At 52.9% G+C, this 57,671-nt stretch carries 39 protein-coding genes, 2 tRNA genes and 9 pseudogenes (2 of these 50 running past the window's edge); 38 read left to right on the top strand and 12 right to left on the bottom strand.

Going from position 1 to position 57,671, the window contains the following annotated elements; genetic code table 11:
* Nucleotides 1–275, top strand: the 3' portion of a protein-coding gene (gene secF, locus BCA33_RS02375; protein WP_071263194.1) for a protein translocase subunit SecF. 682 nt of this gene lie to the left of the window's left edge; the window shows 275 of its 957 coding nt (coding positions 683–957); its start codon lies off the left edge, out of view; it ends in the stop codon at nucleotides 273–275.
* A gap of 79 nt (nucleotides 276–354) precedes the next feature.
* Here the strand turns inward: secF and BCA33_RS02370 are convergent, their stop codons facing one another.
* A complete protein-coding gene (locus tag BCA33_RS02370; protein ID WP_071263193.1) occupies nucleotides 355–1,155 on the bottom strand; it encodes an inositol monophosphatase family protein in 801 nt (266 codons plus the stop codon).
* A gap of 183 nt (nucleotides 1,156–1,338) precedes the next feature.
* Between BCA33_RS02370 and trmJ the strand changes: the two genes are divergently transcribed.
* The 13 genes and pseudogenes from trmJ to der all read left to right on the top strand — a co-directional run bounded on the left by trmJ (nucleotide 1,339) and on the right by der (nucleotide 14,030).
* The gene (gene trmJ, locus BCA33_RS02365) at nucleotides 1,339–2,202 is read left to right on the top strand and encodes a tRNA (cytosine(32)/uridine(32)-2'-O)-methyltransferase TrmJ (RefSeq protein WP_071263192.1); all 864 of its coding nucleotides are present in this window, start codon (nucleotides 1,339–1,341) and stop codon (nucleotides 2,200–2,202) included.
* Complete coding sequence (cysE, locus tag BCA33_RS02360; RefSeq protein WP_071263271.1) at nucleotides 2,195–2,968, top strand: serine O-acetyltransferase; 774 nt, start codon at nucleotides 2,195–2,197, stop codon at nucleotides 2,966–2,968. Before trmJ ends, cysE begins: the two co-directional genes overlap by 8 nt.
* Before the next feature lie 76 nt (nucleotides 2,969–3,044).
* Nucleotides 3,045–3,545, top strand: a complete 501-nt coding sequence (iscR, locus tag BCA33_RS02355; protein ID WP_071263191.1) for a Fe-S cluster assembly transcriptional regulator IscR — start codon at nucleotides 3,045–3,047, stop codon at nucleotides 3,543–3,545.
* A gap of 18 nt (nucleotides 3,546–3,563) precedes the next feature.
* Nucleotides 3,564–4,712: an IscS subfamily cysteine desulfurase gene (locus tag BCA33_RS02350; protein ID WP_071263190.1), complete on the top strand. Its 1,149-nt coding sequence runs from the start codon at nucleotides 3,564–3,566 to the stop codon at nucleotides 4,710–4,712.
* Between the two features lie 82 nt (nucleotides 4,713–4,794).
* Nucleotides 4,795–5,223: a nucleoside-diphosphate kinase gene (gene ndk / locus BCA33_RS02345; RefSeq protein WP_071263189.1), complete on the top strand. Its 429-nt coding sequence runs from the start codon at nucleotides 4,795–4,797 to the stop codon at nucleotides 5,221–5,223.
* Between the two features lie 62 nt (nucleotides 5,224–5,285).
* The gene (rlmN, locus tag BCA33_RS02340) at nucleotides 5,286–6,398 is read left to right on the top strand and encodes a 23S rRNA (adenine(2503)-C(2))-methyltransferase RlmN (protein WP_071263188.1); all 1,113 of its coding nucleotides are present in this window, start codon (nucleotides 5,286–5,288) and stop codon (nucleotides 6,396–6,398) included.
* 49 nt (nucleotides 6,399–6,447) lie between these two features.
* A complete protein-coding gene (pilW, locus tag BCA33_RS02335; RefSeq protein WP_071263187.1) occupies nucleotides 6,448–7,248 on the top strand; it encodes a type IV pilus biogenesis/stability protein PilW in 801 nt (266 codons plus the stop codon).
* Nucleotides 7,238–8,179 (top strand): RodZ domain-containing protein, encoded by a 942-nt coding sequence (locus BCA33_RS02330; RefSeq protein ID WP_071263186.1) that lies wholly within the window; start codon nucleotides 7,238–7,240, stop codon nucleotides 8,177–8,179. The genes pilW and BCA33_RS02330 overlap by 11 nt, the downstream gene beginning before the upstream one ends.
* 36 nt (nucleotides 8,180–8,215) lie before the next feature.
* Nucleotides 8,216–9,333, top strand: a pseudogene (gene ispG, locus BCA33_RS02325) (flavodoxin-dependent (E)-4-hydroxy-3-methylbut-2-enyl-diphosphate synthase).
* Nucleotides 9,334–9,386: 53 nt separating this feature from the next.
* Nucleotides 9,387–10,667: a histidine--tRNA ligase gene (gene hisS / locus BCA33_RS02320; protein WP_083394603.1), complete on the top strand. Its 1,281-nt coding sequence runs from the start codon at nucleotides 9,387–9,389 to the stop codon at nucleotides 10,665–10,667.
* A 42-nt stretch (nucleotides 10,668–10,709) separates the two neighbouring features.
* Entirely contained in the window at nucleotides 10,710–11,375 is a 666-nt protein-coding gene (locus BCA33_RS02315) for a tetratricopeptide repeat protein (protein WP_071263184.1), read from the top strand.
* Nucleotides 11,375–12,547, top strand: coding sequence for an outer membrane protein assembly factor BamB (gene bamB, locus BCA33_RS02310; protein ID WP_071263183.1), 1,173 nt, complete (start codon nucleotides 11,375–11,377; stop codon nucleotides 12,545–12,547). The genes BCA33_RS02315 and bamB overlap by 1 nt, the downstream gene beginning before the upstream one ends.
* Before the next feature lie 61 nt (nucleotides 12,548–12,608).
* A complete protein-coding gene (gene der / locus BCA33_RS02305) occupies nucleotides 12,609–14,030 on the top strand; it encodes a ribosome biogenesis GTPase Der (RefSeq protein ID WP_071263182.1) in 1,422 nt (473 codons plus the stop codon).
* 26 nt (nucleotides 14,031–14,056) lie between these two features.
* Here the strand turns inward: der and pta are convergent, their stop codons facing one another.
* From pta to BCA33_RS02290, 3 genes are read right to left on the bottom strand one after another with little or no spacing between them, the layout of a single operon-like run.
* Nucleotides 14,057–16,213, bottom strand: coding sequence for a phosphate acetyltransferase (gene pta / locus BCA33_RS02300; protein WP_071263181.1), 2,157 nt, complete (start codon nucleotides 16,211–16,213; stop codon nucleotides 14,057–14,059).
* Between the two features lie 59 nt (nucleotides 16,214–16,272).
* On the bottom strand, nucleotides 16,273–17,460 hold the full coding sequence (locus BCA33_RS02295; RefSeq protein ID WP_071263269.1) for an acetate kinase: 1,188 nt from the start codon (nucleotides 17,458–17,460) through the stop codon (nucleotides 16,273–16,275).
* On the bottom strand, nucleotides 17,457–19,874 hold the full coding sequence (locus BCA33_RS02290) for an EAL domain-containing protein (protein ID WP_071263180.1): 2,418 nt from the start codon (nucleotides 19,872–19,874) through the stop codon (nucleotides 17,457–17,459). Before BCA33_RS02290 ends, BCA33_RS02295 begins: the two co-directional genes overlap by 4 nt.
* Nucleotides 19,875–20,119: 245 nt before the next feature.
* On the opposite strand from BCA33_RS02290, the pseudogene ccoM reads away from it, so the two are divergent.
* Nucleotides 20,120–20,227: pseudogene (gene ccoM, locus BCA33_RS20425) on the top strand (cytochrome c oxidase subunit CcoM); the annotation flags it as partial.
* A gap of 128 nt (nucleotides 20,228–20,355) precedes the next feature.
* On the opposite strand, the gene BCA33_RS02285 reads toward ccoM, so the two are convergent.
* From BCA33_RS02285 to BCA33_RS02275, 3 genes and pseudogenes are all read right to left on the bottom strand, one after another.
* Nucleotides 20,356–20,431: transfer RNA gene (locus BCA33_RS02285), tRNA-Glu, on the bottom strand.
* A 91-nt stretch (nucleotides 20,432–20,522) separates the two neighbouring features.
* Nucleotides 20,523–21,424: pseudogene (locus BCA33_RS02280) on the bottom strand (TIGR01777 family oxidoreductase).
* A gap of 11 nt (nucleotides 21,425–21,435) precedes the next feature.
* A complete protein-coding gene (locus BCA33_RS02275) occupies nucleotides 21,436–21,813 on the bottom strand; it encodes a sirohydrochlorin chelatase (RefSeq protein WP_071263179.1) in 378 nt (125 codons plus the stop codon).
* A gap of 102 nt (nucleotides 21,814–21,915) precedes the next feature.
* Between BCA33_RS02275 and BCA33_RS02270 the strand changes: the two genes are divergently transcribed.
* From BCA33_RS02270 to BCA33_RS02255, 4 genes are all read left to right on the top strand, one after another.
* Nucleotides 21,916–22,518: a DUF924 family protein gene (locus tag BCA33_RS02270; protein WP_071263178.1), complete on the top strand. Its 603-nt coding sequence runs from the start codon at nucleotides 21,916–21,918 to the stop codon at nucleotides 22,516–22,518.
* A 78-nt stretch (nucleotides 22,519–22,596) separates the two neighbouring features.
* Nucleotides 22,597–22,672, top strand: a tRNA-Gly gene (locus BCA33_RS02265).
* Between the two features lie 98 nt (nucleotides 22,673–22,770).
* Nucleotides 22,771–23,565 carry an MOSC domain-containing protein gene (locus BCA33_RS02260; RefSeq protein ID WP_071263177.1) on the top strand — a complete coding sequence of 265 codons (795 nt, stop codon included), beginning with the start codon at nucleotides 22,771–22,773 and terminating at the stop codon, nucleotides 23,563–23,565.
* Nucleotides 23,566–23,573: 8 nt separating this feature from the next.
* A complete protein-coding gene (locus tag BCA33_RS02255; protein WP_071263176.1) occupies nucleotides 23,574–25,541 on the top strand; it encodes an ATP-binding cassette domain-containing protein in 1,968 nt (655 codons plus the stop codon).
* Between the two features lie 80 nt (nucleotides 25,542–25,621).
* Here BCA33_RS02255 and BCA33_RS02250 read toward each other — a convergent pair whose 3' ends face one another.
* Nucleotides 25,622–26,053 (bottom strand): universal stress protein, encoded by a 432-nt coding sequence (locus BCA33_RS02250; protein WP_071263175.1) that lies wholly within the window; start codon nucleotides 26,051–26,053, stop codon nucleotides 25,622–25,624.
* Nucleotides 26,054–26,119: 66 nt separating this feature from the next.
* Nucleotides 26,120–26,938, bottom strand: coding sequence for a hypothetical protein (locus BCA33_RS02245; RefSeq protein ID WP_071263174.1), 819 nt, complete (start codon nucleotides 26,936–26,938; stop codon nucleotides 26,120–26,122).
* A 429-nt stretch (nucleotides 26,939–27,367) separates the two neighbouring features.
* Between BCA33_RS02245 and fadB the strand changes: the two are divergent.
* The 3 genes and pseudogenes from fadB to topA all read left to right on the top strand — a co-directional run bounded on the left by fadB (nucleotide 27,368) and on the right by topA (nucleotide 33,725).
* Nucleotides 27,368–29,514 (top strand): annotated as a pseudogene (gene fadB / locus BCA33_RS02240) (fatty acid oxidation complex subunit alpha FadB).
* Between the two features lie 33 nt (nucleotides 29,515–29,547).
* A complete protein-coding gene (gene fadA / locus BCA33_RS02235; protein WP_071263173.1) occupies nucleotides 29,548–30,723 on the top strand; it encodes an acetyl-CoA C-acyltransferase FadA in 1,176 nt (391 codons plus the stop codon).
* Nucleotides 30,724–30,992: 269 nt separating this feature from the next.
* Nucleotides 30,993–33,725, top strand: a complete 2,733-nt coding sequence (gene topA / locus BCA33_RS02230; protein ID WP_139172855.1) for a type I DNA topoisomerase — start codon at nucleotides 30,993–30,995, stop codon at nucleotides 33,723–33,725.
* Here the strand turns inward: topA and BCA33_RS02225 are convergent.
* Together BCA33_RS02225 and gltA are read right to left on the bottom strand one after the other, a co-directional pair.
* Nucleotides 33,718–34,590: an NAD(P)-dependent oxidoreductase gene (locus BCA33_RS02225; protein ID WP_071263172.1), complete on the bottom strand. Its 873-nt coding sequence runs from the start codon at nucleotides 34,588–34,590 to the stop codon at nucleotides 33,718–33,720. The genes topA and BCA33_RS02225 overlap by 8 nt on opposite strands.
* Before the next feature lie 139 nt (nucleotides 34,591–34,729).
* A pseudogene (gltA, locus tag BCA33_RS02220) lies at nucleotides 34,730–36,003 on the bottom strand (citrate synthase).
* A gap of 477 nt (nucleotides 36,004–36,480) precedes the next feature.
* On the opposite strand from gltA, the gene sdhC reads away from it, so the two are divergent.
* The 13 genes and pseudogenes from sdhC to rluB all read left to right on the top strand — a co-directional run bounded on the left by sdhC (nucleotide 36,481) and on the right by rluB (nucleotide 51,673).
* Nucleotides 36,481–36,858: a succinate dehydrogenase, cytochrome b556 subunit gene (gene sdhC / locus BCA33_RS02215; protein WP_071263171.1), complete on the top strand. Its 378-nt coding sequence runs from the start codon at nucleotides 36,481–36,483 to the stop codon at nucleotides 36,856–36,858.
* Complete coding sequence (gene sdhD, locus BCA33_RS02210; RefSeq protein WP_071263170.1) at nucleotides 36,849–37,196, top strand: succinate dehydrogenase, hydrophobic membrane anchor protein; 348 nt, start codon at nucleotides 36,849–36,851, stop codon at nucleotides 37,194–37,196. Before sdhC ends, sdhD begins: the two co-directional genes overlap by 10 nt.
* A 3-nt stretch (nucleotides 37,197–37,199) precedes the next feature.
* Entirely contained in the window at nucleotides 37,200–38,972 is a 1,773-nt protein-coding gene (gene sdhA / locus BCA33_RS02205) for a succinate dehydrogenase flavoprotein subunit (RefSeq protein WP_071263169.1), read from the top strand.
* Nucleotides 38,973–38,986: 14 nt separating this feature from the next.
* Nucleotides 38,987–39,691: a succinate dehydrogenase iron-sulfur subunit gene (locus BCA33_RS02200; protein ID WP_071263168.1), complete on the top strand. Its 705-nt coding sequence runs from the start codon at nucleotides 38,987–38,989 to the stop codon at nucleotides 39,689–39,691.
* A gap of 313 nt (nucleotides 39,692–40,004) precedes the next feature.
* A pseudogene (locus tag BCA33_RS02195) lies at nucleotides 40,005–42,841 on the top strand (2-oxoglutarate dehydrogenase E1 component).
* A gap of 25 nt (nucleotides 42,842–42,866) precedes the next feature.
* Nucleotides 42,867–44,114, top strand: a complete 1,248-nt coding sequence (gene odhB, locus BCA33_RS02190; RefSeq protein ID WP_071263167.1) for a 2-oxoglutarate dehydrogenase complex dihydrolipoyllysine-residue succinyltransferase — start codon at nucleotides 42,867–42,869, stop codon at nucleotides 44,112–44,114.
* 35 nt (nucleotides 44,115–44,149) lie between these two features.
* A pseudogene (lpdA, locus tag BCA33_RS02185) lies at nucleotides 44,150–45,590 on the top strand (dihydrolipoyl dehydrogenase).
* A gap of 196 nt (nucleotides 45,591–45,786) precedes the next feature.
* Complete coding sequence (sucC, locus tag BCA33_RS02180) at nucleotides 45,787–46,953, top strand: ADP-forming succinate--CoA ligase subunit beta (protein WP_071263166.1); 1,167 nt, start codon at nucleotides 45,787–45,789, stop codon at nucleotides 46,951–46,953.
* Nucleotides 46,953–47,824 (top strand): annotated as a pseudogene (sucD, locus tag BCA33_RS02175) (succinate--CoA ligase subunit alpha). Before sucC ends, sucD begins: the two are co-directional and overlap by 1 nt.
* A gap of 117 nt (nucleotides 47,825–47,941) precedes the next feature.
* Nucleotides 47,942–49,156, top strand: a complete 1,215-nt coding sequence (locus tag BCA33_RS02170) for a tryptophan--tRNA ligase (protein WP_083394602.1) — start codon at nucleotides 47,942–47,944, stop codon at nucleotides 49,154–49,156.
* Nucleotides 49,149–49,934, top strand: a complete 786-nt coding sequence (locus tag BCA33_RS02165; RefSeq protein WP_071263165.1) for a ScpA family protein — start codon at nucleotides 49,149–49,151, stop codon at nucleotides 49,932–49,934. Before BCA33_RS02170 ends, BCA33_RS02165 begins: the two co-directional genes overlap by 8 nt.
* Before the next feature lie 32 nt (nucleotides 49,935–49,966).
* Nucleotides 49,967–50,608, top strand: a complete 642-nt coding sequence (gene scpB / locus BCA33_RS02160) for an SMC-Scp complex subunit ScpB (RefSeq protein WP_071263164.1) — start codon at nucleotides 49,967–49,969, stop codon at nucleotides 50,606–50,608.
* Nucleotides 50,609–50,647: 39 nt separating this feature from the next.
* Nucleotides 50,648–51,673 (top strand): 23S rRNA pseudouridine(2605) synthase RluB, encoded by a 1,026-nt coding sequence (gene rluB / locus BCA33_RS02155; protein WP_071263163.1) that lies wholly within the window; start codon nucleotides 50,648–50,650, stop codon nucleotides 51,671–51,673.
* 48 nt (nucleotides 51,674–51,721) lie between these two features.
* On the opposite strand, the gene BCA33_RS02150 is transcribed toward rluB, so the two are convergent.
* Nucleotides 51,722–52,648 carry a GGDEF domain-containing protein gene (locus tag BCA33_RS02150; RefSeq protein ID WP_071263162.1) on the bottom strand — a complete coding sequence of 309 codons (927 nt, stop codon included), beginning with the start codon at nucleotides 52,646–52,648 and terminating at the stop codon, nucleotides 51,722–51,724.
* A gap of 308 nt (nucleotides 52,649–52,956) precedes the next feature.
* Between BCA33_RS02150 and BCA33_RS02145 the strand changes: the two genes are divergently transcribed.
* The 3 genes and pseudogenes from BCA33_RS02145 to zipA form a co-directional block, all read left to right on the top strand.
* Nucleotides 52,957–53,640 (top strand): GntR family transcriptional regulator, encoded by a 684-nt coding sequence (locus BCA33_RS02145; protein WP_071263161.1) that lies wholly within the window; start codon nucleotides 52,957–52,959, stop codon nucleotides 53,638–53,640.
* 1 nt (nucleotide 53,641) lies between these two features.
* Nucleotides 53,642–57,133, top strand: a pseudogene (gene smc / locus BCA33_RS02140) (chromosome segregation protein SMC).
* Between the two features lie 148 nt (nucleotides 57,134–57,281).
* Nucleotides 57,282–57,671: the beginning of a cell division protein ZipA gene (gene zipA, locus BCA33_RS02135; RefSeq protein ID WP_071263160.1), read on the top strand. It continues 627 nt past the right edge of the window; only the first 390 of its 1,017 coding nucleotides appear in the window; the start codon lies at nucleotides 57,282–57,284; its stop codon lies beyond the right edge, outside the window.

Genomic DNA, 57,671 nt, shown 5'->3' with positions numbered 1-57,671 from the left:
TTCATCAGACCATTGCTCGTACCATAAATACCTCAGGCACCACGTTGGTGGTTCTGCTAGCCCTGTATTTCTTGGGAGGCGAAGCCATCAACAAGTTCGCTTTGGCGTTGATTATCGGTGTGGTGGTGGGTACCTACTCATCCATCTATGTATCCGCTAATCTGCTGATGGCGATGGGCGTTTCCCGTGACGATCTTATGGTTCCCGCCAAAGAAGGTGCTGCCGGTTCTGAAGAAGAGGAAGAGGAGCCACCGGAATGGCTCAACCGTATGTAGTTCTGATCCGGGGTTAACCCCGGGCATAAAAAAACCGCCACTTTTCAGTTGGCGGTTTTTTTATGCCCGAATATTTGCTTTAGCCAGGTATGCGACCACGGAACGGATGCAGGATCTTCAGAACTTCCCGGAACAGTTTGGGGTTCGCAACCACCAGTTGACGGGCTTTGTCTGTTGACGGGTTGCCTGAAAAGTCGGCGGTAAGTGCACCGGACTCCATCGCTAAGGTTACACCGAAATCCAGGTCCGCTGCTTCTGGACGGAATATAACTGCTGCATCCAAAAGGCCTGCCGATACCCGCGCAATATCAAGAACAACGCAGCCTGATGTACGGAACATGGAGGAATTCTGGGCCAGAACTGCGGCCATCTCGCCCCAAAGAAGCGGGTTGTCGCCTTTGCGCGCCTGGTCCAGCAAGTTGGTTGCGAACGCAGCTTTTTCAGCGTGCTTGATGTCAGACGCTCTTATTCTGCGGCTGTTTAGTGCGGCGCCACGACCGCGGCTAGCCGAGTATTCTTCACCGGTAACCGGATTAACCAGAAGAAGGTTTTCCGTGCGGTTGTTCTTCTTCTGAGCCAAAGCCAAGGCGAACTCGGGAATGCCTCGGAGGAAATTCTCGCGACCCATGACCGGAAAAATATGCCAGCTTCTTTCGCTGGTTCCGGCGTCTGCTTCGTTCAGCGGCGCGATGGTGTGATCTTTGTAAGCTTTTTCGAGTTGCTCGGCAAAGTTGTCATAAATGGACTGCTCGACCCGGTCCAACTGGAGGCGACGTTCTTCGTCATCCTTTCCGGTAGGCTCCTGGCGCTCGAAGTGGGCTTTCAGGTAATCCGACCCCTGACGCGCGACGCGCAGGGCCATTTTGATAGCTGGTTGCATCTGAGTGTTCATTATCCGGGTGTGTTAAGGCCGGGCATGATAGCAAAGATCCCCCCTCTTGTATGCTTTTTGACTCAGTGAAAGCACGGACGGCAAGATATCAGCAGTTATTCGGGGGCGCAGAAAGCGGCCGCTTTCTGGTATCATTGCCGCCCTTAAATTTTAACTTTGGGCTTGCCACCAATGCACAAACCATCTCCGCCCCTGGAAGGGCCGGACGCGTTTCAGGATCAGATCCGAATTGTCCTTGTTGAGACGTCGCACTCAGGCAATATCGGGGCTGTGGCTCGGGCCATGAAAAACATGCAGCTCGCAAATCTATGGCTGGTTAATCCGAAATCTTTTCCGGATGAAGCATCTTACGCCCGTGCAGCCGGCGCCTCCGATATACTCGATCGCGCCAAGGTTGTATCGACGCTGGATGAAGCGCTGGAAGATTGTGTGATGGTGTTGGGTACCAGTGCCCGGGGCCGGAAGATACCTTGGCCAGTAGTGCCGCCGCCTGAAGCCGCAGTCATTGCCGCAGAAAATAGCCAAGCCGGGCCGGTGGCGCTGGTTTTCGGGCGAGAAAATCACGGTCTGAGTAATGATGAGCTGCATCGTTGCCATTACCATATCCATATCCCGTCGAACCCCGATTACAGTTCGTTGAACTTGTCTATGGCGGTTCAGATTATGTGCTACGAGTTGCGAATGCTTTATCTGCGCAACCTTGAAACGGGGGAGGGTAGCCACTACTTAAAGCCGATGACGGCGCCAGGTGATGATGGTTGGGATGTACCTGCCGCCAAGGTAGGGGATGTTGAGGGCTTTTATAGTCACCTTGAGCAAACATTGCATGATGTTGATTTTCATCGCAGGGACAACCCAAGGCAGTTGATGTCTCGATTGCGCCGGCTGTTTCAGCGGGCAAAGCTTGATCAGATGGAAATAAATATTCTTCGAGGCGTTTTAAGTGCCGTGCAGAAGGCTGCAGGTGCGTCGGGAAATAACAAATCAACCCAGGCGGGTAACCCGCCCGCCGGACAGGACGATGGCCATGTTTAGGCATTTGCGTGAAGACATTAAAAGCGTTTTTCATCGGGATCCGGCTGCCCGAAATACCTTTGAAGTTTTGACGAATTATCCTGGGCTTCACGCTCTGTTAATTCATCGGTTTTCCCATTGGTTGTGGAATGCCGGGTTTAAGTGGCTAGCTCGTACCATCTCCACGTTGACTCGGTGGCTTACAGGTATAGAAATACACCCGGGAGCCACGATAGGTCGGCGGTTTTTTATTGACCATGGCATGGGTGTGGTTATTGGCGAAACAGCTGTTATTGGCGACGACGTTACCTTGTACCAGGGTGTCACCCTTGGCGGCACCAGTTGGAATAAAGGCAAACGCCACCCTACTATTGGCGATGGCGTGGTTGTGGGTGCCGGCGCAAAAATACTGGGGCCTTTTGAAGTGGGTGAAGGTGCCAAAATCGGCTCGAATTCCGTGGTTACCAAGGCCGTTCCCGCTGGCGCTACGGTTGTGGGTATCCCAGGCAGAATCATTGTGAGGCAGAAATCGGAAGACGATGCCCGTCGCAAGGTTATGGAGGAGCGCATGGGCTTCGATGCCTACGGTGTAACCGAGGAGATGCCTGACCCGGTGGCTCGTTCTGTACGCGCACTGCTTGACCACATGCATGCGGTGGATGAGCGCCTTGAGAATATGTGTCAGGCGCTTCGGAAGGTTAACAGCGAATACCAGAACGGTGATTTGCCGGTTCTGGATGAAGATGACTTTGACTGCGTGCGTGATGAAAGCGAGGATCGCGGCTGAATACTTGACTGAATTACTTGGTCAATTCATACTCGACTTCTCATACTGAGATTCAATCCCATCACGGGCTGATGCCATGAAGTTGACTACCAAAGGCCGCTACGCTGTTACGGCCATGCTGGATCTTGCTCTCCATGGGGGGCAGGGGCCCGTAACTCTTGCGGATATTTCAGCCCGTCAGGAGATATCGCTTTCCTATCTGGAGCAGCTTTTCTCACGTCTTCGTCGTCGTGACCTGGTCGCTAGCATTCGCGGGCCTGGTGGTGGTTACCATCTGAGCCGGGGTGCAGCCGATATCTACATTGCGGATGTTGTTGATGCGGTGAATGAGTCTCTCGATACGACCCGATGTGGAAATAAAGGTGATTGCCAAAATGGTGAAAAATGCCTGACCCATCATCTATGGTCCGATCTGAGTGATCAGATTCATCAGTTCCTCAGCGGGATTAGTCTTGGGGATCTGATGCTAAGACATGAAATCCGCCAAGTTGCGGACCGACAGAACCGCCGTCAGTCTGAAGGCGATTCCGACACGATTAATACCGAGCGTCTGACTATCGATCAGGCGCCCGCCTGAATCAAGCTCCTGTATTCTATGAAAAAGCCTGTATACCTCGATTACGCGGCAACAACACCCGTTGACCCCGCTGTCGCTGATGAGATGATCAAGTACCTGACTCCGGATGGCTTTTTTGGCAATCCGGCCTCACGGTCGCACGGGTTCGGTTGGCAAGCGGAAGCTGCAGTCGAATCAGCTCGGAGCCAGGTCGCAAGATTGATTCACGCCGATCCCCGCGAAATTGTCTGGACGTCTGGTGCAACCGAATCCGATAACCTGGCTATTAAGGGTGCGGTGGCCGGTCGTGACAACGCACACCTCATAACCTCCACAATTGAGCACAAAGCGGTTGTTGATACGTGCAAGTGGCTAGAGGCGCAAGGTGCTGAAGTGACTTGGCTAAAGCCTGGTCGCGATGGTCGCATACAGCCAGAGCAGGTATTTGAAGCGCTAAAACCAGAAACCGTTCTTGTCAGCCTGATGCTGGTAAATAATGAATTAGGCAGTGTCACCGATACGGCCGCTATAGGCGCAGAGCTTCGGAGCCGTGGCGTGCTATTTCATGTAGACGCTGCTCAGGCCGCTGGTAAGCTACCCATAGATGTGACTGCCATGCCTGTGGATCTGTTGTCTCTTTCCGGCCATAAAGTATACGGCCCCAAGGGTGTGGGCGCGCTTTATGTCCGGCGTTCGCCAGATGTGCGTATAAATGCTCAGATTCATGGTGGTGGTCATGAGCGGGGTATGCGTTCAGGAACCTTGCCAACCCACCAAATTGCGGGAATGGGTAAAGCGTTCGCGATCGCCGAATCTTCTCTTGAGAGTGAGATCGGGCACCTGGAAGGCTTGCGTGCGTCTTTCCTGAAAGGCTTGAGTGGGCTGTCTGGGGTAACCCTCAACGGTTCGGAGATGTTTCGTGTTCCGGGAATTATCAACCTTTCATTTGAAGGTGTGGATGCGGAATCTATGATGCTGGGTCTTAGGGATCTGGCAGTCTCCTCCGGCTCCGCTTGCGCTTCTGCTGCGGTAGAGTCGTCTTATGTGCTCCGTGGTATCGGGTTAAGCGATGAAGTGGCACATCGCGCATTGCGTTTTTCAATAGGGCGCTACACAACTGCGGATGAAATCATCTTTGCCAGCGCGCAAATTGTTGATGTGGTTACCCGCCTTCGTGCAGTGCGGTAGGCAGTGGGCCTTCGACTGCGTATAATCTCAGGCCTGAAATTTACCCGTACCCTATTAACCTAAACCCTACTGGAGAAATACCATGGCTAATGAACGTACGTTTTCCATTATCAAGCCCGATGCTGTTGCAAAGAATGTCATCGGTGAAATTTACAGCCGTTTCGAGAAGGCTGGCTTGAACATCGTCGCTTCACGCATGATGCATCTTACTCAGGAGCAGGCGGAAGGCTTTTACGCTGAGCACAAAGAGCGTCCGTTCTTTAACGACCTGGTTGCGTTCATGACGTCCGGGCCCGTTGTCGTTCAGGTTCTGGAAGGCGAAGGCGCCATCCTGAAGAATCGTGACCTGATGGGTGCTACTAACCCGAAGGAAGCTGAAGCTGGAACAATCCGCGCTGATTTCGCTACATCAATCGATGCCAACGCGGCACACGGTTCTGATTCTGCAGAGTCTGCAGAGCGTGAAATCGCCTATTTTTTCAATGACAACGAAATCTGCCCACGCGGTTGATTTTGTTGGTCGGGGGCTGCCGCCGGCAGCCCCCGCATTGGTTATTTGATCGAGGTTATAAAATGACAGCGGCCGCTGAAAAAACCAACCTTCTGGGGATGCCGAGAGATAAGCTTGAGGCGTACTTTGAAACCTTGGGAGAAAAGCGCTTTCGCGCCACTCAGTTGCTGCAGTGGATGCATCAGCGTGGTGTGGATGACTTCGATCAAATGACTAATGTGAGTAAACCCCTGCGGGAAAAGCTCAAGCAAGTGGCCGTGATTCATGGCCCGGAAGTTGTCTATGACGAAACGTCAAAAGACGGCACCCGTAAGTGGGTCATGCGCATGGATAACGGCAACAGTGTAGAGACTGTGCTAATCCCAGATGGCGAACGGGGTACGTTGTGTGTCTCCTCGCAAATCGGTTGCACCCTTGACTGTACCTTCTGCTCAACGGGCAAGCGTGGCTTTAACCGTAACCTGACTGCAGCAGAGATTATCGGGCAGGTATGGGTTGCGCGAAAGGCGTTTATGCCATTTGAGCCAGGCCCTGAACGGCCAATCACCAACGTTGTTATGATGGGGATGGGAGAGCCTCTGATGAACTTTGACAACGTTGTGGATGCGATGAATCTGATGATGGAAGACCTCGCATATGGCATCTCCAAGCGTCGAGTTACGCTGAGTACCTCCGGTGTTGTTCCGGCTATTGATAAGCTAGCCGAAGTTACCGATGTTTCACTGGCCATTTCGCTGCATGCCCCCAATGATGAGTTGAGGAACAAGCTGGTTCCGCTCAATAAGAAGTATCCGATTGCGGAACTTCTGGCGGCAACGAAACGCTATTTCAGCCGTTTGCCCGAAAAGCGCAAAGCGACGATTGAGTACACGGTTATTGAGGGGATGAACGATAAACCAGAGCACGCTCACGAGCTTGCTGAGCTGCTTCGGGATCTTCCATGTAAGATCAACCTTATCCCCTTTAATCCGTTCCCCGAAAGTGATTTTCGTCGGCCTAGCACCAACGCTACCCGGCGTTTTCAAGCTGTGCTGAACGAAGCCGGTTATGTCGCGACAATCAGAACGCCCCGTGGCGATGATATTGATGCTGCTTGTGGCCAGCTCGTTGGCCAGGTAGAGGATCGCACCCGCAGAAGTCAGCGATACATTAATGTTCAGCAAGTGAATCCTTGAGCGGGCGCTTGCTGTTTTTTTTAACCTGCGAGGAATGCAATCTGTGGCTATGAAATCGGTAAATGGATATTTTGCTGCGGTAGCAACCTTGCTGGTCGCTCTCTTTATTTCCGGGTGTGTTACCACAACGGATAGCCGCTTCACCCGCGAAGCCGATGAGCAGAAAGCTATCGACAACTACGTTCAGCTTGCCACCGCTTATATCGGCCAAGGCAATACCGAACGGGCCCGGCACCACTTGGATCGCGCTCTTGAACTTGATCCAGATAGCCCGCAGGCGCTTGCCGCGTTCGGGCTCATCTACAATAGCGACGGTGATGCGGAACTTGCAGAAGAAAGTTTCAAACAAGCTGTGTCCAACGACCCCAGTTACACCCGTGGCAGAGTGTATTACGGTGCATTTCTTTATTCCCAAGGACGCCTGAAAGAATCCCGTGACCAGTTTCTGGCCGCATCCAAGGATACCAATTACAAAGATCGTGGTTCTGTTTTCTACAATCTTGGTATGACACAGGAGCGTCTTGGTCTTAAGGCAGAAGCTGCTGTCTCCTATCGTCGCGCAACTGAGTTGACTCGCGGCGATGCTCGTTCGTTACTTTCACTTTCCCGGGTTATGGTGGAATCTGGCGATATTGCTGGCGCTGCGCGCCATTATGATCGGCTGATACAAATCATGCAGAGAAGCGAACGCCTGCAACACTCCCCTGAGAGTCTGCTAACAGGCATTAGAATCGCGCGGCACTTTGGGGATGGAAACCAGGAAGCTAGCCTGGTGTTGCAGTTAAAGAATAATTTCCCGGAGTCAGTAGAGTACCAACAATACAAGGCGCTGATTTCTAATGACAAGTGATGACACTCAACAAACCGTAGCGAACAAGCCCGTTGGCCAGCAGTTGAAGCAGGCAAGAGAGAAACTTGGGCTGAGTGTTTCTCAGATTGCTGATGCGCAGCATTTGAGAAACGGTATTATCCAGTCCATTGAAAACGGAGAATACGACCAGATTGACAGCGAGCTGTTCCTTAAAGGTTACGCTCGGGCCTATGCGAAGCAGGTTGGTCTTGATGGAGACGCAATTATTGCGGAACTGAACCTGGAGCTTGAACCCGCTCGTTTGCAAAAGGAACGCGAGCTGGAGGCAAACCCGTTGGTGGACCTTGAGCGTCGCAGGCGCAAAAAGCGCAGGATTGCCAAGTTGTTTTTGTTAGTTGCCGTGGCTGTGATTGTTGGTGCGTTGGTTGTTATGTTTGTTTTGCCGAAGCTTGGTAATGGAGAGGCCGTGGCGGATCGCTCAGCAGCGGTTGAATCCGAACAGCAGGTTGATGCCAATGAGTCAGTGGACGAATCGGGCATGCAGATAGCGACGGGTGATGGTGGTTTTAACAATGAGCCAGACAATGTCGGCGCGGTGTCTTCAGATGAGCATGCTGCTTCCGCTCCACCTGAAGAATTAGTAGACGATCAGATACCGGTTGTTGCTCAAACCACCGAGCCCGCTCTGGCTCAGCCGCCGGTAAGTGAAGCGCTCAGCCCTGTAGCGGGCAAGCTGGAAATAGTGTTTACCGGTGATTGCTGGGTACAGGTTCGTGATGCCAGCGGAAATCGCCTGACAAGCACTATGAAAAGAGCTGGAGAGCGGCTCGAAGTATCAGGTAAAGCGCCTTTGAATGTGGTTATCGGCGCGGTAAACACCGTCAAAACAATTCGCTTTCAGGGCGAGACTGTGGACATTAGCGATTTTCCGGCGGTGAATAATCGCTCTGAGTTCACGCTGACAATCTGAACACTTTTTGCATTTATCTATTTCGGTCATAAGCAAATGAAACAGGAATCCCCGATCAAGAGACGCAAATCCCGCCAGATCATGGTAGGGACGTACCCGTTGGTGGCGATGCGCCAATCGCGGTGCAGAGCATGACAAACACTAACACCTGCGATGTAGACGCAACGGTGGGTCAGATCACTGCGCTGCAGGATGCGGGTGCCGATATAGTAAGAGTGTCAGTACCTTCAATGGAGGCAGCGGATGCTTTCGGCAAGATACGCGAGCGGGTGTCCCTTCCCTTGGTAGCCGATATCCATTTTGACCATAAAATAGCACTACGGGTAGCTGAACTGGGAGTGGATTGCCTGCGGATTAATCCAGGCAATATTGGCCGCGAAGACCGGGTGAGTGCGGTGATCAGTGCGTGCCGTGATCGTGGCATTCCTATGCGTATCGGCGTAAATGCCGGCTCGTTGGAAAAAGATCTTCAGCGCAAATACGGTGAGCCTACACACGAAGCATTGGTTGAGTCTGCGATGCGTCATATCGACATTCTGGACCGGCACGATTTTCAGGAATTCAAAGTCAGCCTGAAAGCCTCAGAGGTTTTCATGACTGTGGCCGCGTATCGCCAAATTGCGACCCAGATTGATCAACCCCTGCACCTTGGTATCACCGAAGCCGGTGGCCTGCGATCAGGCACGGTTAAGTCATCCATTGGCCTTGGTATGTTGTTGATGGACGGCATTGGCGACACAATCCGGGTTTCTTTGGCAGCGGATCCGGTCCAGGAAATCAAAGTAGGTTTCGATATTCTAAAAAGTCTGCGGCTGCGAAGCCGTGGTATTAATTTTATTGCCTGCCCTAGCTGCTCACGCCAGAATTTTGATGTGATTCAGACCATGAACGACCTCGAAGTTCGGCTTGAAGATGTAAAAGAAGCTCTGGACGTCGCTATTATCGGCTGCATTGTGAATGGTCCAGGTGAAGCCAAAGTGGCGGATATTGGGCTGACCGGTGGAAGCCCTAAAAACCTGTTTTACAGGGCGGGTAAGCCGAACCAAAAACTTGATAATGCCAATCTTACTGATGATCTTGAGCGGCTTGTCCGGGAAGAGATCGCACGCCGTAAAGAGCAGGAAGCTGCCATTATTGTGCGTTCAGGCAAGTGATCGGTTAACTCCTCGGTCCGGCATGATTATCCAGAAAGAACTAAGGGTTTACATTGGCTAAGATTCAGGCAATACGCGGGATGAACGATATTCTGCCAGAACAGACACCAATCTGGCAGTTCGTCGAATCCACTGCGCGCAAAGTGCTGCGGCAATACGGTTATCAGGAAATTCGCATGCCAGTGGTGGAACAGACTGACCTGTTCAAGCGCTCCATTGGTGAAGTGACTGACATCGTAGAAAAAGAAATGTACACCTTTGCAGATCGCAACGGTGACAGCCTTACCCTGCGGCCAGAAGGCACGGCTGGGTGTGTTCGTGCGGCAGAAGAGCACGGCTTACTGTTTAATCAGACTCGCAGACTTTGGTACACCGGGCCTATGTTCCGGCATGAGCGTCCGCAAAAAGGGCGTTATCGTCAGTTTCATCAGATTGGCGTGGAATGCTTTGGTATGCCAGGCCCGGATATTGATGCGGAACTGCTGATTCTTACGGCCAGGCTTTGGCAGGAGCTAGGGTTGGGCACGCATGCGCGCCTGGAAATCAACTCCATCGGCTCATCAACCGCGCGCAAAGAGTTTCGCGGCGCCTTGGTGGAGTATCTGGCCCAGTACAAGACGCAGCTTGATGCAGACAGCCTGCGCCGCCTTGATACCAACCCGCTTCGTATTCTGGACAGCAAAGACCCGGGCACGCGTAAGTTACTCATCGACGCGCCCCGCCTGGAAAACTATCTGGATGAAGAATCACGTGAGCATTTTGGCCGGCTTAAAGAGTTGCTGGATGCGGCAGGTATTGCTTACACCGTTAACCCGGCTCTTGTTCGAGGGCTCGACTACTACGGCAAAACTGTGTTCGAGTGGGTGACTGACAGCCTTGGCGCCCAGGGAACAATTTGTGCTGGTGGCCGCTACGACGGCTTGGTAGAGCAGCTTGGCGGTAAGCCGACCACTGCTGTTGGTTTTGCTATGGGGCTGGAACGCCTCATTCTGTTATTGGACACCCTTGGCTTGGTGCCGGAAGAGGCCAATGGCAATGCAGATATTTATGTGACGGCCATGGGTGATGCCGCAGTCGCGCCCGCAATGGCGCTTGCAGAAACGTTGCGCACCGAACTCCCGAGCCGAGTGGTTGTAAGCCATTGTGGTGGCGGCAGCTTTAAAAGCCAGATGAAAAAAGCAGATAGAAGTGGTGCCCTATACGCTGTAATTTTGGGCGACAATGAGTTAGAGAATGCAACGGCGGTCGTTAAACCGCTGCGTTCGGACGAAGATCAAAGCAGCGTGGCGCAGAGTGATTTGGCAGCGACGCTTACGAAAGCCCTGGCGAGCTGATTCGTACGAATACAAAATTAAAAAACCATTACTGGAGTCAACATGGCGGAATTGAACACCGAAGAAGAACAGGTGCAAGCGATTAAGGATTGGTGGAAGCGAAATGGTAGCTCGCTGCTTATGGGTATCGGTGCCGCCCTCGCCATTGTATTTGGCTGGCAGGCCTGGCAAAACCATCAGGATCAGCAGCGAACCGAGGCCGCTAACCAGTTTGCAACCCTGTTAAATGCGTTCGGCAACGAGGCAGACGAAACCTCTGGTGAAACGGTGGCTTTTGTCGCGAAAACTCTGCGCGATGATTACACCGACAGTACCTATGCGGTATATGGCAACCTGGTTCTTGCTCGTCAACAACTGATTGAAGAGAACGATGCCGAAGCTGCCGTTGCCTCACTCCAGTGGGCTCTGGAAAAAGCTGGTGAGCATAAAGCGCTGGCCATGGTAGTACGCAATCGCCTTGCCCGTGCTCAGTTTTCTGGCGAGCGTTATGACGATGCACTGGCGACAATTGATGCTGCAGGTAGCATGGAGAGCGCAGATGCGTTTGCCGCAATTTTCTCCGAGCTGCGTGGCGACATTCTGTTGGCCCAGGGCGATGAGAAAGGTGCCCTGGATGCATACTTGGCTGCCCGTGAACAGAGCCAGCAAGGCCGTAGCGGGATTCTTGAGCTTAAGCTGTCTGACCTTGGTGTTGGAGAGGAGGCTTGATGCGGTTGACTGGTAATGGGCTGGTTCGGGCTGGCATTTTCTCAGTCGTGATAACGGCACTGGGTGTATCCGGTTGCAGCACAACCGATACCTTTGAACAGCCGGTGCCGGTTCCTGAAGTAGACAGCACGGTGGAATTCGACACCGTCTGGAGCATGTCGGTAGGAGACGGGCACGACGACGAATTTTTGTATCTGTCGCCCCTGAATGCTGGCGATACAGTGTACGCGGCGTCTGCTGACGGTGAACTGGTTGCGGTGGATGCCGAGACTGGGGAGCTGCGCTGGGAGCGAGAACTGGAGGATAGGATCTTTGCCGGCGTTGGCGGAGACCAGAACCAACTTTATTTGGTTACCCGTGAGGCGGATCTGATTGCTCTTTCCCGTGAAGACGGTGGAGAGCTTTGGCGCATTGGCTTACCTACAGAAGCCTTGGCGGCCCCGCAGTCAAACGGGACACTGGTAGTCGCTCAGACCACTGACGGTCGAGTTCTTGCCTTTGACACGGCAACCGGTGAGAAGCGCTGGCAGTACGATGGTGTGGTACCGGCGCTTTCTTTGCGAGCAGCTGCAGCCCCGTTGGTAGGGGGGGATGTTGTGCTTGCTTCTTTTTCCAATGGCAAACTCATTGCGTTATCGGCCGATGCGGGCCAGCCTCTTTGGCAGTATGAAGTAGGGCAACCTCAAGGTCGTACAGAACTTGAGAGGCTAGTCGATATTGCCGGCCAGCCGCTGGTTCTTGATACCGCTGTGATGGTTTCTGGCTATCAAGGTAAACTTGCTCTGATTGATATCCGTACCGGCCAGGAAATCTGGAGCCGTAAGGCGTCGAGTTTGCATGCGCCGATGGTAGGAGGCGGTAACATTTACCTGTCTTCCGCAAACGGCGATGTGGTTGCTTACCGAGGCTCTGATCGCAGAGAGCTTTGGCTTCAGGATCGTTTGTCCTGGCGCCAACTGACCCAGCCAGCCGTTTACGAGAACTATTTGGTTGTGGGCGATTATGAAGGTTACCTGCACCTGCTTTCAGCGGAAGATGGAAGCCTCGTAGGCCAAAAAAGTTATGACAGTGATGGCCTGCGGGTTCCATTGCAGCGCATGGCCAACGGAAACCTGATGGTTTTCGGAAATGGCGGTAAACTGTCTGTATTCAAACTGAAGGAGCGGAACTGATCCGCACGCCTTCAACGCTCTGCCGCACGCTGAGCCTAAAACGACTGTATAGCGAATCATTATGACCCCAGTAATTGCCCTTGTCGGCCGGCCAAATGTCGGCAAATCGACATTATTCAACCAGATGACGCGCTCTCGCGATGCACTGGTTGCGGATTTTCCTGGCCTGACCCGGGATCGCAAGTACGGTGAGGGCACGTACGACGAACAGCGCTTTATCGTGATCGATACGGGCGGCCTTACGGGAACAGAAGAAGGGCTGGATGTCGAGATGGCCCGGCAGTCCATGCAGGCTGTAGAAGAAGCAGACATTGTGCTCTTTTTGGTTGATGGTCGCGCAGGGCTTACGGTAGGTGATGAAATGATAGCCGACCACCTGCGCCGATCGGGCAAGCAGGCGCATCTGGTTGTTAACAAGACAGACGGCCAGGATCCGGATGTCGCCGCCGCTGATTTTTATAGCCTCGGGTTCGCATCAACCTTCATGGTGGCCGCATCTCATAACCGTGGCGTCCGCTCGATGCTCGAGTTGCTGCTACCGTCTGAGGAAGACCGGATTGAAGCCGACCACGCAGGCCGGTATCCGGGCATCCGTATAGGCATTGTTGGCCGCCCCAACGTTGGTAAGTCAACGCTGGTTAACCGTATGCTTGGTGAGGAGCGGGTCATTGTTTATGACATGCCAGGCACTACTCGGGACAGTGTCTACATTCCTTATGAGCGCCACGACAAGCAATATACGCTTATTGATACCGCCGGTGTTAGGCGTCGCAAGAATGTAAATGAGACAGTGGAAAAGTTTTCCATTATCAAGACACTGAAGGCCATTGATGATGCCCACGTAGTCATACTTGTGATTGATGCACGTGAGGGGTTGGTCGATCAGGATTTGCACCTGATAGGTTTCGTTCTTGATGCGGGTCGTTCATTGGTGGTTGCGGTTAACAAATGGGATGGGATGGATCCCGAAGACCGCGCCAAGGTTAAAGAGCAGGTAAAGCGTCGCCTGGAGTTTCTTGATTACGCGGACAAACACTACATTTCCGCACTCCACGGATCGGGCGTGGGCGTTATGTATGACTCGGTGGAGGCCTGTTATGAATCAGCTATGGCCAAGTGGCCAACTAACCGGCTTACAACCATCCTTGAAGATGCCATTTCTCAGCATCAGCCGCCCCTGGTTCGCGGGCGTAGAATCAAGTTGCGCTATGCTCACCAGGGCGGCTCTAATCCTCCGGTTATCGTTGTTCACGGCAACCAGACAGCGGCGCTACCGGGCTCCTACAAACGTTACCTCGAAAACACGTTCCGCAAAGTGTTAAAGGTGACGGGTTCGCCGATTCGGTTCGAGTTCCGTTCCAGTGAAAACCCTTTTGCCAATAAGGTGGACCGGAAAACGCCACGCCAGAAGGTCAAGCAAGATAATGATCTGAAGGCAGGGCGTCATGTGAAAAGAACCCGTCAGAAAAGTCTCAAACGCTGACAGGTCTTTTTGTTATGCGGGGCGGCTCAAGCCAGCCCCGCATCCTCTACTTGCTTTGCCTGAACCGCTGTAAGCGCTATGGTAAACACAATATCCTCTACCAATGCACCTCGCGATAGATCGTTAACCGGCTTTCTTAAACCCTGAAGCATGGGGCCAATGCTCACCACGTTGGCGCTACGTTGAACAGCCTTGTAGGTGGTGTTGCCCGTATTCAGATCCGGGAAGATAAACACCGTTGCTTTACCTGCAACCTTACTGTTCGGAGCCTTGCTACGGGCAACGCTTTCGATAGCCGCAGCATCGTACTGCAGTGGTCCGTCAATAAGCAGGTTTGGCCGGCGCTCTCGGGCAATTTTGGTTGCTTCGCGCACCTTCTCAACATCATGCCCGCTTCCGGACTCGCCGGTGCTATAGCTGATCATGGCAACCACTGGCTCAACGCCAAAGGCTTCTGCTGACTCCGCACTTTGTATGGCAATATCTGCGAGTTCTTCGGCATTTGGGTCCGGGTTGATCGCGCAATCGCCGTAAACCACAACCTGCTGTGGCAGCAGCATGAAAAATACCGAGGAAACAACTTTGGCCTGATCGTGTGTTTTGATCAGCTGCAGGGCAGGGCGAACGGTATTGGCAGTGGTGTGAATAGCACCAGAAACCAGGCCATCTGCCTCGTCCAGCGCGACCATCATGGTGCCCATAACCACGTTGTCTTCAAGCAAAGCTTCCGCCATATCTGGTGCTAGCCCTTTGTGTTGGCGTAATTCAACCATTGGGGCAATGTAGTTTTTGCGTACTTTGGCAGGGTCGATAATTTCAATATCATCGGGTAATTCCAGACCCTGGGAGGTGGCAACGTTACGGATTTCAGTCTCGTCGCCGATCAGCGCACAACGGGCGAGCTTCCGTTGGTGGCAAATAATGGCAGCTTGCACGGTGCGTGGCTCGCAGCCTTCCGGAAGTACGATGCGCTTGTTGGCTGCCCGGGCGCGCTCAGATAATTGGTAGCGGAATGCCGGTGGCGAAAGGCGGCTCTGAACGGCAACACGTAGGTGCTCCTGAAGCCAATCGGTATCAATTTGTGTGGCGACCGCTTCCATCGCTTTCTCGATTCTGTCCGGGTCGTCGGTTGGAATCGCGGCGGAAAGATTCGCCAGCATGTGCGCGGTTTCGTAGGTATTGGTGTTCGAGGACAGCACTGGCAATCCGGTATTCAGCGCCCGTGAGCATAGATCGATTACGCGCTGGTCTGGCATCAGGCCGCCGGTTAGCATCAGGCCGGCAAGAGGCACGCCATTCAACGCCGCCACAGCCGTGGCTACTATAATATCCTCGCGATCCCCGGGGGTGACCATCAGTGTGCCGGGGCCCAGGGTTTGGGTCATATTGCGGATCGACCGAGCACACACAGACACTCTCTGCACCCGGCGGGTTAGCATCTGGCCTTCATGCAACACAGGAACGTTTAGCTCCCGGGCGATATCGGATACTCGGGGTGCCATCAACTCTGCCTGCCAGGGAATTTCTGCCAGCAGTCTGAAGCGCCCGTCCCTGAAGACACTGCAAGCGCTCTGGTAATCGACAGTTTCGCCGATCGCTTGGGTAACGTTGCTATATGGTTCCAGTCCAGATCTTTCAGGCTCGCCGAGTTTGTTGAGAATAACGGCAATGGCATCCTTTGCCGATATATCCGAGAACACGCGTGCGGCAAAATCGAGATCGGCATCCAGCTGGGCAGGGCTGCACTTGCCCGGCGTGCTTACCAGCACCACGTCGGAACCAAGGTTGCGAGCCACTTCTACGTTAAGCCGTGCTATGTACGCTTCACTACGATCGGGCACCAGCCCCTCAATGATCACAACATCAACATCTTTGGCGACTTTCTGGTATTCGCCAACCACGGTTTCCATTAGCAGGTCGGACTTCCCGCGGTTCAGCAACTGTTGCGCTTCTTTTAGTGTGATCGGGTCTGGCGGCTGCAGGTGGCTGCGGGAACGAACAAAGGTAACGGACGAGTCTTTGCCATTGTTGTGTTGGGATTCTCCCTGATTAACCGACTGATAAAAGGGTTTGTAGAAACCAACGCTGATGCCTACGCGCTCCATGGCACGTAGTAGGCCTAAACAAACGGAGGTGAGTCCAGACCCCATGGATGTTGGGGCGATAAACAGACTTTTAGCCATAAAGGGTTTCCGGTGGTTCAGTAAAAGATTGCTTTAAACGGTTTAGCCGCAGATATCACTCAGTATGCTTGGGCCAAGCGCGAGGCCTCGCGGGCAATGACCAGCTCTTCGTTTGTCGGGAGAACAAGAACTGGAAAGCTTGAGTTGGGGTGCTCGATGCGCCCGTCAGTATGGCGACCATGGTGCTCATTGAGATCAGTATCAATAATAAACCCTAGAAGCTGCAAATGGCCCAAGGTTTTCTCACGCACCTGTACGCTGTTTTCTCCGATTCCACCTGTGAACACCAGTGCATCCAGTTGGCTTAGCGACGCCATCATAGCGCCGACGTATTTGGCCAGGCGGAAGCAAAAAATTTCAATGGCAAGAGCAGAAGCTTGATGGCCGGTATCGGCAAGCTCACAAAGCGTGCGCATATCGTTGGTTTGCCCAGAGATTCCCAGGAGGCCGCTTTTGTGATTAAGCACGGTGTGAACATCCTCAACAGCAACACCTTGTGTGCGTAGATACTCAAAAAGCCCAGGATCTATGTCGCCGCTGCGGGTGCCCATGACCAACCCTTCAAGAGGTGTGAGCCCCATGCTGGTATCGACACTCTGGCCGTTCTTAATTGCCGTTATGCTGCAGCCGTTTCCAAGATGGGCTGAGATGATAGAGGTGTTTTCAGGCGCTTTACCAAGCCGCCGTGCAGCTTCATTAGCCATAAAAAAGTGGCTTATACCATGAAATCCGTAGCGCCGAACGGCCCAGTCACTGTAGTAAGCTTCTGGTAGGGCATAAAGGAAAGCGCGAGGCGCAAGGGTTTGGTGGTACGCCGTATCAAACACGGCAATCTGTGGCGTGTCAGGGAACTGTTCCCGGGTGGCTTCGATTCCGGCCAGGTTGACCGGGTTATGGAGCGGCGCAAGCCCTGCGCAACTGTTGATAGCCTTTACCGCATCGTCATCAATCAACACGGCTTCGCGAAAGGTTTCGCCGCCATGCACAACGCGGTGGCCGATAGACGTGGGAGCCCCAGACATTAATCGGCGCTCCAGGAAAGCGGAAACCAGTGCTTGCAGCGCCTGTTTGTGATTGGGGTTTGTGGGCAACGTTACAGGCTGCTTGTCGCCGTCAATCCGTGAAAATGCATCTTGCCCGTTAAGGCGCTCGGCTATTGCCGAGGCGATCTTTTTTTCATTTTCGTCGAATAGGGCGAGCTTTAAGGATGAGCTGCCGCAATTAACAACAAGAATGGATTGTGTCAGGTTGCTATACGGTGATTGGTTTTTAGCCACTCGATGAACTCCCCGGCAGGCAGTGGATGACTGTAAAAATAGCCTTGGGCGAAGTCACAGCCTTCCTGTTTTAGGAAGTAAGTTTGGGATTCATCCTCAACGCCTTCCGCTATGATGGTAAGTCCAAGGCTGTGAGCCATGTTGATAATGGCGCGCACAAGGGACGCATCATCTGGCGCTTTCATAACGTCCTGGACAAATGACTTGTCGATTTTCAGGGTGTCAAACGGGTAGCTTTTAAGGTAGCTGAGGGCAGAGTAGCCTGTGCCGAAGTCATCTACTGATAGGCGTACGCCGGCTCGATCCAATTCCCGGAGAATTTCTGCCGTTTCAATTGAATTATCGAGCAACAGGCGTTCTGTAATTTCCAATTCCAGTCGTTCGGGAGCCAAACCATTGTTGGAAAGCGCGCCCATAACGGCTTTGGAAAAGCCGGGATCGCGAAATTGTCGCGGAGATACGTTAACCGATATGCCAATGTCATGACCGATTGCTTCTGTCCAGCTTTTTGCTGCAAGGCAGGCCTGCTCAAGCACCCACTCACCAATAGGAATGATTAACCCGGTTTCTTCGGCCAACGGGATAAAACGATCCGGCATAACCATGCCCATGACAGGGTTGTTCCAGCGCAACAGTGCTTCCGCCGCTCGCAGCGTGCCAGTGGCGGTATCTACGATAGGCTGAAAGTAGAGTTCAAACTCATTTAGCTCCAGCGCTCGCCGCATGCGGGATTCCATCTGCAAGCGCTCATGGGATACCTCAGACATTTCCGGAGTAAAGTGTGCGTACGAGCTCTTGCCCTGGTGTTTAGCCTGATACATGGCGGCGTCTGCGTGTTGGAGCAGGGTGCCGCTGTTGTCGGAGTCTGTAGGGAAAATTGCAATTCCAATGCTGGTAGTGACAAAGATTTCCTGGCCATTGAGGACATAGGCTGGGGTAAAGTTCGCAAGAATACGCTCTGCCACCTGAGAGGAAGATTCAGGGCCGGTAAGACCTGGCAGAATCACCAGAAACTCGTCTCCCCCAAGGCGGGCGACGGTGCTGGTTCCGCGAAGACAGCTGGAGATCCGGCGAGCTGCCTCGATGAGTAGATTGTCGCCTGCGTCGTGGCCCAGGGTGTCATTAATATGTTTGAAGTTGTCAAGATCCAGAAACATGACGCCAACCATGGAGGCTTCGCGCCTGGCCTGTGCCAGTGCGAGTTTTAACCGATCCAGTGCGAGCATACGGTTGGGGAGGCCGGTCAGGATGTCGTAGTTTGCCTGGCGCAATAGCTGTTGTTCGTAGCGCTTTCGAATGCTGATATCCTCACCGAGGATGATGTAACCCGTGGCATCACCGGCGGAGTCTTTGATCGGCGTAACAATTAACTGTTCCCAGAATCGCTCGCCGTTACGGCGCACGCTGTTTACTTCACCCTGCCAGACCCCGACTCGCTGCACCTGTAAGCGTATAGATTTCCAGAGGTTGCGGTTATCACGGTTTTCGAGGTTGTTATCGTTCAAAGCACCGGGGTGCCGACCAACAATTGCTTTGGCGTCGTAACCTGTGAGTTGCGTGAACTTCTTATTGGCAAACTCAACCCGCCACTGGCGATCGCACATAACGACGGAAGAGGGGCTTTGTTCGATAGCTTTGGAGAACTTGTAAATCTCAGCGGCATCTCGTTCCTGGCGCACCATGTCGTCGTTCAGCCGTTCACGCATTTGGTTGAACGCTTCAGTTACTTGGCCGATTTCATCGCTGCGGTGCGAAGGTGTGTCCGGGCGGTCGAGCTTGAGTGGGGTGCTGAGATTATTCAGTGAAAAGTCTTTTGCGTAATTTGCCATTGTTGTCAGGTGGCGGGCTACGAAATGCCGGAAAACCAGGATAATGAGGATAGAGACAAAAAAAGTTTTCAGAAACTCAGTGGCCAGAATGATGCCAACCTTTACCTTCAAGTCCTGATAAACCCGGTCCAGGTTGGCGGTAACGGTGAGCTCACCTAACTTAAGTACGCCATCGCCTTGATGGGTAACATCGAATTTGTGCGATTTGGTGTCCGCACCCCGAGGGATTTCGCCCATAACCAGTTCAGAGCCTGGTTCAATTCCAAGCCTCACGTGAACAATGTCTGGCAGGCTTAGAATGCCTTCCATCTGGGTTTGAAGCAGTTTTTGATCGAGAGCCCACAGGCTTCTGGCCAGGCTGGAGGCATACCCGGATTCGACTACGTGCATGCGTTGGTCAATCTGGGAAAGCTCTTTTCTATAGTCGGAATAAATCTGGATGGCCGAAGCAATCAGGGTGAAAGCAGAGCTGAACAGAAGTATCCAGGCAAGCAGTCTGAAAGTCAGAGGAGAGCCTGAGCGAAAGCGTTGGAGGCGTGTCGGCAGTTTCGGCATGTGTCGTACTTTAGCCACCCAGACCTGTTGATAAAAACGGACAGTTAATTGCTCGCTGACTATAGCAGCACTGACTGCCAAATTCCCTGCAAATACTCGGAAACATGAGAGAAATGTGTTCGTTTTTGTATTGGTGGAATTTTCGGTTCTGGAGTGATGCTCTCCATTGATGCAGATCAATGCTTGTCTGCAGGGGTGACGTAACCTGAGCTTAATCAAGTTTTAGATAAGTCGGGAGAAGAGCTATGTATATGGACGTTGTGGTTTTCGCCGGAATTGCGACTGTATTGCTGATGGTGGCGTTTTTTGTTGGCGTGGGCATATTTATTATGCGTGATCAAAAAGCCCACGAGGGCGGTCAGCACAAGAAAGATATAAATACAGGAGAGAAAGCGGCCTGAAAGGGCCAGCTCCAAGGTTGGAGCTTTGGAAGGCTAAGCTGTTTTTTTACTTTTAGGCTTTTTGAGCCGCAAAATAAAAATGGCGTCCCCTAGGGGGTTCGAACCCCTGTTGCCGCCGTGAAAGGGCGGAGTCCTAGGCCACTAGACGAAGGGGACGCAACGCTTTAAAACCTTGCCTCGTCGAGGTGGCGCGTATATTAAGTAAGCCTCACCCGCCTGTCAACGCTTTTGTTGAAAAGTAAGCGTTTTAATTTGTAGCATTTTCAAGCGCCTTCTCAAGCGAGGGGAAGATAAACTTGAATCCCGACTCAGTGAGTCTTGCGGGCATCGCCCGCTGGCCTGTCAGTAAAAGGCGTGACATTTCTCCTAGAGCTACTTTCAAAACGGCTGTAGGCACCGGAAATATCGCAGGCCGCCTCAGCACCTTGGCCAAGGTTTGAGTGAACTCACGGTTTTTGGCCGGATTGGGGCTAACTACGTTGTATGCGCCTGAGGCCTCTGGTGTCTCCAGCATCCAGATAAGGGCTGCCACAACATCATCACGGTGAACCCACGGCATATATTGATTGCCATCACCCAGCGACCTCCCAGCCCGAATTTGAATGGCAAGATCATGCGTTGCAAAAAGCCACCTCCGGGACCCACCACAACGCCAGTTCTCGACAGGCATACCCGCACATTGGCAGATTGCAGTTTCAGAGCTGCATCCTCCCAGTCTTTACAGAGTTGGTGAGAAAATTCATCGTGGGGTGGCGTGTCTTCTGTTACCGGGTTGTCGCCCTGAGCACCGTAAAAGCCTACCGCTGAGCCTGAAACCATGACTTCTGGCGGCTTGGTCCAGTTGTTGACGATTTCGATGAGTGTGTTGGTGAGAGCTATGCGGCTATTCTTTAATGCCTGTTTTCGTTCGTCAGTCCACCGTTTGTCCGCGATGCCTTCACCTGCGAGGTTAATCACCGCATCGTAACCCGCATCGGATCTCAGGCTATCAAGGTCGTTGATAACCTTAACCTGGCCGCAGATTGAGCGCACTTTACTGGGAGATTGCCGGCTTAAAACGGCCAGCTCATAGCCGCGGTCCAGCATTTCTGGGCACAGGCTGCTGCCAATAAATCCAGTGCCACCAGTAATCAGTACTCGTTTACGCATAATGGCTCTCCTTATTCGCTACTGCCTTGGCCAAGCTGGAGCGCCACAACATCCTTGATTGCCTGGCCCAGTAGCGGGTTCTCACCTATAGGAGGGGAGAGGCTGATGGTGGCCCCCGTAGATTTCTCGAGTGCTTGAATCATGGCCGGAACATCTTTGCGCAGGTGCCGCCCGGCTGCCAGGAACAGAGGTACGATGGTAAAGTTAAGGTTGCCTGCCGCAACGCCTTCGTGAATAACTGAGTCCAGGGATGGCTCTGCCAGCTCCATGTAAGCAATGCGGGAGTTGTTTACCGCTTTTAGGGTCGGCTCAGCGAGTGCTTCAAAGGTGTCGCACCAGCGTTTGTCGCTGCTGCCGTGCGCTAACAAAATAATGCGGCGGCTGTTCATTAAAGCTCCGGTGTAGTTGGTATAAAGGTGCCTGTCGTAATTTCGTTTGCGGGCCGGTATTCTTTGCCAGTCCCATTTATCAAGATAACAGGGTGTCATCTAATGTTCGATTGGAAAGAGATTCTGGATTTCTGGTTCGGAGATTTAGATGAAAACGGCTTGCCTGACAGCTTTCATCGCAACCGTTGGTTTCGCTCAAGCAAAAGGTTCGACCAGGAGATCCGCCGCCGGTTTCTTTCCATGGTTTTGTTTGCATCTGAACAGGGGCTTGATCACTGGCGAAAGGCGCCGGGTGGACGGCTTGCTGAAATCATACTGCTTGATCAGTTCTCCCGGAATATATTTCGGGGTGGCGCTTTGGCCTTCGAGCAGGACAAGTTGGCGAACAAGCTGTGCAAGGAGGCCATGCGCAAAGGCCATGACATGTCGCTTTCTCCCGTGCAGCGTGCGTTTATATATATGCCCCTTGAACATGCTGAGCGCCTCGAAGATCAGGTTCTTTCTGTTGAGTGCTACGAGCAACTGGTTGCCTCTACATCTGGTGTGCTTCAAGGTTTCATGAAGAGCTTTTTGCAATCTGCGCAGGATCATAAAGGTATCATCGAGCGTTTTGGTCGCTTTCCCCATAGAAATCAGAGCCTCGGGCGGACCTCAACCGAGGCGGAAAAAGATTATCTGGGCACAGCTCGCCGGTTTGGGCAATAAAAGTTTCGAAAGGAGGTTGACGAAAGGGGCAGGATGCGTAGAATACGTTTCCGTTGTCGGCTCAAGCCGATCAGCGCTGCGGGAATAGCTCAGTTGGTAGAGCACGACCTTGCCAAGGTCGGGGTCGCGAGTTCGAATCTCGTTTCCCGCTCCAAATTCCGAAAACCCGGCCTCGAAAGAGGTCGGGTTTTTTGTTTTTAGTTATACTGACCGCCTCGCCCACACTAAAACTTTGCTCCGGAGGCGCGGCTTGTGAAAGTTCATTCACTCCATATTTATCCGGTTAAGTCTCTCGCCGGTATTCAGGTTTCTTCGTTTGAAATGGATGATTTCGGCCCCAAGGGTGACCGGCGCTGGATGATCGTTGATGGCGATCGTAACTTTGTTACTCAGAGAGCACTACCCGAGCTGGCAAGGGTGGTCACCTCCTTAAACGGTGATAGCGTGAGTATTCGTGTACCGGGCGAGGGTGATTTTACGCTACGGGCGACCGACCAAGAATTGCGAGTGCTGGTCTGGCGCGATTGGGTAAAGGCTTACGAAGGTGCGGTAGCTGCCAACGAAGCGCTGAGCCGCTTTTGCGGTAAGGATCTTCGCTTTGTGTACATGCCAGACTCCTCGTTCCGGCGTGTTGATGCCGGGCGTGTAATGGAGTACAGGCGAGTAGGGTTTGCCGATGGGTTTCCTTTTCTGATCACCAGCGTGGCGTCGCTGGATGAGTTGAATGGCCGCCTTGACGCAGCGGTAGATATGCGAAGGTTTCGGCCCAATATCGTTGTTGAGGGTTTCGCGCCATGGCAGGAAGATACGTGGCGCAAACTCAAGCTTGGAGCGCAGCGCTTTGACATCGTAAAGCCTAGCTCCCGTTGTGTGTTGACGACTGTTGACCCGGATACCGGAATAAAAGATCCCGGCCTGCAACCGTTAAGGACGCTCTCTTCTTATCGCAGAACGTCAGACGGTGTTATTTTCGGCCAGAACGCAATCCACGAAACACCCGGAGTTATCCATGTGGATGATTCCGTCACTGTTATTGAATCGGAGTAAAAAGTAACGTGCCACTGTTAACGCTGGACTCGATATCCTTGGCCTACGGGATGCACCCACTACTGAATCAGGCGTCTCTTATTATTGATGCCGGTGAGCGTGTGTGCCTTTTGGGAAGGAACGGCGAGGGCAAATCAACGCTGCTAAAAATTGTCAGCGGGGAAGTTGTGCCGGATGGCGGAGTTGTTCGCCTCGACGACGGCGCTATGCTGGCCGTACTGCCGCAGAACCTGCCTTCGGATGACGCAAGAACGGCGTATGAGGTTGTCTCTGGTGCGTTTCCTGAAACAGGCCAGCTCTTGGCCGAGTTTCACATGCTCACTCAGCAGGTAGATGAAGCAAGTCTCGACCGTATGATGAAGGTTCAGGAGCGTATCGAAGCGCTTGATGGATGGCGGCTTGACCAGAAGGTTACGGCGGTTTTGGCGCAATATGGTATAGATCCGGAGCGGCCTCTCAATACGCTCTCTGGAGGTTGGCAGCGCAGGGTATTGTTGGCTCGGGCTCTTGTTGTAGAGCCAGATATTTTATTGCTGGATGAGCCCACGAACCACCTTGACGTGCCAGCGATTGCGTGGCTTGAAGAGGCGCTCGGGGCTTTCCGTGGGGCCATGCTGTTTGTGAGCCACGATCGTGCCTTTATACGGCGGATGGCTACCCGTGTTGTGGAGCTGGATCGCGGTAAGCTGGTCAGTTTTGCAGCCTCTTATGATCGTTACCTGGAGTTAAAGGAAAAGGCGCTTGAAGAGGAAGATCGAGAGAACGCGCTTTTTGACAAACGACTGAAGCAGGAAGAAACCTGGATTCGCCAAGGGATCAAAGCTCGTCGTACACGCAATATGGGGCGGGTACGAGCGCTTAGAGCTATGCGTGAAGAGCATCGGCAGCGCAGGGTGCGCGGCGGGACGGCAACCTTTGCGGTGGAGGATGCGGCACGCTCTGGCAAGTTGGTGGTTGAGACCATTGATGCTGGCTTTGCGTATCCTGACGGCACACCGGTTATCAGTGATATGAGCCTCACCGTGTTCCGAGGTGACAAGATTGGCCTGGTGGGAGAAAACGGAACAGGTAAAACAACACTGGTGCGGCTGCTGCTGGGGGATCTTGAGCCGACAGAAGGCAAGGTCCGTTTGGGAACCAACCTTCAGGTTGCCTATTTTGATCAGCTTCGCGGTGAGTTGGATTTGAACCGCAATGCTCTGGATAACCTGTCGGAAGGTCGGGAATTTATCGATATTAACGGCCAAAGTAAGCACGTACTCGGGTATTTGCAGGACTTCCTTTTCACTCCAGAGCGGGCCAGGTCGCCTGTAAGAGTATTTTCCGGTGGCGAGCGGGCAAGACTTTTGTTGGCCAAGCTATTCAGCAAGCCGGCGAATATTCTGGTGCTCGATGAGCCAACCAACGATCTCGATGTTGAAACGCTGGAACTGTTGGAAGAGCAGCTCTCGGAGTTTGCTGGCACAGTGATTGTGATCAGTCACGACCGAGAGTTTCTGGATAACGTTGTCACGGAAACTGTTTTTCTGGATGGCTCGGGCAGTGTTGATGAATACGTGGGTGGATACAGCGATTGGCGTCGGCAGGGTGGTTGTTTTCCCGCAGAGGCGAGCGGCGCGCGCCCCGATCGGCACGATAAAGCTGCGAAATCCGGTAAGCAAAGCGGCGGTGCGAAACAAGGTGGGTCGTCAAAGTCCACAAAGGGCCAATCAGGGGCGCGAGATGAACCTGCCAGTAAGGCCAAGCCGGCCAAAATGAGTTACAAGCTGAAGCTTGAGCTCGATCAGTTGCCGGGGCAGATTGAAGAGCTGGAGAGTAGCGTTGCCAGTCTTAAGGGGCGTATCTCGTCGGCAGACTTCTATACGGGTTCGCCCGACGATATTGCAACCACTCTGAAAGAGCTGGAAAAGAAGGAGTCGCGTTTAGAGAAAGTGATCGCGCGATGGATGGAGCTTGAAGAACAAGCACTGGGTTGAGTGTTACGTCAATAAAAAAGCCCGGACGGCAATGTGTGCCGTCCGGGCTTTTTTACAGTGTGTTCCTGATAGGTTCTGTCTTAACGAATTCTGATGGCTAGAACATCGCACTCGGTTCCGTGTAATACCCCATTGGCAGTTGAGCCCAGTAATAACTGAAAGCCTTTCCTGCCGTGGCTTCCCACGATTACCAAATCCGCTGCCTGTTCTTGAGCCAAGCGGTGAATCTCGGATTCTGGTCTGCCTACGGTGACAATCTGATTGGCCTTATCGACCCCGTATTTGTCGCCGTAGATCGCAAGCTGCTCTCGCGCTGCTTTGTCGAGTTGATCCTGAAGTTCCGTCAGATCCATGGGGATATCGCCGCCGTAGGCGTAACCCACCGGTTCTACAACGTGTACCAGAGTAAGATTCGCACCGTGGGCATCGCTCATGGCTCTGGCTTTATCCAGAACCTGGGGCGCCTCTTCGGTAAGATCTATCGCAACAATCACGTTCTTATAGGCCGACATCCCTAGCTCCTTAATATATCTACTTTGTTACAGCATAGTACGCCAGCTCGTTCGGGGGAAGGGCGCTCAGTTGCTTTGTTGGAGCAATGTGATAGCCGTTGTCAGGCTTTCGAGGATACGCTTTGAGTATCTGTCGATTACAAAACCGACGTTGTTCTCGTTGTAGTTGATGTAAGAGCCGCGGATGAACTGCCATTTAGCGGTAACGTCATTCAGAAGAGCTTTCAGTTCATCTTTGCTGTCGCCGTTATTCATTGCTTCCAGAAGCTTGTCGAACTCTTTCGCCTGTTCGTCAAGCGGCGTTTCTGTAGAGGTGCCTTGGAAAGTTTGGGCAACGGAAGAGTTGGTCCGAACCGAGTATTTGGCCATCATCTGCGATATTTTGACTGCACCCATTCTGGCCGCTTCAACCCGTGGGCTTGTCTTTATCTGGGAGTTTTCTTGGGCGATCTGATAAAGCTCAGTTGCCATGTCATTCATGACCAGCGCCTGATTGGCCATGTCTGAAACCAGGCGCAAGTCTGGGTAACCGGTCTTTCGTACATCGTTGATGTTGTCGCGCATCAGGCTTTTGAATTTGTCGAACTCACCGTTGAGCTTTTCAAGTTGCTCTGCAGACAGTACGCCGCTCGTGCTTGTTGCGAGAAGATTCATGGAATCGTTGGCGGAGTTAATGCCTGCTACGATCTCGTTGAGGATCTCGGTGCTACCACTTCCAATGAATCGGTAATATGCATCCAGAGAGGTGTAGTTGCTGACGCGAAAGGTATGAAGTTGGGCAAGGAAATCGTCTGCCTCCTGTGCCTTAATGCTCATGGATGTTAGCAAGAGCAACAATAGTGCGCCAACAAGGGAGGAACGCGCTCGCAGGTGAGTGGTTTTCATCGGATAGTGTCTCCGTAATGCGTTTATTATTGTGTACCAAAGTCGTAGATCGAAGGTAAAGTAACTTCACCAGCCAATCAAGCAGTTTTGCGAGTGTAGGTTCCAGGAAATGTAAATATCTTTGAAATTTGCGTGACGAAGTTCAAGTTTTTTCTCTGTAGTGGCGAATATCTCCATGAAATATAAGGGATATTCGATAAAATTTCTGGAAAATCAATGAGTGTTGTGTCGGTTTAGCAAGAAACAAATTGACAAACGTGTGGTTTTTTCTCATCGTGTGCCCTCACGATTCAAACGACTGTATGAATTTTTTGGGTCGGTTGGTCGAGCAGTGACCGAAATCTGGCTGCATAAAACAACCCCGGCAACTCGTTGAAGAGTGCTGCTGGGAGCTGAAAGCAGTTCCAAACACAGACTGGAGATCAGTTGATGATTTACGAAGGTAAAGCCATCACGGTTAAAGAGATCGAAGGCGGGATCGCTCAGTTGGACTTCGACTTGCAAGGCGAGTCGGTAAACAAGTTCAACCGTCTTACTATTGAAGAGCTCCGCGCCGCGACTGATGCACTTAGTGCACAGAAGAAACTCAAGGGCCTGGTAGTAACCAGCTCCAAGGACAGTTTCATTGTTGGTGCCGACATTACAGAGTTTACTGAGTTGTTTGCCGGTTCTGAAGAAGACCTGGTAGCTAATAACCTGAAGGCTAATGCCATTTTCAGTGCGGTAGAGGATCTTCCGTTCCCGACCGTAACAGCTATCAACGGCATGGCGCTGGGTGGCGGTTTTGAGATGTGCCTGGCGACGGATTATCGGGTTATGGCCCCCAAGGCGAAAGTCGGTTTGCCAGAAGTTAAACTGGGTATTTTCCCAGGCTTTGGCGGTACTGTTCGTTTGTCTCGTCTGGTAGGCGTAGACAACGCCGTTGAATGGATTTGCGGTGGCTCTGAAAATCGCGCTGATGTAGCTCTGAAAACCGGCGCTGTTGATGCAGTCGTTGAGCCTGCAAAGCTGGTTGAAGCGGCGGTTGCAATTATTAACGAGTGCAACGAAGGCAAGCTGGATTACCAAGCGCGTCGCGAAGAGAAAAAAGGCAAGATTAAATTGAATGCCATGGAAAGCATGATGGCGTTCGAGATCTCCAAAGCGTTTGTGGGTGCGAAAGCCGGTAAGAACTACCCGGCACCTGTAGAAGCTATTAAGGTTATGCAGAAGCACGCAGGCCTGACCCGCGACAAGGCAATTGAAGTAGAGGCCAAAGGCTTTGCCAAAATGGCAAAGACCAATGTAGCGGCCTGTCTGGTTGGCTTGTTCCTGAACGACCAAGAGCTGAAGAAAAAAGCCAAGGCGTGGGAAAAAGAAGCGTCTGACGTGAAACTGGCCGCCGTACTGGGCGCCGGAATCATGGGTGGTGGTATTGCTTATCAGTCAGCACTGAAAGGCACGCCAATCATCATGAAGGACATCAACCAGGACGGCATAGAGCTGGGCCTCAAAGAAGCCAAAAAGCAGCTGACCAAGCGTGTTGATAAAGGTCGCATGAATGCTGGGCAGATGGCTGATGTTCTTAACAGCATTACGCCAACCCTGAACTACGGTGATTTCAAGAACGTAGATCTGGTTGTTGAAGCTGTCGTTGAGAATCCCAAGGTAAAAGACGCTGTTCTGTGTGAAGTTGAAGAGATGACCCGTGATGACGCCATCCTGACGTCTAACACATCGACTATCTCTATCGACCTTCTGGCCAAGAACCTTAAGCGGCCTGAAAACTTCTGCGGCATGCACTTCTTCAACCCGGTGCCTATGATGCCGTTGGTTGAAGTTATCCGTGGCAAGAAGACAAGCGATCGCGCCATTGCAACAACCGTTGCTTATGCAAAGGCGATGGGCAAGACCCCGATTGTTGTAAACGATTGCCCGGGCTTTCTGGTCAACCGCGTCCTGTTCCCGTATTTCGGTGGCTTTTCCGGTTTGATTCGTGACGGTGCCGACTTCCAGAAAGTCGACAAGGTGATGGAAAAGTTTGGCTGGCCGATGGGGCCTGCTTACTTGCTTGACGTGGTTGGCATGGACACCGCTAAGCACGCCAATGAAGTAATGGCTGAAGGCTTCCCTGAGCGCATGAAGCAGACTACAAGTCGGCCGTTGAAGTGATGTTCGAGAACGATCGTTACGGCCAGAAGAATGAAAAGGGCTTCTACAAATACGAACTCGACCGCAAGGGCAAGCAGAAGAAGGTTGTCGATGAAGAAACCTACAAGCTGATCGAACCGGTTGTTCAGGGTAAGAGCGATTTCAGTGATGAGGATATCATTGCTCGCATGATGCTCCCTCTGTGCCTCGAAACCGTTCGCTGCCTGGAAGACGGTATTGTTGCAGACCCGGCTGATGCCGATATGGGTCTGATCTTCGGTATCGGCTTCCCGCCGTTCCGTGGTGGTGCCCTGCGTTATATCGATGATATGGGCGCAGACAAGTTTGTAGAGCTGGCAGACAAGTTTGCAGATCTTGGTCCTCTGTATCACCCGACCGAGAAGCTGCGTGAAATGGCCAAAACTGGCGAAAAGTTCTTTGGTTAACCCTGAACGAGATTTCCGAACGGAGAAAGATCTATGAGCCTTAATCCGAGAGACGTTGTCGTCGTCGATTGCGTGCGGACTCCGATGGGCCGTGCCAAAAACGGTTGTTTCCGCAATGTGCGTGCGGAGACCCTGTCGGCTACGCTGATCGATGCACTGTTCGATCGCAACCCGAAGCTCGACCCGAAAGATGTTGAAGATGTGATCTGGGGCTGTGTAAACCAGACCAAGGAGCAGGGATTTAACGTGGCCCGGCAGATTTCCGTGCTGACCCGTATCCCTCATGAGTCTGCAGCCCAGACCGTAAACCGTCTGTGTGGATCGGCCATGAGCGCAATCCATACAGCAGCCCAAGCCATCATGACCGGCAACGGTGATGTGTTTGTGGTTGGTGGTGTGGAACACATGGGGCACGTGCCCATGACGGAAGGTTTCGACCATAACCCGGCGGCGTCCAAGTACACTGCCAAGGCATCGAACATGATGGGCCTGACCGCAGAAATGCTGGCAAAAATGCACGGCATTACTCGTCAGCAACAGGATGAGTTCGGTGCTCGGTCGCATCGTTTAGCGCAAGAAGCGACCCTTGAAGGTCGTTTCAAGAACGAAATCGTGCCGATTGAAGGGCACGACGAGAATGGCTTTAAAACGCTGATCGAACACGATGAGACCATTCGTCCGGATACCACTGTGGAATCCCTGGGTCAGCTCAAGCCGGCCTTTGATCCTAAGAATGGCACCGTGACGGCAGGTACTTCCTCGCAGTTGACTGATGGCGCGTCGGCTATGGTGTTGATGTCTGCAGAGCGGGCAGAAGCACTGGGCCTGAAGCCTATCGCGAAGATTCGCGGCATGGCAGTTGCTGGTTGCGATCCTGCAATCATGGGTTACGGCCCTGTGCCGGCAACCAAAAAGGCACTCAAGCGTGCAGGCCTGAAAGTTGAAGATATCGACTTTTGGGAACTGAACGAAGCCTTTGCCGGCCAGTCTTTGCCAGTACTGAAGGACCTGAAACTGTTGGGTGTAGTGGACGAGAAGGTAAACCTGAACGGCGGCGCGATTGCTCTTGGCCATCCGCTGGGTTGTTCTGGTGCCCGTATCTCCACAACCTTGCTGAACGTAATGCAGGCCAAGGGCGGTAAGCTTGGTGTTTCCACCATGTGCATCGGTATGGGTCAGGGCATTGCGACGGTTTGGGAGCGCCTGTGATCCGTTAGGCGGGCACAGCAACGCTTTCATGGAAGGCCCGGCATGCGCCGGGCCTTTCTGCTTTCAGGGCGATCTAAGAGCGCTTCCTGAGGCGCCGAAATTTAAGACCGGGGCGAAGAATGGGTTGTCTTGCTATTCCCGACCCTGTAAAACAGTGAGCCTATACATAATGGCGGCTCCTATAGTTTTTCCAGCCGATTGATTTTACAGCGAGTTTACGGTCTCCTTGTTCACTGACCGATTTATCGCCAAGGATATAGATCTCCGATATGGGTAAAAGTCTCGTAATTGTCGAGTCACCAGCGAAAGCGAAGACCATCAATAAGTACCTGGGCGCTGACTTCATTGTTAAGTCGAGTGTTGGGCACATTCGTGATCTTCCCGTCAGTGGCAATGGGTCCCCATCTGATCCAAAAGAGCGCGCCAGGCAGGCGGCAATCACTCGTAAGCTCGGCCCGGACGACAAGATTGCCCATAAAAAACGCAAAGCCCGGGAGCAGTTGGTTGCCCGGATGGGCGTGGATCCGGATCAAGACTGGAGCGCTCGTTACGAAATTCTTCCTGGCAAGGAAAAAGTTGTCAGTGAGCTTAAGCGACTTGCCAAGAATGCCGACCATATCTATCTCGCAACGGATTTGGATCGCGAGGGAGAGGCCATTGCCTGGCACCTCCAGCAGACTATTGGTGGTGAGCCTGAAAAGTATCGTCGTGTGGTGTTCAACGAGATTACCAAGCGCGCGATTCAGGAGGCGTTTCAGAATCCTGGTGAGCTGGATACCAACCAGGTAAATGCTCAGCAAGCACGGCGCTTTCTCGACCGTGTTGTGGGTTACATGGTGTCGCCCTTGCTATGGGCCAAGCTGGCCCGAGGGTTGTCTGCAGGCCGGGTACAGTCAGTAGCGGTTCGGTTGATTGCAGAGCGTGAGCGAGATATTCGGGTGTTTGTTCCGGAAGAGTACTGGCAACTGTTTGCCGGGCTTGGTGCAAAAGCCAGCGCGCAGCCCGTGGGTTTCGAAGTTACCCGTTACAATGACAAACCCTACCGTCCGGTTAACGAGCAACAGAGCGATGAGCATGTAGCACGGCTTAAGGCTGGCGGGTTTGAAGTTGCCAAGCGTGAAGACAAGCCAACCAGGTCTCGCCCAGGTGCGCCGTTCATTACGTCGACCCTGCAGCAGGCGGCAAGTAACCGGTTGGGGTTCAGCGTCAAGAAAACCATGATGCTGGCCCAGCGACTTTATGAAGCCGGTTACATTACATATATGCGTACCGATTCCACGAATCTGAGCCAGGATGCGGTCAGTGGCTGCCGTGATTATATTCAGGATCAGTTCGGTGATCGCTATCTGCCAGAGAAGCCCAAGGTATATGGCAGCAAAGAAGGTGCGCAGGAGGCTCACGAAGCGATTCGCCCCACAGAAGCAACTCGCCAGGCAGCGGAAATCAGCGGTCTTGAAAAAGATGCGGAGAAGCTCTACGAGCTGATTTGGCGCCAGTTTGTGGCATGCCAGATGTCAGAGGCCGAATTTCTCAGTACGTCGATCGTTGTCGCCAATGGCGATTACGAACTGCGTACGCGCGGCCGGATCATTAAGTTTGATGGTTTTCTTAAGGTCGCGCCTCAGTCGGCTAAAAAAGAAGAAGATGTGGCTCTGCCAGACATAAAGGTAGGGGAGGCTCTGAGCCTTGAAAAACTGGAGCCGACCCAGCACTTTACCAAGCCTGCACCGCGTTTTACGGAAGCCAGCTTGGTAAAAGAGCTTGAAAAGCAGGGCATCGGCCGCCCCTCTACCTATGCGTCGATCATTTCGACCATTCAGGACCGGGGATACGTGCGTCTGCAGAACCGGCGTTTTTACGCAGAAAAAATGGGTGAGATCGTTACTGACCGTCTGTGTGAGTCGTTTTCCAATCTAATGGACTTCGATTTTACGGCGAAGATGGAAGGTGATCTGGATCACATTGCTGAAGGCGACGTGGACTGGAAAAAGGTTCTTAACGATTTTTACGCGCGCTTCCGTAAGCAGTTGGAATCAGCCGAGAGTGCGGATGGTGAGGGCGGAATGCGCCCGAACGATCCGACGGAAACCACCATTCCGTGCCCAACTTGCGGCCGTAACATGCAGATTCGGGTGGCCAGCACCGGCGTGTTCCTTGGTTGTTCCGGCTACTCGTTACCACCTAAAGAGCGGTGCAAAACTACGATCAACCTGGTTTCGGGTGATGAGGTGGTTAGCGCTGATGATGACGTTGAAGGCGAGGGTGAAACCCGGCTATTGCGCAAAAAGCGCCGTTGCCCCATATGCTCTACGGCTATGGACAGCTACCTGGTGGATGAAACCCGCAAGCTACATGTATGCGGTAACAACCCGGACTGTTCCGGCTATGAGGTGGAAGAGGGCACTTTCCGTATTAAGGGTTACGACGGCCCCACGCTGGAATGTGATAAGTGTGGCTCGGAAATGCAGCTGAAAACAGGCCGCTTCGGCAAGTATTTTGGTTGCATGAGTGATACCTGTAAAAACACTCGTAAGCTCTTGAAGAGCGGTGAGCCTGCGCCACCCAAAATGGACCCGGTTCCAATGCCTGAGTTGCAATGCCAAAAGGTGGATGACACCTATGTATTGCGCGATGGCGCATCCGGAATGTTTTTGGCGGCTAGCAAGTTTCCGAAAAATCGTGAGACCCGACCACCTCTGGTGATGGAGATTAAACCGCATCGGAAGGAGATCGATCCGAAGCACGATTACCTGATGGAGGCGCCGGAGCGCGATCCAGAGGGCAATCCTACGGTCATTCGGTACAGCCGCAAGACCAAAGAACAGTATGTGATGTCAGAAAAAGACGGTAAGGCTACCGGCTGGTCGGCTGGTACGTTGATGGGAGGTGGCAGCCTCGCGAGAAATAATCGTGACTGCGTGTGGTTGGTAGAAAAAAGGGGTCAGAGCAAATGCTCTGACCCCTTTTTTTATTTGCCCCCAATGTCTTTTGGGCCTATCTGAATTTCCGCAATCTCTGAATCAGTGAAGACGTATCCCAGCGTTTTCCGCCCATTTCCTGAACATCTCCGTAAAATTGGTCTACTAGGGCTGTGACCGGTAGTGAAGCGTTAACTTTGCGTGCTTCATCCAGGCATATGCCCAAATCTTTGCGCATCCAGTCCACAGCGAATCCGTGATCAAATTCGCCGTCAATCATGGTTCCAGAGCGGTTTTCCATCTGCCAGGATTGGGCGGCTCCCTTGGATATGACATCCACAACTTTCCGTACATCGAGACCGGCCTGTTCGGCAAAATGCAGCGCTTCAGAGAGTCCCTGGACCAATCCGGCGATGGCAATCTGGTTAACCATTTTGGTTTTTTGACCACTGCCCGCTGGGCCCATCAAGTTCAAGGCCTTTGAGTAGTGCTGTAACAGTGGCTGTGCTTTGGCGTAATCTTCCTCCGTACCGCCGCACATGATGGTCAGCTGGCCGTTCTGAGCGCCTTGCTGGCCTCCTGATACTGGTGCGTCGATAAAGCCCATGCCAGCCTCGCGTGCCCCTTGAGCCAGCCTCTCGGCGATCCCTGCGGAAGCGGTAGTGTGATCCACTAGAATGGCGCCCGGCTGGGCGTGTGCGAGAATACTGTTGCCCCCTTCATAAACCGCGATAAGATCTTTGTCAGCGCCGACGCAGGTCATGACAAAATCGGCGCCTTTTACAGCTTCTTCGATAGTCTCACAAGCGGTTCCCGGATACTCCTTGGCCCACTGTAGAGACTTTTCTGTTGAGCGGTTCCATACCCGAACTGTGAGACCGGCGTTTGCCAGGTGGCCAGCCATGGGGTATCCCATAACGCCGAGGCCGATAAAAGTTGCGGTTGTCATTGGTTTCTCCTTGTAGAGTTATGGGACTTAACTTAGCACAGAGTTTGCTGGTTGCCTGAGCAAATGGATTGCCCGCCAAACTCTCCAAAAAAAAGGCCGCTGAATCAGCGGCCTTTTGGTTTCCAGAACGGGCAGGGCGTTACTTTTTAGGGTAATCCCGTGCCGGAGAGCCGGTGTACAGCTGGCGCGGGCGGCCAATGCGGTAGTCGCCGCTGACCATTTCGTTCCAGTGGGAGTACCAGCCGATAGTCCGTGACATGGCAAAGATTACCGTAAACATGGACGTCGGAATTCCCATGGCCTTCAGGATCAGGCCAGAATAGAAGTCCACGTTCGGGTAAAGCTTGCGCTTAACGAAGTACTCGTCTTCAAGGGCAATCTGCTCAAGGCGCTGGGCGATTTTTAGGAGTGGATCATCTTTCATGCCAAGCTCGCCCAGAACCTCGTGTGCAGTTTCCGCCATTACCTTGGCGCGCGGGTCGAAGTTCTTGTAAACCCGGTGGCCAAAGCCCATCAGGCGGAAAGGATCGTCTTTATCCTTGGCCCTGGCAATGAATGTGTCAATGTTGGACTCGTCGCCAATTTCCGCAAGCATGTCCAGAACGGCCTCGTTGGCACCGCCGTGAGCCGGGCCCCAGAGTGCCGCAATGCCCGAAGCAATGCAGGCGTAGGGGTTGGCGCCGGAAGAGCCTGCCAGCCGCACCGTGGATGTTGATGCATTTTGTTCGTGATCAGCATGCAGAATAAAGATCTTGTCCATGGCTTTCGCCAGGATCGGGTTTGGCTTGTATGTCTCGCAAGGAACGCCAAACATCATCTGCAGAAAGTTTTCGGAATAGGAAAGGTCATTCCTTGGGTACACAAATGGCTGACCAATGCTGTATTTGTAGCACCAGGCTGCAATCGTTGGCATCTTGGCAATCAGGCGATGCGCAGTGATTTCGCGCTGATGTTCGTTGGTCACATCCATCTGGTCGTGATAAAACGCAGAAAGTGCCCCAACAACACCGCACATAATGGCCATTGGGTGCGCGTCCCGGCGGAAGCGTGGAAGAAATTGCGCATCTGGTCGTGCAGCATGGTGTGGTTTTTAATTGTTTGGTGGAACTGCTTGTTTTCTGCGGCCGTAGGTAGTTCGCCTTTGAGTAGCAGGTGGCAGACTTCTAGGTAATCTGAGTGCTCTGCAAGCTGTTCAATCGGATAACCCCGGTGTAGGAGAACGCCGTTTTCACCATCAATATACGTGATGGCCGACTCGCAGGCGGCTGTTGATACAAACCCTGGGTCGTAAGTGAAAACGCCTTGCTGGACTAGGCCTCGAACGTCGATAACGTCAGGGCCAACGGTGCCGGAATAAACCGGTAGCTCAATGGACTTGTCCCCCACCGAGAGCGTGGCTTTCCTGTCGGTCATAGTGCTCTCCTGTTTATCAGCTTTGACAGCGCTAGCTGTCTTTATAGTTGCGCGAGAAGGCGCGTATTATCGCAAAACTGGCGGCAAAATATAGGGCGTTGGCTTTTTTTGTCAATGAAAGAGTAGGGAAACTTCGTAATTATGCCTTGTTGTAAATCAGGGATACCACGAATGAGGCGGCTTTCAACAAAAAAAAGAATTTGTCAATACGCCTAATAGCTGGCCCTGTTACGCTTAGCATAAAGCCTTTGCGTGGGTTGCGCGTTTGTAATTATACGGGCGTCTCCTTATAATCCGTAGCCCGGAATCGGGGATTCACCGCTACGAGTGGTTTGTTCATAGCAAGCTACCGGGTTGGTGTCCGCCCTCCTGAACCAATCGTCTGTTGATGTCGTATTGAACATTCGATCCTTACGTACCCACTAACCGCCACCGGCTCGCCGGTTCTGCGGCACCAAAAGAGAGTGTGAGAGCGCTGTGAATAGCAAACGACCAGTAAATCTCGATCTCGGCAAGTTCCATTTTCCTCTGCCAGCCATTACGTCCATATTGCACCGCGTGAGCGGCATCATCATTTTTGTTGGTGTTGCGTTCATGCTTTATGGGCTTCAACTTTCCCTTTCCGGGGAAGAAGGCTTCAGTCAGGTCAGTGAACTGCTGAACAGCTTCCTTGCCAAGCTGATTATCTGGGGCATTCTGTCTGCTCTGCTGTATCACCTGGTTGCAGGTATCAAGCACCTGCTTATGGACATGGGCATTGGTGAAGAGCTGGAAAGCGGGCGTGCGGCCGCTAAAATCACCATCGGAGTTTCCGTTGTCCTCATCGTTTTGGCAGGAGTCTGGGTATGGGCATGAATAGTGTGACCAATATCGGTCGAAACGGTATTCAAGACTGGATCATCCAGCGGGTTTCCGCCTACGTATTAGCTTTTTATACGGTTTTTCTGCTGGGCTTTTTTATCACAACCGACGTGGACTACCAGTCTTGGTCGGCTTTGTTTAATCAAGTTTGGTTCAAGATCTTTACGCTGCTGGCACTGCTTTCAATCGGGGCTCATGCGTGGGTCGGCCTTTGGACCGTTTCTACCGACTACATCAAATCTGCAATGCAGCGCTTCCTGTTTCAGGCGGCATTCATGCTGGTGATTTTTGTGTATGTGGTCTGGGGTATTCAGATTATTTGGGGGCTTTAATCGATGTCTAATATTAAGACCATGTCGTACGACGCGATTGTTATCGGCGGCGGCGGTGCCGGTATGCGAGCGGCCCTGCAGTTGACCGAATCGGGCGTCAAAACCGCGTGTATTACAAAAGTATTTCCTACTCGTTCGCACACGGTGTCTGCCCAGGGCGGTATTACCTGTGCGATTGCAAGCGCTGACCCCAATGATGACTGGCGCTGGCACATGTATGACACCGTAAAGGGGTCTGACTACATTGCCGACCAGGACGCTGTTGAATATATGTGTTCTGTGGGACCACAGGCTGTGTTCGAGCTTGAGCACATGGGGCTGCCGTTCTCTCGTACCGAACAGGGCCGTATTTATCAGCGTCCGTTTGGTGGTCAATCCAAAGGCCCGGATGATCCTACTCAGGCAGCACGTACCTGTGCTGCCGCTGACCGTACAGGTCACGCGCTGTTGCACACGCTATACCAGGCAAACCTTAAAGGTGGCACGACATTCCTGAACGAATGGTATGCCGTTGATCTGGTAAAGAACAGCAAGGATGAAGTTGTTGGTGTTGTGGCCATTGAAATCGAAACCGGTGAAGTGGCTTATATCAAGTCCAAGGCTACGGTTCTGGCAACAGGCGGCGCAGGCCGCATATATGCCTCTACTACCAACGCGCTGATCAACACCGGCGACGGCATTGGCATGGCGCTGCGTGCCGGCTTCCCAATGCAGGACATGGAAATGTGGCAGTTCCACCCCACGGGTATCTACGGTGCCGGTACGCTGGTAACGGAAGGCTGTAGGGGTGAGGGCGGTTACCTGATTAATTCTGAAGGCGAGCGGTTCATGGAGCGTTATGCTCCTAACGCGAAAGACCTGGCAGGCCGCGATGTTGTTGCTCGCTCCATGGTCATCGAGATTCTTGAAGGTCGCGGCTGCGGCCCGGAAAAGGACCACGTGCTGCTGAAGTTGGACCACCTGGGTGAAGAGACTCTGAATCTGCGTTTGCCCGGTATCTGTGAGCTATCCCGTACGTTTGCCCACGTGGATCCCGTAAAAGAGCCGGTTCCGGTAGTGCCAACGTGTCACTATATGATGGGTGGTATTCCTACAAACGTGGGTGGCCAAGCGCTAACACAAGATGGCAGTGGTAGTGACAAGCCGATCCCGGGATTGTTTGCCTGTGGTGAAGCGGCTTGCGTTTCTGTTCATGGCGCGAACCGTTTGGGCGGTAACTCGCTGTTGGATCTCGTTGTTTTTGGTCGTTCGGCTGGCCTGCATATTGAAGAGCAGTTGCGCGGTGGTTTTGAAACAGACGATGCAACCGATGAAGACATCAAGCGTGCCATGGCTCGATTGGATCGTCTGAACAGTGCATCAGAAGGCGAAAGTGTTGCAGAGGTTCGTAAGGACCTGCAGAGCTGTATGCAGCTTTACTTTGGAGTGTTCCGTGACGGCAAGAGCATGGAAGAGGGCCTGAAAAAGCTGGACGCCATAGGTGAACGTGTTCGTAACACCAAACTGGGTGATACCAGCAGTGCGTTCAACACAGCACGTATTGAAGCGCTGGAGCTGGATAACCTGTTTGAAGTGGCCCAGGCTACTGCGATTGCGGCACATGAGCGTAAAGAGAGTCGCGGTGCTCACGCCCGTAACGACTACACTGAACGTGATGATGAGAACTGGTTGAAGCACTCTCTCTACTTCCCGTTGGACAAACGTATTGGCAAGCGCGACGTTAACTTTTCGCCGAAAACTGTTGATACTTTCCAGCCGAAAATCCGGACTTATTAAGGGGGACGTACACTATGTTGGTAAGCCTTTACCGTTATAACCCGGAAACTGACAGCGCCCCTTATATGCAGGACGTGGATGTCGAGCTTCCGGCTGGCAAGGACCTGATGGTTCTTGACGTGCTAAACCTCATCAAAGAGAAAGATGAGTCGATGGCCTATCGCCGTTCATGCCGTGAAGGTGTTTGTGGTTCAGATGGCATGAACATGAACGGCAAGAATGGTCTGGCATGTATTACACCTATGTCTCAAGTTGTCAAAAACGACAAGCTGGTGCTGCGTCCTTTGCCGGGTCTGCCGGTTATCCGCGATCTTGTTGTGGATATGAGTTTGTTCTACAAGCAGTACGAAAAAGTGATGCCGTACTTGGTGAATGATCAGCCAGCGCCAGCTATGGAGCGCCTGCAGTCACCGGAAGACCGTGAAAAGCTAGATGGTTTGTACGAGTGTATCCTCTGTGCATGCTGTTCCACTGCCTGCCCATCGTTCTGGTGGAATCCGGATAAGTTTATTGGTCCGGCAGGGCTGCTACAGGCCTATCGCTTTTTGGCTGACAGCCGAGATACCGCACAGGCAGAGCGTTTGGCCGACCTGGATGATCCGTTCAGCGTTTTCCGCTGCAGGGGAATCATGAACTGTGTCAGCGTTTGCCCGAAGGGGCTGAACCCCACAAAGGCAATTGGTCATATACGGAATCTTCTGTTGCACCGAGCTACGTAAGTAGCAGAGTTGTAATCAGACGCTATACTGGTCTGAGCAGGTTGGAACCCCGGAAGGCCCCGCATGAATGCGGGGCCTTCAACCAAAGGCTTATAGTCAAAGGTCTTACCCGGGTGCACACTACGCAGGCCGTGGCGGGAACTTACCTTGTTTTCTTACGGCGTTGCAGTATAAAAAATCATTGGGGAACGGAAAACATCCATGTTGGGTGTGGTGGCTACAGTCGATCCCGTAAAAACCCGTATTGACTGGCAGTTGCCCCTAGCCGACCATACTTGGCTCCCCCGCACCAGCCCAAGGTGAGCTATTCAAAATGCAAGAAAGCATGATGGAGCAGTTATGGCAGACGTCCCACTTGCAGGGTGGAAATCTGGCCTATGTTGAACAGCTTTTTGAAACCTACCTGACAGACCCTAATGCTGTTCCCGAAGAGTGGCGTAGCTATTTTGACAAGCTTCCAAGCGTTGACGGCTATCAGGGCCGTGACGTTATTCACTCTTCGATCCGGGAGCAGTTTGAGCACATTTCCCGTAATCAGCGGTTTCTCGCGAATAACGGCGTGCCTGTCAGCGCAACGTCGGATGCTGATAAAAAGCAGACACGTGTTCTCCAGCTAATCAACGCCTATCGCTTTCGTGGTCACCAGGAAGCAAAGCTTGATCCACTTGGAGTATGGCAGCGACCGAGCGTAGAAGACCTTGATCCGGCGTTTCATGACTTATCGGAAGCTGACCGGGATCTGACCTTTCAGACCGGTTCGCTGAGCTTTGGCTCTGAAACCATGAAGCTCGGAGATATCGTCGACGGACTGCAGCAAACTTACTGCGGAAGTGTTGGCGCCGAGTACATGTACATAATTGATACCCGCGTTAAGCGTTGGTTTCAGCAGCGCATGGAGCCAGTTCGCTCCCAGCCGGGTTATGAGGCCAAGACGCGCAAACACATTCTGGAGCGTCTCACGGCGGCCGAGGGTCTGGAAAAATATCTTGGTTCCCGCTACCCAGGAGTCAAGCGTTTCGGGCTTGAGGGCGGTGAAAGCCTTATTCCCTGCATGGACGAGCTTATCCAGCGCGCAGGCTATTATGGCGCCAAGGAAATTGTTCTGGGTATGGCCCACCGTGGCCGCCTGAACATTCTGGTCAATACGCTGGGCAAGAACCCCAAGGAGCTGTTTGACGAATTTGAGGGCAAAAGGCTGGCAGATTCAGGCTCGGGTGATGTCAAATACCACCAAGGATTTTCATCCAACGTAATGACTGAAGGCGGTGAAATACACTTGGCGATGGCGTTTAATCCATCTCACCTTGAGATTGTATCGCCGGTAGTTGAAGGCTCTGTGCGCGCCCGTCAATCCCGTCGTTCCGATACAGAAGGCAATCAGGTGGTTCCCATTATCATGCACGGTGATGCGGCATTTGCCGGTCAGGGTGTGGTGATGGAGACCTTCCAGATGTCCCAGACCCGTGGTTACGGGGTGGGCGGCACGATTCACATTGTTATCAATAACCAGGTTGGCTTTACCACCAGCAAACAGGAAGATGCGCGCTCGACAGAGTATTGCACTGACATCGCCAAGATGGTCCAGGCGCCGATACTGCATGTGAACGCAGACGATCCTGATGCGGTTGTTTTCGTGACTCAAATGGCGATGGATTATCGCAACGAGTTCAAGGGTGACGTGGTTATCGATCTGGTTTGTTATCGCAGGCGCGGGCACAACGAAGCGGATGAGCCTGCCGCAACCCAGCCGATGATGTATGAGAAAATCCGCAAGCTCAAAACAACTCGTAATATTTACGCAGAAAAGCTGATCGCTGCGGGTGTTTTGAGCGAAGACGAAGCAAAGCAAATGGAGAATGACTACCGCGATGCGCTGGATAATGGCGAGCACGTGGTCAAATCTCTGGTTAAAGAGCCCAATAAAGACCTCTATGTTGATTGGGCGCCGTATCTTGGCCACGAATGGACCGCCAAGTGTAAGTCCAGTGTGGCACTAAAAACTATTCAAAAGCTGGGTAAGAAACTGACTCAGGTACCCGAAGGGTTTAGTGTTCAGCGCCAAGTGTCCAAGATCGTAACCGACCGTGAAAAAATGACGGCCGGTGCACTCCCCATTAACTGGGGTTACGGCGAGATTATGGCTTATGCAACGCTGCTGAATGAGGGGCACCCAATCCGGCTGACCGGTCAGGATGTGGGTCGTGGAACCTTCTCTCACCGCCACGCTGTTTTGCATAACCAGAAAGATGGCTCCAGGCATATTGCCCTTGAACAGCTCTCTGACAAACAGCCGAAGTTTGAAATATACGATTCATTGCTCTCTGAAGAAGCAGTGATGGCGTTCGAATACGGCTACTCAACCACCACGCCGGATACGCTGGTGGTCTGGGAAGCGCAGTTTGGCGATTTTGCAAACGGCGCCCAAGTGGTTATCGACCAGTTTCTCACCAGTGGTGAGCATAAGTGGGGGCGCCTGTGCGGGCTCACTCTGTTGCTGCCACATGGCTATGAGGGGCAAGGGCCTGAACATAGCTCTGCACGTATTGAGCGCTTCCTTCAGCTCTCCGCTCAGCACAATATCCAGGTATGCGTACCAACCACGCCTTCTCAGGTCTTTCACATGTTGCGCCGGCAAGTGAAGCGCCCCCTGCGTAAGCCTCTGATCGCAATTACTCCGAAGAGCTTACTGCGTCATAAAGAAGCAACATCGGACCTGGAAGATCTGACCTCGGGTACGTTCCAGACTGTGCTTCCAGAGAAAGAGGCGCCGGATGCGAAGAAAGTTACTCGGGTTGTTCTTTGCAGTGGCAAGGTTTACTTCGATCTGCTGGAAAAGAAAAAGACCGAAGAGCGGGAAGACGTAGCATTGTACGTATTGAGCAGCTTTACCCGTTCCCCGGTGAAGACCTGGATGAAACCTTGGCGCAATATTCTAAGCTTAAGCATGTTGTTTGGTGCCAGGAAGAGCCAATGAACCAAGGTGCCTGGTATTGTAGTCAGCACCATATGCGCAATTCGCTGCAACGCCTGAACCCCAAGCTGAATCTTCAGTATGCTGGCCGAGAGGCTTCCGCTGCGCCGGCAGCAGGCCATATGTCTGTGCATATTGAAGAGCAGAAAAAACTTGTTAACGACGCGTTTGAAATCTGACGAGCTACCGAACTAAGGAACTGTAATGTCTACTGAGATTAAAGCCCCCGTTTTCCCGGAGTCGGTCGCAGAGGGTACCGTCGCGACCTGGCATAAACAGCCTGGTGAAGCCTGTTCACGTGACGACCTGATTGTCGATATCGAAACCGACAAAGTGGTCCTGGAAGTTGTCGCGCCTGCTGACGGCGTAATTGAAGATATCCTAAAAGGCGAAGGCGACACTGTAGAAAGCGGTGAAGTTATCGGCAAATTCAAAGAGGGTGCTAAGGGAGAGTCAGGTTCTTCCGACAGCAAAGCCAGCAGCGCTGAATCCGATGCCGATTCTGATTCCGATAAAAGTGAAGCCAAAGCTGAGCAAAACCAAAATTCAGGTGACGCCATTCTCAGCCCTGCCGCGCGTAAGCTGGCTGATGAAAATGATGTTGATCCGAGTGCCGTAAAAGGCACCGGGAAAGACGGTCGCGTCACTAAAGAAGATGTTCAAAATCATGTAGATGCTGGAAAGTCTTCAGGTGGATCATCAAAGCCTGCAGAGTCGACCGCAATGCCTGAAGTGAATGTTGCTGCGGGTGAGCGCCCTGAAAAGCGTGTTCCGATGACTCGCTTGCGAGCTAGTATTGCCAAGCGTTTGGTTAATGCGCAGCAGACCGCAGCCATGCTGACGACCTTTAACGAGGTCGACATGGGCCCCATTATGGAGCTGCGCAAGCAATACCAGGACAGCTTCGTGAAGCGTCACGACATCAAGTTGGGCTTTATGTCCTTCTTCGCTAAAGCCGCAACTGAAGCGCTGAAGCGTTTCCCTGCCGTTAACGCGTCTATCGACGGTAACGATATGGTCTATCACGGCTACCAGGATGTCGGTGTTGCAGTTTCTACTGAGCGCGGTTTGGTGGTTCCGGTTATTCGCGATGTCGATGCACTGGGCTTGGCCGATATAGAGAAAAAGATTGTTGAATATGGCACCAAAGCAAAAGGTGGCAAGCTTGCAATTGATGATATGACTGGTGGTACGTTTACCATTACCAACGGTGGCATTTTTGGATCGCTGCTTTCTACGCCGATCCTGAACCCGCCACAAACAGCCATCCTGGGTATGCACAAAATTCAAGAGCGCCCGATGGCCGTCAATGGAAAGGTGGAAATTCGGCCGATGATGTACCTTGCGCTGTCCTATGACCACCGCATGGTCGATGGCAAGGAGGCGGTGCAGTTCCTTGTGGCCATCAAGGAAATGCTCGAGGACCCAGCACGCATTCTGCTGGACGTGTGAGCTGACACTTAACGAATCGGAAAACAGGATTAACTATGTCTGATAAGTACGACGTAATCGTCATTGGCGCAGGCCCCGGTGGCTATGTTGCTGCCATAAAAGCCGCTCAGCTTGGCCTCAAAACCGCATGTGTCGAGTCGTGGACCTCCGAGGACGGCAAAAGCCAGGTGCTTGGTGGCACCTGCCTGAACGTGGGTTGTATACCATCCAAAGCGTTGCTCGAAATTTCCCACAAGTTTGAGGAAGCGAGCCACGATTACGAGATGCAGGGCATCATTGCAAAGGATGTCAAAATCGACATCGCCAAGATGATGGAGCGCAAAAGCGGCATCGTTAAACAACTGACAGGCGGTATCGCAGGGTTGTTTAAGGCTAACGGTGTGACCTCTATTTTTGGTCATGGCAAGCTGCTGGCTAATCGTCAGGTTGAAGTGACAGATAAAGACGGCAAGACCAAAACCTACGAAGCTGAAAATGTCATTATTGCGACTGGCTCCAAGCCTATCGAAATACCGCCCGCTCCGATGACTGAGGGCTATATTGTAGACTCAGAAGGCGCTTTGGAGTTTGAGGAAGTTCCAAGCGTCTTGGCGTCATCGGCGCCGGTGTTATCGGGCTTGAACTGGGGAGTGTCTGGGCGCGTCTGGGTTCCGAAGTCACGGTACTTGAAGCGCAGGACACCTTCTTGCCGACTGTAGATCAGCAGGTTGCTAAAGATGCCCTGAAGCAGTTCCGCAAGCAGGGCCTTGATATTGTCATGGGTGGCCGTGTAACCGGCGCCGAGGTCAAGCGCAAGCTGGTCAACGTTAGCTACGAAGACAGCAAGGGCAAGCAGGAACTCAAAGTCGATAAGCTGATTGTTGCCGTTGGGCGTCGGCCGTACACGGACAATCTGCTGGCAGCAGATTCCGGCGTTAACATGGATGAGCGTGGCTTTATCTTTGTTGACGAGAAGTGCAAAACCGAGGCTCCTGGGGTTTGGGCCGTGGGCGACGTTGTTCGTGGCCCAATGTTGGCACACAAAGCCTCAGAAGAGGGCGTTATGGTTGCCGAGCGTATCGCGGGCCAAAAGCCTCAGGTTAACTACGACTGCATTCCGAACGTGATCTACACATCGCCGGAAGTGGCCTGGTAGGTAAAACGGAAGAGCAGCTCAAGAGTGAAGGCGAAGCCTATAAGGTTGGTACATTCCCGTTTGCGGCTAACGGTCGCGCGATGGCGGCAAACTCCGCCTCTGGCATGGTGAAAATCATTGCCGACGAGAAGACCGACCGGATTTTAGGCTTCCATGTTGTGGGTCCGCAGGCATCGGAAATCGTAGCCCAGGGCGTTATTGCCATGGAATTTGGCTCCAGTGCAGAAGATCTGGCTCTGACCTGTTTTGCACATCCGACTCTGTCCGAGTCTGTGCACGAGGCAGCGCTGGCGGTTAACGGTGGCGCAATTCATGTTGCGAACCGTCGCAAGAAGAAGTAACGCAAACCAGGAAGCAGGGGCGCCCTTGATGGCGCCCCTTTACCATAAAAATAGCTGATTTCCTGTTGCGATCATGGCGAGCTGAGTTGAAACCTGGCTCGCCGAACGGAATTCGCAGTAAAGGCTTCCCGGCTGGGGAGTCGCGGGTTCACTTTCCGTACGTGGTTATCCTCCATCAAAAAGCGGGACACTAACTATGAATTTGCACGAATATCAGGGCAAACAGCTTTTCGCTGAATATGGCTTGCCAGTATCGCAGGGCATTGCTTGCGATACCCCAGATGAAGCAGTAGCAGCTGCAGAGAAGATTGGCGGCAACAGCTGGGTTGTTAAGGCTCAGGTTCACGCTGGCGGCCGCGGTAAAGCCGGCGGTGTAAAGCTGGTCAAGAACACCGACGACATCCGCGCGTTTGCAGAGCAGTGGCTGGGCAAGCAGCTGGTTACCTTCCAGACTGACGAACACGGTCAGCCGGTCAGCCGAATTCTGGTTGAATCCCTGACGGATATTGATCAGGAACTGTATTTGGGCGCGGTTGTTGACCGTGGTACCCGCCGTATCGTATTCATGGCATCCACCGAAGGTGGTGTTGAAATTGAAACGGTTGCGGAAGAAACTCCGGAAAAAATTCTGAGAGCCGAAATTGATCCGCTGGTAGGCGCGCAGCCATACCAGGGTCGCGATCTGGCGTTCCAGCTTGGTCTGGAAGGTAAGCAGATTGGTCAGTTCGCCAAGATCTTCATGGGTCTGGCGAAACTGTTTGAAGACTACGACTTGGCGTTGTTGGAAATCAACCCGCTGGTTATCACGCCAGAAGGCGATTTGCACTGCCTGGACGCCAAGATTGGTGTTGATGGCAACGCTCTATACCGTCAGAAGAAGCTACAGGAAATGCGTGATCCTTCCCAGGAAGACGCTCGTGAAGCAGAAGCGGCAGCTTGGGAACTGAACTACGTTGCGCTTGAAGGCAACATTGGCTGCATGGTTAACGGCGCTGGTCTGGCCATGGGAACCATGGACATCATCAAGCTTAATGGTGGCCGCCCGGCCAACTTCCTGGACGTTGGCGGCGGTGCGACCAAGGAGCGCGTATCCGAAGCGTTCAAAATCATCCTGTCTGACGATGCAGTACAAGCGGTATTGGTTAACATCTTCGGCGGTATTGTGCGTTGCGACATGATTGCCGAAGGCATCATCGGTGCAGTTAAAGAAGTCGGCGTTAAAGTGCCCGTGGTTGTTCGCCTTGAAGGTAACAACGCTGAACTGGGTTCCAAGGTACTGGCTGAAAGTGGCCTGAACATCATCGCCGCTAGCAGTTTGGCCGATGCTGCTGAGCAAGTCGTTAAAGCTGCAGGGGGTAAATAATGAGCATCCTGATTAATAAAGACACCAAGGTTATCTGCCAGGGCTTTACCGGCGCACAGGTACATTCCACTCTGAACAGGCTATCGAGTACGGCACTAAAATGGTTGGTGGCGTTAGCCCAGGTAAAGGCGGCACTGAGCACTTGGGTCTGCCCGTGTTTAACACCGTACGCGAAGCTGTAGAAAAGACCGGCGCTCAGGCTACCGTGATCTATGTTCCGGCTCCGTTCTGTAAAGATGCCATCATTGAAGCAGCAGATGCCGGCCTTGAGCTGATCGTATGCATCACCGAAGGTATTCCGACCATCGACATGCTGTACGCCAAAGAATACGTTGATCGTAAAGGCGTTCGCATGATTGGTCCTAACTGCCCAGGTGTTATCACCCCGGGCGAGAGCAAGATCGGTATCATGCCGGGCCACATTCACAAGCCAGGCAAGGTCGGTATTGTATCCCGTTCCGGCACCCTGACTTACGAAGCGGTCAAGCAAACCACAGACTTCGGCTACGGCCAGTCTACCTGTGTTGGCATTGGTGGCGACCCGATTCCGGGATCCAGCTTCATCGATATTCTTCAGTTGCTGCAGGACGACCCGCAAACTGAAGCCATCGTGATGATTGGTGAAATTGGCGGTACTGCGGAAGAAGAAGCGGCTGCCTTTATCAAGGCTAACGTTACCAAGCCTGTGGTTTCCTACATTGCTGGTGTTACTGCACCTCCAGGCAAGCGTATGGGCCACGCCGGTGCGATTATCTCCGGTGGCAAGGGCACTGCAGACGAAAAGTTTGCGGCTCTGAACGACGCCGGTGTTAAAACCGTGCGCAGTCTGGCCGAGATTGGCAAGGCTCTGAAGGAAGTAACTGGCTGGTAAGCTGGTTTCTTTCACAAAAACCCCCGTTCTGTTCTGCAGAGCGGGGGTTTTTTATTTATAATGCCGGGTCGTCTGATCTACTATGGGCGATCCCATTCAAAAGAAGGAGTTTGTGCTTTGAGTTCAGTAGATTCCCAGCAACGGGTTTTGTCCGGTATGCGTCCGACCGGCAAGCTTCACCTTGGCCACTACCACGGTGTGCTGAAAAACTGGGTGAAACTCCAGCACGAATTTGAGTGCTTCTTTTTTATCGCCGACTGGCATGCCCTGACAACGCAATATGATGACCCTTCCGGCATAGAACAAAGTGTCTGGGATATGGTAATCGACTGGCTTGCTGCAGGGGTTAATCCCGGCTCCTCCACCATGTTTATTCAGTCTCAGGTGCCGGAGCATGCAGAACTGCACCTACTGTTGTCGATGATCACGCCACTGGGTTGGTTAGAGCGCATTCCCACCTACAAGGACCAGCAGGAAAAACTGCGGGAAAAAGACCTGGCCACCTACGGTTTCCTCGGCTATCCGCTGTTGCAAACCGCCGACATACTGATGTACCGCGCAGGCAAAGTGCCTGTGGGTGCCGACCAAGTGTCACACGTTGAGATCACCCGTGAGATTGCCCGCCGTTTCAACCATATTTACGGGCGCGAACCCGGGTTTGAAGAACAGGCTGAGTCTGCCATCGTTAAGATGGGCAAGAAAAACGCCAAGCTTTATCGCACTCTCAAGAAGCGCTACCAGGAAGAGGGTGACATGGAGGCGCTGGAAACCGCTCGCGCCTTGCTCATGGAGCAACAGAACATTTCCCTTGGTGATCGTGAACGCCTTTATGGCTACATCGAGGGTGGCGGCAAGGTGATTCTGGCAGAACCCCAGCCACTGCTTACACCGGAATCCAAAATGCCGGGATTGGACGGGCAAAAAATGTCCAAGTCCTACAACAACTACATTGGCCTGAGGGAAGAACCAGATAGTGTGGCCCAGAAAGTCCGGACCATGCAGACCGATCCCCAGCGAGTGCGGCGTACCGACCCGGGGGAGCCTGAGAAGTGCCCGGTATGGGGGCTGCATAAAGTGTATTCCGATAAGACAACCAAAGAGTGGGTTCAGACTGGCTGTCGCAGCGCTGGTATTGGCTGTCTTGAATGCAAGGCGCCGCTGATTGAGTCCATCGTGGAAGAGCAGCGGCCACTGCGTGAACGAGCTCTTGAGTACGAAGGTAACCCGGATCTTGTACAGTCGATTTTACAGGAAGGGCGCGAACATGCCCGGGACGCAGCCAGGGATACGCTTGAGGAAGTCCGCGCAGCCATGGGTCTGAGCTATCGCTAAGCCAGAGCCATTGGCACGGGTATCCGGAAAGCCGCTGACAGATCTTCCCAGCGACTTGTATATTCCACCGGATGCCCTTGCTGTGTTTCTTGAGGCTTTTGAAGGGCCTCTTGATCTTTTGCTTTACCTGATCCGGCGCCAGAATATGGACATTCTGGATATAGACGTAAGTGATATAACCCGGCAATACATGGAGTATATTGGAGCCGTTGAGGCCATGCGCTTCGATTTGGCTGCAGAATACTTGGTGATGGCCGCCACGCTGGCAGAGATCAAATCTCGCATGCTTTTGCCGAGGCAGGAGTACGATGAAGACGAAGAGGTGGATCCAAGAGCAGAATTGATTCGCCGGCTACAACAGTACGAACGGTTCAAGCAGGCTGCAGAGGATGTTGATGCACTGCCGCGCATGGAGCGAGACACTTTGCCTGTATCTGCTGCTTTGCCACAGTTAGCTTCAAATCAACCCCATCCGGATGTTGATATGCGGGACATGCTGCTTGCGCTCCAGGGCGTGCTGAAGCGTGCGGATCTTTTTACCAGTCATCATGTGGAAAAGGAAAGGCTGTCCACCCGGGAACGGATGTCAGCCATCCTGGCGGCGTTGCAGGACGATCAGTTTGTTGCCTTTCAGAGCCTGTTTACCTTAGAAGAGGGGCGGCTTGGGGTAGTGGTTACCTTTATAGCAACGTTGGAACTGGTGAAAGAGCAGCTGATAGAATTAGTGCAAACAGACGTTATGGGCTCGATTCACGTGCGCGCGCGGGCTGCCCGGTAGAATACTCCGCACATGGAAAACGTTGAATTATCATGAATGAAGAGCACCTTTCGAGAATTCAGGCTATTGCCGAAGCAGCATTGCTTGCGGCGGGCAGGCCTCTATCCCTTGATCAATTGCGTGAACTGTTTACCGAAGATGATCGCCCCGCCCGGCAAATTATGGAGCACGTCATGATGCTTCTTGGTCAAGCGTGTGAGGGGCGAGGTTTCGAGCTGCGTAAAGTGGCAAGTGGCTACCGCCTTCAGGTTAGAGAGGAGTTTGCGCCTTGGGTCAGCCGTCTTTTTGAGGAAAAACCTCAGCGGTATTCCCGGGCACTACTGGAAACCCTCGCGTTAATTGCCTACCGCCAACCCATCACTCGCGGCGAGATCGAAGACGTTCGTGGTGTAACGGTAAGCAGCAATATCATTCGCACATTACTTGAGCGAGAGTGGGTTCGTGTTGTGGGGCACAGGGACGTTCCCGGTCGGCCAGCCATGTATGCCACGACCCGGCAATTTCTTGACTATTTCAATCTTACCGGCCTTGATCAATTACCACCGCTATCTGAGATTCGGGATCTGGAAGAAATAGGGCGGGAGATCGAAAAGAGTATTCAAGCCGAGATCAAGTTTGATTCAGCACCGGCAGAACCCGCGGGCGATAGCCCGCCGGACCAGACAATTCACTGATACCATACGGGCATCAGTCAGCGACTAAGGATTATTTTCATGGCGTCAGAACGCCCCGGGAAAAAGGCAAAACCGACCGCCAAACCGGCTGCCGATTCGGTTACTAACGAAGGTCCGGAACGGATCCAGAAACTCCTCGCTCGTGCCGGTATCGGCTCGCGCAGAGAAATTGAAGGCTGGATGGAATCAGGGCACCTCATGGTAAATGGTGAGGCCGCAGAGCCTGGCCAGAAGGCAACGGTGAGCGATCGTTTCGAGTTGGATGGAAAACGCCTGGACGTTACTGCGGCTGCTGTTACGGTGCGCCGGGTTTTGATCTATAACAAGCCCGAAGGCGAGTTAACCACTCGTAAAGATCCTGAGGGTCGGCCAACGGTTTTCGACCGCCTGCCACGGCTCAGGGATACCCGCTGGATATCCATTGGTCGTCTGGATATCAATACCACTGGGCTTGTGCTTTTCACTACAGATGGTGAGTTGGCTAACCGCCTGATGCATCCTTCCAGCCAAATTGACCGCGAATACGCTGTAAGGGTGTTTGGTGAGGTTGATGATGCAATGATCGAACGTTTGAGGGCAGGTGTGTTGCTTGAGGACGGCATGGCGAAATTCAGTGATATCAGTCCAGCTGGTGGCAGTGGAATAAACCGCTGGTTCCACGTAACGCTTCTGGAAGGCCGTAACCGTGAGGTTCGGCGCTTGTGGGAATCCCAAGGGGTGCGCGTAAGCCGTTTGAAGCGAGTACGTTACGGGCCTATTTTCCTGCCTAGCAGGTTGACGCTGGGCAAATGGGAAGAGCTAGACCAAAAGGCGGTGGACACCCTTAGCAGTACTGTGGGGCTCACCTCCGTTGATATACCCCAGAAAACTCCGGATGAAAAAGCCGCACATGAGCGGCAAAGAAGGAAAAGCCCGGGCAGTGGCGCCAGAAAAGCAGGGACCCGTCGTTGGGACGTAAGCGATACCAAGCCCACGCGCAGCGGTGGTTCTGATAAATCCCGCGGCGGTGCCGGCAAGCCTCAGAAAGGGGCAGGCAGGCCTCGCAAGGCTCATTCTGACAAATAATTGATAAAGTTCAATGGATGGCCTGGGTGTGGTGCTTGCGCAGGCTGTTCAGCCAATGCTTGCAAACACCTTGGTGCAGTTTCTGCCTTGGCCTTTTGCTCTGTACAGAGCCTCGTCGGCGCGGGCTATCCACTGATTTGCGCCTTCTTCTGCCAGGTGTCGGGCGACACCGCAGCTGGTGGTTACCGAAAGATCTGTGCCGCCGCAATCCACCCTCAGGGCCGCAATCGCATTGCGTACTCGATCCGCTACATCTTGTGCTTCCTGCTCACCTGTATGGGGAAGCAAAATCGCAAACTCTTCACCCCCAAACCGATAAACGCTATCTGAGTTTCTGATTGCATTTTCAATAGCTTTTGCGGTTAGCCGCAGCAGATGATCACCCACCACGTGCCCATGCTGGTCGTTTACAGTTTTAAAATGATCCAGGTCGCAGAGAATCAGCGAATACTCTTCTCGGTGGCGATCAGAAAGCAGGCTGGCGCGCTGAAGATGCTCATCTAACGCTCGCTTGTTAGGAATGGAAGTTAACGCGTCGGTCAGCGCTGCCTGCTCAATTGTCATAAACTGGCAGGCGTTGCGTAGAGGGCAAATCGCTGCGCTGATGAATATTTCGATGCCCTGTAGTTCCTCGTCTGAAAACTTCTGCCGACGATTTAGAGTGAGGGTGCCGTAGCATACCCCTTCAAGGTTAAGTCTGTATTCACAGCGGTGTGGTCCGCCCATTCCGGTTGCGTATACGAAGTCCCGGTTTGCGACCTGGTGGCGATAGCTCAGGGCATCAAATGGAATAGTGGTGCCTATCTCTTCTGCCAGAATGCCAAGCTGGGTTTCCAGGGAAAGGCTAGTGGAAAGGCGGCGTGTGAGTCTTGTAAGAGGATCTGGCGTGTTTGACCATCCCTGATAGGCCTGCCGTAACGCTGCCAGGTCTTTTGCCTGAGTAATGCTTCGTTGTATCGATGGAATGTTTTTCACTACGGCTTACTCTCCGGCAGAAGTCATCAAAGCTTTAGGCTATTCAGTACTTATCAGTAGTGAATAGCACTGATCGTGCCGAAGTATTTTTTATATATAAATAACAGTGGGGTAAGCGTGATATCTAAAGCAGTTTGATGGGGCTGTAGCCCCGTCTGTACTAGGGCGTCAAAAAAACGGCAAGGTTCTTCCGGTGGCTGCGCGTGCTGGCACAAAATGCCTTTCCAGGGGGGGTGGGGATAAAGAGTCCCTGTGGTAAACTCAGCGGCTTATATTCGCGCCGTTTTCAGAAGTGAGCAATAGTTCGTATGACGTTTCAGGCCCCAGAAAGTCTCGCCGAACAGATCGCCCAGCATTTGGGTCAGCGTATTGTTACGCGAGATCTGAAGCCCGGAAGCCGAATTCAGGAGCTTAAAGTTTCCGGCGATCTGAATGTCAGCAGGGGTTCTGTACGTGAAGCCCTGCTGGTTTTGGAGCGCCGGCACTTGGTCGAGATTTTTCCGCGCCGGGGCGCGGTGGTTTCCAGCCTCACTGAAGCGAGCGTCAATAATCTCTATGATATTTACATCGATCTGCTCTGTATGCTCGGGCGCAAAGTGATAGAGCGCTGGGCAGCTGACGAACTTGGCGGCGTTATGAGGCGTGTCCGGGAAGTTGAGGCTGTTATTCAAGCGGTGAGCTCTACCGAACCCGATGCTGCCGAAAAAGTCATTGATGCGGGCTTTGGAGTTATGCAGTACGCCTACGATTTAGTAGATAATCCGTTTCTTGAAGAAACCCTGGAAAACTTCAGACCGGCGATCAGTCGCACTTATTTTGCGGCTCTTGAGAATTTCCGGGAAGGCATTGGGCAGACTGCCATATTCTTTCAGCGTCTTGGTGAGGCTGCGCTTAGCGGTGATGCCGATCATTTGCAATCTGCAATACGGGCATTCGGTGAATATCAGCGCCAGCAGATATTGAGTATTCTCAGGGAGGAGGAGAGCGCGTGACATGCGCCTGAAATCCATCAAGCTTGCCGGGTTCAAGTCATTCGTCGACCCAACAACGGTTCCATTTCCCACCAATATGACGGCAGTGGTTGGTCCTAATGGTTGTGGTAAGTCCAATATAATTGATGCTGTCCGCTGGGTGATGGGAGAGAGCTCCGCCAAGTATTTGCGCGGCGAATCCATGACCGATGTTATCTTCAACGGCTCCAGTGCCCGCAAGCCGGTTGGCCAGGCCTCTATCGAGCTTTTGTTTGATAACAGCGATGGGTCTGCTCCGGGCGAGTTTGTCCGCTTTAACGAAATCTCCGTGCGTCGCCGGGTTTCCCGGGAAGGTCAGTCAGAATACTTTCTTAATGGCTCCAAGTGCCGCCGCCGGGACATTACTGACCTGTTTTTGGGCACGGGCCTGGGCCCGCGAAGCTACGCCATTATTGAACAGGGCATGATTTCACGGTTGATTGAGGCCAAGCCCGAAGAATTGCGAATCTACATTGAAGAAGCGGCCGGCATATCGAAATACAAGGAGCGCCGTCGGGAAACTGAAAACCGGATGCGCCGCACCCAGGAAAACCTTGAGCGTCTCACGGATCTTCGGGAAGAATTGGGGCGTCAATTGCAGCACCTTGAGCGTCAGGCAGCTGCCGCGGAGAAATACAAATCCCACAAACACGATGAGCGCCAAAAAAAAGCAGAACTCACGGTTCTACGCTGGCGGTCTTTGGATAACGATCTGCAAACATGGCGCGGTAAAATTCGCGACACAGAGCTTGAGCTTGAAAAACAGCTTACCGATCGGATCAGCCTGGAAACCTCCCTCGAGTCTCTACGAGACAGCCACCACGAGCGCACAGAGCACTTCAACCGTGCCCAGGCCCGTTATTATGAGGCGGGTGCGGATATTGCCCGCATTGAGCAAAGTCTTGAGCATCAGCGAGAGCGCAGCCGGCAGACCGCGGCGGAGCTGGATCAGGCCATGGCCAATCAGCGTGAGCTTGCCCGGGAGCTGAGCCAAGATGAAGACAAACTGGCCGCTATTCGTGAAGAATTGGGGATGATTGAGCCTGAACAGGAGGCTCTGGCCACCCGTTCTGAAGAATCTGCAGAGAAGCTCCAGCAAGCAGAAGAGGCAATGAGTGATTGGCAGCAGCGCTGGGAAGAGTTCGGCTCGCGCTCAGCCGACGCTCGCCGCGAGGCAGAGCTTGCGCAATCCCGAATCCGCTCCCTGGATGATGCGATAGAGCAGTTGCTGGCGCGCCAGCGCAAGCTGCACGATGAGCAAGCACAGCTTGATGCACAGATTGACCGTGTGGAGCTTGAGGAATTTCTCGAGCAGCAGGAAGCGCTGGAGTTGCAACGAGAAGAAGCGGCAGAGCGGATTGAGGCGGTACAGGACGGACTACACGATGCCCGCCATAATCAGCGTGACACTGAACAGAGTTTGATGGAGGTTCGACAGCGCGCCCATAGCTTGCAGGCCGCTCTGGAATCCCAGCAATCGCTGTTGGACGAGCAAATGGGCGGGCAGAACGACAGCTTGCAGGCATGGCTAGAGGAGTATGGGCTGGGCCATTTCCCAAGGGTTGCAGGCAAGCTTCGAATCGACGATGGCTGGGAATTTGCTCTGGAACAAATCATCGGGCGGTTCAGTCAGGGGCTGCTGCTGCCCGATATCAATACGTTGTCCCAGGCCTTGCAGAGTGCACCCAAGGGCCTTGCCGTTATTCAGTCTGGTTCAGGCAGTGGCTCGCCTGCTCAGGGCCTGGCAGAAAAAGTCCATGGAATGCCCTCTGTAAACGCCATGCTTACGGGTATTGATACGGCGGAAACCCTCTCAGATGCTATATCGCAAAGGAATGAGCTTGCAGAAGGCCGAAGCATTATAACCCGTGCGGGTGTGTGGGTGGCTCGTGACTGGGTGCTGATGCCAGACTCTGACGCCAGCCAGATCGGTGTTATAGAGCGGCAGAAAAAAGTTGATGAGCTAACAGCGCAGTTAGCGCAAGCGGAGCAGTCACTGGAAGAGGTGAATGCCCGTTACGAGGCGTTGCACGAGCTTACTGAAAGGCAGAATCTGCCGAGATGATGCCCAGGCCCGCTTGAGTGAAACCGATCGTGAGCTTAGCCTGGTGGTCTCTAAAGTCAGTGGCCTCCGCGCCCGAGCCGAGCAAATCGATGCACGCCTTGCGCGTATTCGTGAGGATGCGGCAGAGGTTGCTCTGAACCTGGAAGAGCAACAGGAAAACCTGGGTGTTGCCCGTGAAGAGTGGCAACAATCGCTCGCCTTAACGGAAGATAGCGACGATGAAAAAGAACGCCTGCTTGAGCAGCGTGACTTGCTTCGGGAAAATCTGGATGGCCTGCGCCAGGAAGCACGCCACGACCGGGATCACGCCCATCAGTTGCAATTACAGTTACAGTCGCTCAGCAGTCAGCGAGATGGTTTGAGCCAGACCATAGATCGAATGCAAATGCAAAAAGAGCGGCTTGAGGAACGCCTGGAAATTCTCAGGGAGTCCCGAGAAAGCGCGGAAGAGCCCATGGAAGATTTGCAGATGCAGCTGGAAGGGTTGTTGGATCGCAGGCTTTCTGAAGAAGAAAAGCTTGGCTTGGCCCGGGATGCGCTGGAAGAAATTGACCGCGAAGTGAGAGAGAAAGAGCAGGGCAGGAGCGGTACTGATCACCGAATTCAGGATGTGCGCTCAAAGCTGGAAAAATTGAAGATGGAGTCCCAGGCACTCGAGATCCGCTCGGGTAATTATATTGAGCAGCTTGAAGAGTTGGATGTGAAGCTGCAGGACATATTGTCGCGGCTACCTGATGATGCAAGTCAGGATGAGTGGGCTGCAGAGCTTGAAAGAATCGGTAATCGTATTCAGCGTTTAGGCGCTATCAATCTGGCGGCCATTGACGAATACCAGGTTCAGAGCGAGCGCAAAACCTATCTTGATAGCCAGCACGAAGACTTGGTTGAAGCGCTGGAAATTCTGGATACCGCCATTCGTAAAATTGACCGGGAAACTCGCCAGCGCTTCAAGGAAACCTTTGATCAGGTAAACGGCGGCCTTCAAGCTCTGTTCCCGAAAGTGTTCGGGGGCGGCAACGCTTCTCTTGAACTCACTGGTGAAGACCTCCTGGAGACAGGGGTAACCATCATGCGCGCCCCCCGGGTAAGAAAAATAGTACAATTCACCTGCTTTCAGGGGGTGAAAAGGCGTTAACAGCCATCGCCTTGGTGTTTTCAATTTTCCAGCTCAATCCAGCGCCCTTCTGTATGCTGGATGAAGTTGACGCGCCCTTGGATGATGCCAACGTTGGCCGTTATGCCAATCTGGTCAAAGAAATGTCGAGCCAGGTTCAGTTTATCTACATAACCCACAACAAAATTGCCATGGAAATGGCTGACCAATTGATGGGCGTAACCATGCATGAGCCTGGGTGTTCGCGCTTGGTAACCGTGGATGTGGAAGAGGCGGTTGCGCTGGTGGAGGCTTGAAAACCGGATTGACCAGAATTCCGCCAAGAATGACAAAAAGGCCATGTGATGTGGCTTTGCGTTGTATTCATTACGCGCTTTTTTTAGAGTAGCAGCCAGAGCACTTTATTCGCTCCCGGATCCGATCTGCAAACAGGACATCAGCACTATGTCACTTAGGGAATGGTTAATTGCCATCGGCACCCTGGTTATCATCGGTATAGTTATTGATGGTTTGAGGCGAATGCACCGTGCCCGAAAGGAATCCATTGCGATTTCTTCGGGTATGGGCGCCGATGACCTGAAAGAATCTCCGCTGGATGAACACCATAATCCGGAGCTTCCAAATGGAGGCGCGAGGACTATTTCAAACGATACGCTTGAGGAGCGAGGGTACGTTCGACGTGAGAAACCGTCACGCCCTCGGGTTCAGAAGCAAAAACCGACGCGACCCGTTCGGGACACTTTGCAAAGCACGGCACCTTCTTCCTCAGAGAGTTTCTCATCCACAGAGTCTCTTCAGAATGAAGCTGAAGAGTGGGAGAAGCAAAGCACCGAT

The sequence above is a fragment of the Marinobacter sp. AC-23 genome (assembly GCF_001858325.1).
Lineage (GTDB): Bacteria > Pseudomonadota > Gammaproteobacteria > Pseudomonadales > Oleiphilaceae > Marinobacter.
The sequence above is the reverse complement of the archived record's forward strand: the minus strand, read 5'-3'. Positions and strand labels throughout refer to the sequence as shown.

What these genes read in the sequence shown, in the direction of transcription:
- BCA33_RS02370 (WP_071263193.1), bottom strand. Translation starts at nt 1,155, where the DNA reads ATGCAACCAGCTATCAAAATGGCCCTGCGCGTCGCGCGTCAGGGGTCG.
- trmJ (WP_071263192.1), top strand. Translation starts at nt 1,339, where the DNA reads ATGCACAAACCATCTCCGCCCCTGGAAGGGCCGGACGCGTTTCAGGAT.
- cysE (WP_071263271.1), top strand. Translation starts at nt 2,195, where the DNA reads ATGTTTAGGCATTTGCGTGAAGACATTAAAAGCGTTTTTCATCGGGAT.
- iscR (WP_071263191.1), top strand. Translation starts at nt 3,045, where the DNA reads ATGAAGTTGACTACCAAAGGCCGCTACGCTGTTACGGCCATGCTGGAT.
- BCA33_RS02350 (WP_071263190.1), top strand. Translation starts at nt 3,564, where the DNA reads ATGAAAAAGCCTGTATACCTCGATTACGCGGCAACAACACCCGTTGAC.
- ndk (WP_071263189.1), top strand. Translation starts at nt 4,795, where the DNA reads ATGGCTAATGAACGTACGTTTTCCATTATCAAGCCCGATGCTGTTGCA.
- rlmN (WP_071263188.1), top strand. Translation starts at nt 5,286, where the DNA reads ATGACAGCGGCCGCTGAAAAAACCAACCTTCTGGGGATGCCGAGAGAT.
- pilW (WP_071263187.1), top strand. Translation starts at nt 6,448, where the DNA reads ATGAAATCGGTAAATGGATATTTTGCTGCGGTAGCAACCTTGCTGGTC.
- BCA33_RS02330 (WP_071263186.1), top strand. Translation starts at nt 7,238, where the DNA reads ATGACAAGTGATGACACTCAACAAACCGTAGCGAACAAGCCCGTTGGC.
- BCA33_RS02315 (WP_071263184.1), top strand. Translation starts at nt 10,710, where the DNA reads ATGGCGGAATTGAACACCGAAGAAGAACAGGTGCAAGCGATTAAGGAT.
- bamB (WP_071263183.1), top strand. Translation starts at nt 11,375, where the DNA reads ATGCGGTTGACTGGTAATGGGCTGGTTCGGGCTGGCATTTTCTCAGTC.
- der (WP_071263182.1), top strand. Translation starts at nt 12,609, where the DNA reads ATGACCCCAGTAATTGCCCTTGTCGGCCGGCCAAATGTCGGCAAATCG.
- pta (WP_071263181.1), bottom strand. Translation starts at nt 16,213, where the DNA reads ATGGCTAAAAGTCTGTTTATCGCCCCAACATCCATGGGGTCTGGACTC.
- BCA33_RS02290 (WP_071263180.1), bottom strand. Translation starts at nt 19,874, where the DNA reads ATGCCGAAACTGCCGACACGCCTCCAACGCTTTCGCTCAGGCTCTCCT.
- BCA33_RS02275 (WP_071263179.1), bottom strand. Translation starts at nt 21,813, where the DNA reads ATGAACAGCCGCCGCATTATTTTGTTAGCGCACGGCAGCAGCGACAAA.
- BCA33_RS02270 (WP_071263178.1), top strand. Translation starts at nt 21,916, where the DNA reads ATGTTCGATTGGAAAGAGATTCTGGATTTCTGGTTCGGAGATTTAGAT.
- BCA33_RS02250 (WP_071263175.1), bottom strand. Translation starts at nt 26,053, where the DNA reads ATGTCGGCCTATAAGAACGTGATTGTTGCGATAGATCTTACCGAAGAG.
- BCA33_RS02245 (WP_071263174.1), bottom strand. Translation starts at nt 26,938, where the DNA reads ATGAAAACCACTCACCTGCGAGCGCGTTCCTCCCTTGTTGGCGCACTA.
- fadA (WP_071263173.1), top strand. Translation starts at nt 29,548, where the DNA reads ATGAGCCTTAATCCGAGAGACGTTGTCGTCGTCGATTGCGTGCGGACT.
- topA (WP_139172855.1), top strand. Translation starts at nt 30,993, where the DNA reads ATGGGTAAAAGTCTCGTAATTGTCGAGTCACCAGCGAAAGCGAAGACC.
- BCA33_RS02225 (WP_071263172.1), bottom strand. Translation starts at nt 34,590, where the DNA reads ATGACAACCGCAACTTTTATCGGCCTCGGCGTTATGGGATACCCCATG.
- sdhD (WP_071263170.1), top strand. Translation starts at nt 36,849, where the DNA reads ATGGGCATGAATAGTGTGACCAATATCGGTCGAAACGGTATTCAAGAC.
- sdhA (WP_071263169.1), top strand. Translation starts at nt 37,200, where the DNA reads ATGTCTAATATTAAGACCATGTCGTACGACGCGATTGTTATCGGCGGC.
- BCA33_RS02200 (WP_071263168.1), top strand. Translation starts at nt 38,987, where the DNA reads ATGTTGGTAAGCCTTTACCGTTATAACCCGGAAACTGACAGCGCCCCT.
- odhB (WP_071263167.1), top strand. Translation starts at nt 42,867, where the DNA reads ATGTCTACTGAGATTAAAGCCCCCGTTTTCCCGGAGTCGGTCGCAGAG.
- sucC (WP_071263166.1), top strand. Translation starts at nt 45,787, where the DNA reads ATGAATTTGCACGAATATCAGGGCAAACAGCTTTTCGCTGAATATGGC.
- scpB (WP_071263164.1), top strand. Translation starts at nt 49,967, where the DNA reads ATGAATGAAGAGCACCTTTCGAGAATTCAGGCTATTGCCGAAGCAGCA.
- rluB (WP_071263163.1), top strand. Translation starts at nt 50,648, where the DNA reads ATGGCGTCAGAACGCCCCGGGAAAAAGGCAAAACCGACCGCCAAACCG.
- BCA33_RS02145 (WP_071263161.1), top strand. Translation starts at nt 52,957, where the DNA reads ATGACGTTTCAGGCCCCAGAAAGTCTCGCCGAACAGATCGCCCAGCAT.